The following is a 57,671-nucleotide window of genomic DNA, read 5'->3' as shown; positions in this document are numbered from 1 at the left end:
TCACGGATGAGGCCGACGATCCACGGAGCCACGACCAGCGAGATACCCGCGATCAGGGTGAAGGCGAACGTGAGCCCGGCGCGCGCCTCCTGGAGCTGCTGCTGGAACAGGAGGAAGCCGATCACGCCGACGACGATGAGGAGCACCCCCGCGCCGGTGCGCGTGAGCCCCCTGCGTCCGGCCCGGTGGACGGTGGAGGACATCCACTCGTCGCGCTGGGCCGGGTTGGCCTGGCGCCACAGGATAGCGCCGCCGAGGGCACCGAACACCAGGAACCACAGGAACGGGTCGAACACGCCGCCGAAGAGCAGGAAGAGGACGCCGATCCCAGCCGCGAGCCCCACGTAGGCGATGAGCTGGGACACGTCGCGCCCTCGGCGCCGGGAGCGCTCACCGCCCTCCTCCTCGGAAGCGGTCTCCTCCAGCGGGGTGAAGAAGTACAGGGCCACGTACACCGCGACCCCGATACCGCCGACGGACAGGGCCATGAAGGCCAGACGGACCACGACGGGGTCGACGCCCAGGTGCCGGGCGAGCCCTGCGGCGATCCCGCCGAGGAGTCTGCCGTCCACCGCGCGGGTGAGCCGCGGGGGCCCCGCGGCCGTAGGTTCCACCGCCCGATCACCGCTTCCGTCCGTGGCCGCACGGGTAGGCGTGCGGCCGTCGAGGTCCGAGGTCCTCGACCAGGATGCACCCGGGCCCGGTGCCGACACCATCGGGTCCCTCCCCTGCTCCGGCTCCGGCTCCGGTCAGGGTGGTTTCAGGGTCGTCCCGGATTCCTCCGGTCCCCCAGGGGGGACACGATGGAGGTGTGAGGGGAGCATGGTGATCGACGATGACTGACGATCCGCCCGGTGACGGCCCGGGGCCGGTACGGGGCGGCAGTGCCGGAGCCCCCGCGCGCGAACTCCGCAAGAGCGATGAGGAACGGGTGCTCGCGGGGGTCTGCTCGGGCCTGGGCCGCTACACGGACACGGATCCGTCGGTGTGGCGCTCCGCCTTCGTCCTCACCTCGTTCGCGGGCGGCACCGGGATCATCCTCTATGTCGCCGCGTGGATGCTGATGCGCGACTCCGAGGGCGTGCCCGCGACGTTCGAGCAGATGCTGGACCGGAGTATCCCGTCCCGGTCCGTGCCGACGCTGCTCACCGCGGGGCTCGCCGCTGCGACGGCCCTGAGCCTGATCGGCGGGTTCGACTGGTCGACGCTGGTCCTGGCCACCCCGCTCATCCTCGGTCTGCTGTCGGCGCGCAACCGGGGAGTGGACCTCAAGGGCCTGTTCACGGGACTGCGCGCGGATCTGCGCCGACGGGAGCCACCGCCGGCCACACCTGCGCCCGAGGCCACACCCGCCTACTACAACCCGGCACAGCCCTGGGCCTCCGCTCCGAAGGGTCCGGTGGACCTGGCCGTGGTGGCACGGCGTGGGGCCCACGGGGACGAGGAGGAGGACGGCGGTGATGGGTCGGCCGACCACACCGGGTGCGGGAAGGGCCTCCCCCTGGCCTCGCTCGCGCTGTGGACGATCGGTGCCCTCGCCGTCGTGGCGCCGATCGCGGCCTTCGGGTGGAGTTCCGACCTGTGGAGCCAGGCGACCGCGGAACTACTGCTGGGCCCGGAGACCGGGGTGTTCTTCCTCTCCGCCGGGCTCGGCGCGGTGGGGATGTACGCCCTGCTGGGTACCTGGTGGGGCAACCCGCGCGGTCTGGTGCCGCTGGGACTGGCCCTCGCGCTCGCGGCGGTGGCCTCCCTGTCGACCGACCTGGCGCGTATCCGGGTCGACGGTGTCGACTGGCGTCCGACGACGGTGGCCGAAGCGGAGGCCGACGCGTACCGGCTGACCCTGGGAAACGCCGAGATGGACCTCACCGGGCTGACGGACCTGGAGCCCGGGGACACGGTGGAGGTGTCCACCCGGGTGAACGGGAAGACGACGCTGGTCCTGCCCGGTGACGCCCGTGTGGAGGTCGTGTCCCAGGTGGGGCTCGGAGCGGTGCGGATCGCCCCGGAGGACGACGGACCGGTGGTGGAGTCGGGGTTCTTCGTGGACCACCGGAGGGTGTTCGGACCGACGGAGGACACGGGTGCCGCGCGGGACGGCGGTGCCCCACCGACGATCAGCGTGCGCACCGACTCACTGGTCGGGCTTGTGGAGGTACGGTATGGCCAAACGTAGGACCGACTGGGGTTCGCTCACGGCGGGGCTGCTGTTTCTGGGCCTGACGGTCGCACTCGTGGTGCGGGGTACGGGCGGGGCGGATTTCGATCCCCTGTGGCTGCTGCCCGTGCTGGCCGCGGGGCTGGGCGTGGCCGCGGTGGCCCGCGGGCTCACACGTCCGCGCGGCGACCGCGACGGGACCGGTTCCCGGGACTGACCGTCTCGGGGGCGTGTTCGGCGATGGCCGCGAACCCCTCGATCCCCAGCGACTCGCCGCGCGTCCTCGGGTCGATCCCGGCCGCGCGCAGAGCGGTCTCCGCCGCGGCCGGGGAGCCCGCCCACCCCGAGAGCGCCGCGCGCAGGGTCTTGCGGCGCTGGGCGAAGGCGGCGTCAACGACATCGAACACGTCCTCGCGCGGAGCCGTGGTCTCGGGGGCGGGGCGGCGGACCAGTTCGACCAGCCCGGAGTCGACGTTGGGCGCGGGCCAGAACACGTTGCGGCCGACGGCGCCGGCGCGCCTGGCACGGGCGTACCAGGCGATCTTGGCGGAGGGGACGCCGTAGACGCGGCCGCCCGGGGCGGCGGTGATCCGGTCGGCGACCTCGGACTGCACCATGACCAGCACCCGTTCGAGGGTGGGCAGCAGTTCGAGGAGGTGCAGCAGCACCGGTACGGACACGTTGTAGGGCAGGTTGGCCACGAGCGCGGTCGGCGCGGGCCCGGGGATCCCGGTGACCCTCATGGCGTCCCCGTGCACGGCCGTCAGCCGGTCGGCGAGGTCGGGGGCGCGGTCGGCGACGGTCCCGGGCAGTGCCTCGGCCAGGACGGGGTCGATCTCGACCGCGGTGACCCGGCGCACGTGCGGCAGCAGGGCGAGGGTGAGCGATCCCAGCCCCGGTCCGACCTCGACGACGACGTCCTCGCCGGTGACGCCGGACTCCCGGACGATGCGGCGCACCGTCCCGTGGTCGATGACGAAGTTCTGGCCCAGGGTCTTCGTGGGCCGGATGCCGAACCGTTCGGCGAGCGCGCGTACGTCGGAGGGTGTGAGGAGCCGGGAACGGTCGGACGGGTCGGGGCCGGGTGTCTGTGTCACGCACCCATTCTCCCACTCCGGCCGCCCGGTCCTCCCCCGGCGGCTGCCGGTGGCGCGCGGAGCCCCGACCCGGCACAATGAACCGAACGTTGTTCTAGAGAGTGTTCCCTCCGCCCGCCCCACCCCGCGCGGCACCCCTGAGGCACAGCGCCGCGTCCGAAGACGCTCTAGCCGACGTGACCCACCGCTCACCCCGATCGTCCGGTCAAGGTTCAGGAGGCAGCGCCATGGGACCCCTCAACGGAATCCGCGTCGTCGAGTTCACCGGGATCGGCCCCGCACCGATGGCCGGCATGCTCCTCGCCGACCTGGGGGCGAGCGTCCTGCGCCTGGACCGCCCGGGTGCGGCTCAGGCGATGGAGTCGGGGGCGGGCGGCCCCCGCATGAGTGAGGGGCGCGCGGTCGTGGGGGCGGACCTGAAGTCCGGCGAGGGGCGCGCGCTCGCGCTCGACCTGGTGGGGCGCGCGGACGTGCTGTTGGAGGGCTTCCGGCCCGGGGTCATGGAGCGCCTCGGCCTGGGCCCGGACACGTGTCTGGAACTCAACCCGCGCCTGGTCTACGCCCGTGTGACCGGCTGGGGACAGGACGGCCCCCTGTCCCGGACCGCCGGACACGACATGAACTACATCTCCGTCAACGGCGCACTGCACTCCATCGGCCGCGCGGACGGGCCGCCCGTGCCCCCGATCAACCTGCTCGGCGACTTCGCCGGCGGCACGATGTTCACGGTGACCGGGATCCTCAGCGCTCTGGTGGAGCGGCAGGGCTCCGGGCGCGGCCAGGTCGTGGACGCCGCCATGGTGGACGGCAGTTCGCTGCTCATGTCGATGCTGCACGAGGACCGTTCCAAGGGGGTCTGGACGGACGAGCGCGGTACCAACTACCTCGACACCGGCGCCCCCTGGTACGACGTGTACGAGTGCGCCGACGGCCGCCACGTGTCGGTGGCGTGCATCGAGCCCCAGTTCTACGCGGCGTTCCTGGAGGGCCTCGGACTGACCGAGGAGAACCTGCCCAACCAGTGGGACCGGCGGGGCTGGCCCCGGCTGCGCGAACGCTTCGCCGAGGTGCTGCTCACCCGGGGCCGGGACGAGTGGGGTGAGGCCTTCGAAGGCACCGACGCGTGTGTCATGCCGGTCCTGTCCCTGGAGGAGGCACCGGACCACCCGCACGTGCGGGAGCGTGGAACACTCACGCGCGAGGGCGACCGCCTCGTCTCCGGACCCGCGCCCCGGTTCGACCGGACCCCGGGAGGGGTCACCCGCGGCCGGGCGCTGCCCGACGCGGCCGCCGTCCTGGAGGAGTGGGGCGTCGGCCCCTGATCCCCGAACCGCGCCGTCTGCGGCGGGTCCCACCACACGGCCCGGCCTCTCATTAGGGTGTTCGTCCGGTCACTGGGCGAAGGGGGAGGCCATGCCACCGACACGGAACCGAGCCGTCCGCTCGGCACCGGGCCGGTCGGCCCTGCTCCTCCTCCTGTCCCTGACCGCGGTGCTGGTCTGGGCGGCGCCCGCCTGCGCGCACACCCCCGCGCGCACCGGGACCGCCGACGGACCGGTGGTGCTGGTGGGTGTGCCCGGCCTTCTGTGGGAGGACGTCACGGCACGGGACACACCGACCCTGTGGCGGATGGCCGAGCGTGCCTCGATCGCCAACGTGTCCATCCGCACCGCCACCTCCCGGACGTGCCCCACCGACGGCTGGCTCTCGGTGTCGGCGGGACAGCGCGCGTTCTCGCTGCGGGAGCGGTTCACGGTGTGCGAACCCGCTCCGCGGCCCCAGCCGGTGGCCGCGCCGTCGGCCGTCGGGGGGCTCGACGGTGTCCTCGAGCACGACCCCGCCGGGGACGAGGTGTGGATCCCCGGCTACGGCTCCTTCGTGCAGCGCAACGACACGTCGGTGTTCGAAGCGCCGGTGGGCCTGCTCGGACAGGCCGTACGCGACTCGGGCGGGTCCACCCTGGCGGTCGGGCCCGGCGCCGCCCTGGGCGCAGCCGATGCCTCCGGGCGGGTCGACCGCTACCTCGACCGGCCCGAGGATCTCACCCCGGGGCTGCTGCGCGGGGCCGCGCTGACCGTGGTCGAGCTGCCGGAGCTGACCCGCCTCTACCCCTCGCCTCCGGAGTCCGGTGACGGCCCGGCCGACCCCGACGACGTCCCGGCCTGGGAACGCGATACGGCGCTCGCGACCATCGACGCCCGGCTGCGCGCCCTCATCCGGATCCTGCCGGAGGGGGCCTCCCTCATGGTGGTCGGCGTGTCGATGGACACGGGGCCCTCCGAACTCACCGTCGCCCTGTCCGGGGAAGCCGTGCCGGGGGGTGTGGAGTCCGCGGCGAGCTTCCTCGCCTCCGACTCCACCCGGCGCGCGGGGCTGGTGGCGCTCACCGACACCACGCCGACCGTCCTGGCCGCGCTGGGCCTGGACTCGGCCCCGCCGACCTCGGGGCGGGTCTGGCACACCGCCGAGCGGCCGCCGACCACCGAGGCGGCGGTGGCCCGGCTGGTGGAGTTCAACACGGCGGCCACGGTGGTGGGAGCGGCGATCCCCGGGTTCTTCAGCGGGCTCGTCGCCGTCCAGCTGCTCATCTACGCGGCGGCGGCAGGCGCGCTGCACCGCTATTCGGACGGCCAGCGCGCCAAACGGGCCCTGGTGCTGTCGGTGACCCGGGTCGTGGCGCTGGCCGGGGCGTCGTTCCCCGTGGCCAGCTATCTCGCCAACCTCGTCCCGTGGTGGACGTCCCCGGTGCCGTTCCTGTCACTGCTGGGATGTGTGGTGGCGGCGGACGCACTGGTGGTGACCCTCGCCGTGGCGGGGCCGTGGCGCCGCTCCGTCCTCGGTCCGATGACGGTGGTGGCGGGGGCGACCACGGCCGTGCTCTTCCTCGACCTGTGCTTCGGCGCGCGCCTGCAGATGAACGCCACGACGGGGTACTCCCCGATCGTGGCGGGCCGGTTCTACGGGATCGGCAACATCGCGTTCGCCACGTTCGCGACCGGGATGCTCATGGCGGTGGCGGGGGGCGCGCACGTACTCATCTCCAGGGGGTACCGGCGCACGGCGGTGGCGGTCGCCCTCGCGGTCGGGAGCGCGACCGTGCTGATCGTGGGCTGGCCCGGACTCGGCACCGACTTCGGCGGGGTGATCGCCCTCGTTCCGGGGCTGGCGGTGACCGCGATGATGATCGCGGGGGTGCGGATCACGCCCGCACGGCTGGGTGCCGCGTGTGCGACCGGGGTCGTGGTGATCGGCGCGCTGGCCTGGTCCGACCTCCAGCGCCCGCCGACCGAGCGCAGCCACTTCGGAACGTTCGCCGCTCAGGTGGTCGGCGGCGAGGCGGGGACGGTCCTGGTCCGCAAGCTGGCGGCGATGCTGGGCACCTTCGGCAACTGGCAGCTGACCCTGCTCGCGGGGTGCGCCCTGCTGTTCCTGTTCGTGGTGCTCAACCGGCCGACGAACTGGCGGATGGGGGCGCTCCAGTGTGCCTACGAGCACGCCCCCACGCTCCGGGCCGGGCTGACCGGCTCCCTCGTCACCGCCCTCGCGGGGTTCGCGGTCAACGACTCGGGAGTGGCGATCCCGGCGATCGCGCTGACGGTGGCGGTCCCGCTCACCCTGTCGGCGTGTGTGTGGGCTCTCCAGCGGGAGGATCCGGTCCCGCCCGGACCGCCGAATCCGGTGGAAGGGCTCAGCACCCACTCTTCCGGTCGCTGTGGCCGCGCATGACAGAGACCGGTTCAACACGAAGATGCGTCACTCACGTCACGAATCGGCCACGGAGCTGTGGTAGAGTCCCGGCTTGGGTGGTCCTCACCAGCACGTCTGTCGGCCACCGAACCGGGCCGTTCACGCCCGATCCGCCGCACATCACTCGTTCACGCGGCAGGAGCCCCGCACGTATCGCGTACACGGCGCGGTCTCGTGCCTCTTGTGCCGCACCCGGCGCACGGTACCGTCGTCCGTAGGTCACGGCCGCGTTCCGTGCAGCCGACACCGCACGCTTTCCCGACCGGTCCGTTCTCGAACGGGCCCGGCGGGAAAGGCGTTCCGTTCCCGGGTCCGGACCGGGGCACCAGGCAAGGAATGTGATTGAACCACCAGCTTCGCTACCGAGGTAAGGCAACGGACGCACCGAACGGCACCCGCGCCCCGGGGCGCATGCGGCCCGCCTCGCCGATCCGTCTGGTTCGGCCCGAGTACGCCGGAGTGGCAATGCCCGACCTGACCATCTCCTCCACCCTGAACGACGCCGGGCGGGTCCTGGCGCTGAACGGGGAGATCGACATGGCCACCGAGCACCGTTTCCAGGAGGCGGTGATCGATGCCCTCAGCACGCAGCCGTCCGGCCGTGTCGTGCTGGACTGCACCGACCTGGCGTTCATCGATTCCAGCGGGCTGCGCGTGCTCATTCGCGCACACAAGACCGCCCTGTCCCAGCAGGCCCTGCTCGCCGTCGCCGCCCCGGCCGACCGTGTGCGCCGGACGCTGCGCGTGACCTCGCTGGACACCCGGATCCCCGTCTTCGACTCGGTCTCGGAGGCCCTCGCCGCCCCCCGCGCCGCTTGAACGCCGGGGGGAGACCGCGGAGGGCCAGTGCTCCCGCCGCCTGGCCTCAGGCGACGGGCGAGGCGGCAGTGACGACGAACACCGGCCTCCTCGGCAGCCGAGCACCCCGGGGAAGGGCCGCCCCTCAGGCCTCCTTCGAGGAGGGGCGGCGGGCGGGCCGGCGAGGGACCGTCAAAGCAGCAGCAGCCACACTCCGAGGCAGGTCACGGCGAGGGTGACCGCTCCGAAGACCACCACCCACAGCGTTCCGGGGACACCCGTGAGCCTGGCGAGCTGGTCGGCGTCGGAGTGCGGTGAGGGCTGGCGCAGACGCTGCGACTGGAGTTCGATGACCGGGCGGATGCCTGCGAAGAGCAGGAACCAGATGAACAGGTAGGCGAACGCGGCCTGGATGTCGGGCGGGGTGAACCAACTGACGCAGAACACCACGGCACCGGTGGCCACGATCGACAGCACTCCGTAGAGGTTGCGGATCATCAGGAGCATCAGTCCGAGGACCGCGATGCTCAGCCACAGGAGCGCGGTGATGCGGTCGGCCATGAGCATCAGGATGCCCAGGAGCCCGACCACGGACGGGGAGACGTAGCCCGCGAACACGGTGAGGACCATGCCGATACCCGTGGGCTTGCCGCGGGAGACCGTCACCCCGGAGGTGTCCGAGTGCAGCCGGATCGCGGTGAGCTGGCGGCCGCTGAGCAGGGCGACCAGGGCGTGCCCGCCCTCGTGGGCGATGGTGACGACGTTGCGTGCCACGCGCCACGGAGGGCCGATGAGGACGGCCGCGAGGGCGACGGCGGCCGCGGCGACGACGATCCACTGGTCGGGTGCGGGTTGTACGGACAGGACTTCCCGCCAGACATCGCCGAAGCTGTTCTCCACCGCTGCTCCTGATTCGTCGTCCCACCGCCCCGGGTCCGCGTACCGGGCGCGCTCACGCTCAGCCGAACTCTAGGACGTATTCCACGGAAAAACACCTTGGTGCACGTTGCACGGTATCCACCGGACACTCCCCCGAGGCTCCGTTATGGGATGCGCTGACCGCGCACACACAGGGCGTGGCTGGCTGGATTCGCCTCCACGAGCGCGATGAACTGGCCAAACGGAAAGCACTGACCTACAGTCACGACTGTCAGTAGTTCATTAGATACGCACGGTAGGAATTTGCACGTGAAACGTCTCGCCGCACTCGCCCTCGTGACCATGGCGACCGGTGCCGCCGTCAGCATGGCCGCCGCCCCCGCCTCCGCCTACGACGGCTCGGACCACAAGCACTGGTGGTACCCGAAGGACCACGGGTACTACTACGAGGACTCCAGGCACGACGGCTGGTACCACCCGGACCACGGCCACCACGGCAAGGACAAGGACAAGGACTACAAGGGCCACAAGGGCAAGCACCACGGCCACGACGGCTACCACTGGTAGACGCAAACGCGGGTCCGGCCGGCCCGGGTCGGCCGGACCCCCTCTCAGTCCCGCCCGGCCCCCTCCGCCACGGCCTTGAGCCGCACCAGCGTCGCCTCGATCCCCCGCGCGTTCCTCGCCGGCATCCCGGCCAGCACGTAGTAGGCGGCCAGCCCGTGGGCATAGTCGAAGGTCTCGGTCACCCTGGTCCCGCCCCCGGGCAGCTCCTCCAGCTCGTAGCGCCAGCGGTGCGGGCCGACGTGCCGCCAGGCGATGAGGCGCCCCTCCTCGAACTCCACCACCCGGTTGGTCATCCTGTAGGGCACCCCGAACATCCGCATGTCCATACCGAACCGGGAGTCTCCCGACAGCCGCTCCGGCCCGAAGACGGGGGCGCCCACGGTGCCCGAACCGTCGAACTCCCCGTGCCGGGAGGGCGTGGCCACGAGGTCGAAGACCCGCTCGGCCGGGGCGTTCACGGTGATACTGCGCGAAACTCTGTGCTTGGCCATAGGGGAATCATGTCACCCGCGCACAGCGTGCCGCTCCACCCCCGCCAGTCCGCCGCCGCGCGCGAGGTGTACCGCCCAGAACGCGCCCTTGCGCAGGCCGAGCTGCTGGGAGACCGGTGCGCCGAGCTGGGTGAGCGCCTCCCGCATCAGGTGGGGGATGATCTCGCCGTGGGTGCACACCACGGTCGGCCGCCCCTCGGCCAGGATCGCCGCGAAGGCCTCCCGCGCCGCCTCCACGTGGAAGTCCCCGGCCTCGCCCCGGCCGTTCACGGGCACCGTGAGGGCGCGCTCGGTGCGCATCGGGGCGTCGAACTCCACGCTGTAGGGCAGCAGGGACTCGGTGCACCGCGCCGCCGCGGAGGAGACCACCCGGGCGGGACCGTAGGCGGCCAGGACCTGCGGGAGGGCGAGCGCGTCGGCGCGTCCGGTCTCGTCCAGGGGGCGGAGCAGGTCGTTGCCGTCCCAAGAACGCTTCTCCCCCGCCGACAGGTGGCGCAGGAGGATCACGGGGAAGGTGTCGGCGGGTCCGGCGCGGAAGTTGTCGAGCACCTTCACGTCATGGGCGTAGGTGAGGCGGGACAGGGCCGCCTCGACCGGGACCCACTCCACCTCGTCGACCTCGTCGTTGGGTTCGTAGTCGATCGCGCGGCCGGGCTCGGCGGGGGTGGCCGCCCACCACTCGACCTGTTTGGGCCACCCGTCCTTCAGGTAGTGCTGCGGCGGGAGCCTGCGGCCGAGAACGGGCCTGAGCCCCGTCTCCTCCCTGACCTCGCGCACGGCACCCGTGATGGGGTGCTCGCCGTTCTTGAGCTTGCCCTTGGGCAGGGTCCAGTCACCACGGTCGGGCCGCCGGATGAGGACGACCTCCGGGCCCTCGGCTCCGGTACGCCACAGGACGGTGCCGCCGGCCCGGATGGGCTCCAGGTACCCGCCCACCGCGGTGTCGCGCGGCGGGAAGGCACTGGTCACCTGGGCGGGGCCGGCCGCGTCGGGGGGCTGGGGCTGGTCCTGGGGGCTGTGCTGGTCGATGGTCTCGGACTCCTCCGTCAGTACTCCGTCGCCCGCGGGCGACGGTCACCGCGCAGGGCCTCCTGGAGGTCCACGAGCGGTTGGCCGTCGTCATCGTACCTGGCCCGTGTCCAGGTGCCGTCGGGCTCCAGCCGCCAGGCCGAGGTGCTGTCGGCCATCGCCAGGTCCACGAGTCCGACCAGGCGTCGGCACTGGTCGGGGTCGGAGATCCGGACCAGCGCCTCCACGCGCCGGTCCAGGTTGCGCGGCATGAGGTCGGCGCTGCCGATCCAGACCTGGGGACGCCACCCGTTGGCGAAGATGAAGATGCGGGAGTGCTCCAGAAAACGGCCCAGGACACTGCGGACACGGATGTTCTCGGACAGTCCGGGAACGCCCGCGCGCAGAACGCAACTGCCGCGCACCCACAGGTCGACACTCACCCCGGCACGCGAGGCCCGGTACAGGGCATCGATGATCTCCCGGTCGACCAGGGAGTTGACCTTGATGCGGATGCGGGCCGGGTCGCCCTTGAGGGCGTTCTCGATCTCCGTGGAGATCTGCTCCAGCAATCCGTCCCTCAGCGCCGAAGGGGCTACCAGAAGCCTTCTGTAGCGGGACTTGTGGGAGAATCCGGTAAGGCTGTTGAAGAGGTCGCTGACGTCCTCCCCGACCTCGGAGGAGGCACTGAACAGGCCCAGGTCCTCATAGATCCGCGCGGTCGCCGGGTTGTAGTTTCCGGTGCCCACGTGGCAGTACCGCCGGAGCAGGCCGTCGTCGTCCTGCCGGATGACCATGGAGAGCTTGCAGTGGGTCTTCAGTCCGACGACACCGTAGACGACGTGGCAGCCCGCGTCCTCCAGCTTGCGGGCCCACTGGATGTTGTTCTGCTCGTCGAAGCGGGCCTTGACCTCGACCAGGACGACGACCTCCTTGCCCGCTCGGGCCGCCTCGATGAGCGCGTCCACGATGGGCGAGTCACCGCTGGTGCGGTACAGGGTCTGCTTGATCGCCACGACCTTGGGGTCTCCCGCCGCCAGGGCCAGGAAGCGCTCGGTGGTGGTGGCGAACGACTCGTAGGGATGGTGGACGAGGATCTCGTCCTTGCGGATGGCCGCGAAGAGGTCGCCCGAGTTCAGGACTGGCGGCTCCACCGGGACCATCGGCGGGAAACTCAGTTCGGGACGGTCCACGTCGGCGATCTGGGACAGTCCGGCGAGGTTCAGCGGGCCCGGGACCCGGTAGACCTCCTCGTCGGCGGCACCGAGCTCCTCCATGAGGATGGCCAGAACCTCTTCGGAGATGGACTGCTCCACCTCCAGCCGCACCAGGGGTCCGAAACGCCGGCGCAGGAGTTCCTGTTCGAGGGACTGGACCAGGTCGTCCGTCTCGTCCTCGTCCACTTCCAGGTCGGCGTTGCGGGTGACACGGAAGGCGTGGTGCTCGACGACCTCCATCCCCTCGAAGAGCTGGGGCAGGTGGGCGGCGATGATGTCCTCCACGGGGACGAAGCGCCTGCCCTCGCCCGCGGCGAGCTCGATGAACCGCGACAGGGACCCGGGAACCTTGACCCGGGCGAACATGCGCCGTTCGTCACGCGGATCGCGGACCGTGACCGCGAGGTTGAGCGAGCGACCGGAGATGTAGGGGAAGGGATGGGCCGAGTCGACGGCGAACGGTGTGACGAGCGGGTAGATGGAGCGGCGGAAGAGCCCGTGCAGGTACTCCCGCTCGGCCTCGTCGAGCTCGTCCCAGCGCACGATGCGGATCCCGACCTCGCGCAGGGCCGGGGCGACGCTCTCGTGGTAGCAGGCGGCGTGGCGGAGCATGAGTTCGCGCGTGAACTCCGAGACCCGCTCCAGGGTGGCCCGCGGCTGGTGACCGCTGGAGGAGGGCACGGCGAGGCCGGTGGCGATGCGGCGCTTGAGCCCGGCGACCCTGACCATGAAGAACTCGTCGAGGTTGCTGGAGAAGATGGCCAGGAAACGCGCCCGCTCCAGGAGCGGGACCTCCTCGTCCTCGGCGAGTTCGAGGACCCGTTGGTTGAACCGCAGCCAGCCCTCCTCGCGGTCCATGAAGCGATCCGGCGGGAGTTCCTCGGCGGTGGGTTCCACAGGCGTGGACGCTGATTCCGTGCTCACAGTTGGCAGACTCCCCCCTCGTGATGACCATCAAGTGACGCTCGGATGATGGGAAGATGACCCCCTTACAACTGCTATGCGGAGTGTGTACCCATCAGCCCCCGTACACCCGATCATCCAGTAGGGATTTTCGTACCATGTTTCCCATGGGTTAGGGGAGGGTGTATGGAAGGCGACTTCTCTCAGAACAAGGGCGACGTTACCTCTGGCCGCAGGAGGATGAGCAGGCCGCAGAGGTGGACCAGCACGTTCAGCCAGATGTTGCGGTAGCACGTCCACAGGCAGCCGTGGAAGAGGGCGACCGACCCGTAGATGCACAGCGCGAGACCGACGTCGTACACCGGGTCCGTACGGCTGAACTGGCCCACGATGTCATACGGCTGGGTGAGGGCGTAGCTCAGCGAGTAGAGGCCGGCGGTCGCGAAGATCCCACCCCACCGCCCCATGACCAGTTCCAGCCGGGTCTGCACCATGCCCCGGTAGAAGATCTCCTCGCACACCGAGATGAGCGCGAAGGCCAGGACGAGACCCAGCGCAGCGAGTGAGAGACCCGTCAGGCCATAGGCGGGCATGGCGGCGACCCCGAGCACGACGAGGAAGAACACCACCGGAATGAGGCCGAGCCAGCGCCAGGGTTCGCGCACGATCACCACGAGCAGGGCCATGGCGGAGCCCGGACCACTGACGGTGTACCCGGCACGGTCCATGAAGAGCAGCGGCAGGGCGAGCATGAACAGCAGCCGGGAGACCATCGCCGCCGACATGCGCAGGTCCGCACCGATCTCCCCCGACAGCAGCGAGAAGATCCCCGACAGCAGGACCATGAGCACGATGAACCCGCCCAGGAAGCCGAGGAGCAGGCCGAGCTCACGGCCGACGGGGTGCTCCTCCAGCGCCAGGCGGATCCTCAGGTCCAGCCCGTCCCGGTCGCCGAACCACCGGACGAGGACGAAGGCCATGACCGCCCCGACCACCTCGGCCCCCCACCCCGTCAGGAAGATGGGAAGGTCCGGGCCCAGGATCTCAGCGCGGAGGCTGGCACTGGCGAGCATCGCGAACACGACCACTGCGAAGAACACACCCGCCGAGGTGAGCCCCCAACTTCGCGTCTCGGTCACAAGAGTCCCCCCTGCCTCAGGACACCCATTCTGCCCAAGGAGAGACTAAAAGCATCCTCATGACTACGGTATGTCGTGGTTAGGGCAAGCCGAAGAGCACCAAAAGCGGCGGCCGGGGCGCGGTCCCCGCGCCCCGGCCGCCGCCCGGTCGACTATGTCAGTGGCCGTTGTCGAGCACCGAGCTGAGGAAGGCCTTGGTGCGCTCCTCCTCTGGGTCCTCGAAGATCTTCTCCGGGGTCCCCTCCTCGGCGATCCGGCCCTTGTCGAACATCAGCACGCGGTGCGAGACGTCCCTGGCGAAGGCCATCTCGTGGGTGACGCACAGCATCGTGATGTCGGTGGTCTCGGCCACCTGGCGCAGCACGTCCAGGACACCGGCCACCAGCTCCGGGTCCAGCGCGGACGTCACCTCGTCCAGGAGCAGGATGTCCGGCCGCATGGCCAGCGCACGGGCGATCGCCACGCGCTGCTGCTGCCCGCCGGACAACTGGGTGGGGTGGGCGTCGATCTTCTCCCCCAGCCCGACCAGGTCCAGCAGCTCCTCGGCCCGCGCGTTGGCCTCGTCCTTGGGCAGGCCGAGGACGTGCACGGGCGCCTCGGTGACGTTCTTGCGCACCGACATGTTCGGGAACAGGTTGAACTGCTGGAACACCATGCCGATGCTCTTGCGCTTCTCACGCAGGTAGCCCTCGCTGGCGGGTACCAGCTTGGAGCCCCGGCGCATGTGGCTGAACGGCTCACCGGCCACCTGGATGTGGCCCTCGGTGATCTTCTCCAGGGTCATGAGCAGGCGCAGGATGGTCGTCTTGCCCGAACCGCTGGGGCCGATGAGGGTGACGCGCTCGCCGGGCTCGACCGAGAAGTCGAGGTGGTCGAGGACGGTGAGGTCACCGAAGCGCTTGACCACCTTGTCGAAGACGATCTGCGGCTGGCCCTCACCCGCCTGGGGTTCTTCTGTGTCCGGGGCGTCAGACGGCGGCATAGCGTCTCTCCAGTCGTCGGATGATGATCGCGGACGGGATGCTCACCAGGAGGAAGAGGAACCCGACCATGGTGTAGGCCTCCACCACACGGAAGCTCGCGGAGCCGATCTGCTGGGCCCGGGTGAGCAGCTCGGCCACACCGATCGCGATGAGCAGCGGTGTGTCCTTGAACATGGAGATGAGGTAGTTGCCCAGGGCCGGGATGACCTTCCGGATGGCCTGGGGCAGCACGATCGCCCCCCACGTCCGGGTGGCAGGCAGGCTGAGCGCCCGCGCGGCCTCCCACTGCCCCTTCGCCACGCCTTCGATGCCCGACCGGTACACCTCGGCGGTGTAGGCCGAGTAGTGCACCCCGATGACGACGACACCCACGGTCATCCCGGAGATGTTGGGCGGGGTCAGGAAGAAGACGAAGACCAGCTGCACCACCAGGGGCGTGGTCCGGACGAACTCCATCACGACGTGCAGGACGGACCCCGCCACGGGCACGCGCCGTGCGATGGCGATCAGCAGCCCCAGGGAGAGCGCGATGAGGTAGCCCATCGCGGTCACCTGGACCGTCACCAGGAGCCCCTCCAGCAGAGTGGGCATGGAGTCGAGGGTGAATTGGAGATCCCAGGTCACTGTGCCACCCCCACCTTCGTACCGGTCTTCGGAGGCCGAAGGAGAGCGAACAGTCCCGCACCACCGGGCGGGGTCCGTCCCAGCTTCCGGTTGGCCCGCCGTTCGAGAAGGCGCATACCGAAGATCAGCACCTGCGCGATGACGTAGTAGAGGATCAGGGCACCGGAGAAGGCCACGATGGTCTCACCGGTGGCTTCACGCATCTGATCGGCGACCGCCGTCAGGTCCGTGACACCGATGAGGTAGGCCACCGCCGTGGCCTTCATGAGCTCGATGACCAGGTTGCCGAACGTCGGCAGCATCTGTGCCCAGGCCTGCGGAACCACGACCAGCCGGGTGCGCTGGAACCAGGACATGTTGAGCGCGACCGTGCCCTCGATCTGGGCCCTGGGCACAGCGTTGATCGCGGCACGGACCACCTCGGCACCGTAGGCGCCGACGTTCAGCCCGACCGCCAGGATCGCGGCGAACACATCGTTGAGCTGGAACCCGGTGGCCAGCGGAAGCGCGTAGGCCATCCAGAACATCAGCACCAGGGCGGCGATGCCCCGGAAGACCTCCACGTAGACCGTGGCCACGGCCCTGGGCAGCCCGTGCTTCATGCTGCCCAGGATGCCGAAGGCCATGGCCAGGACGAAGGCCAGGGCACAGCCGCCGATGGTGAGCTGGATGGTGACCCACGCGCCGTCGAGATAGAGCGGCAGCCGCTCGATCAAGAACTGCACGCGGTATCAGCCTTCGCAGAGTTCGGCGGTCGTGACGTCGTCGGGCAGGTCAGCCTCGGTGAAGCCCCACTCCTCGCCAATCTCCAGGAGGCGTCCGTTCTCCTTGAACTCGGCGATGACCCGGTTGACCTCCTCCACGAGCGAGGCCTCTTCCTGGCGGAAGGCCAGGCCGCCCCAGCCCTTCTCCTGCGTGCCGTCGATCTCGGGGAAGAAGGCCTCGGTGACCTCGAAGGGCCCGCCGCGGTCGAGCAGCAGATAGGTGTGGGACACGCTCAGCATGGAGACGGCGTCCACACGGCCCGCGTCCAGCAGCTCATAGCCGGTGGTCTGGTCCGGGATCAGTTCGAGCTGGTCCTCGGGGATACCGAAGTGCTCGGCGTAGCCCTGTTCCACGGAGCCGTTGAGGACCGCCAGCTTGAGGTCGGAGTTGTCCACGAACGACGTGAAGTGGGTAATGTCGTCCGGGTTGCCCTCGTTGACGAGGAAGGCCTCCGGGGAGGTGGCGGTCGGCTCGCTGAAGGCGACCTGCTGGCAGCGTTCGGGGTTGATGAACATGCCGGCGGCGATGACGTCGAACCGGCTGGCCTGCAAGCCCGGGATCAGACCGTCCCAGGCGACGGATTCGGCCTGGATCTCGGGAACGCCGAGCTCCTCGAAGACCGCCTGGGCCACGGCCGGGGACTGACCCGCCGGGTTGCCGGCGTCGTCGATGAAGCCGAAGGGGATCTCGCTGGCGAGGCCCACGGTGACGAAGCCCTGCTCGCGCAGGCGGTCCAGAGTGGACTGGCCGCCACCCTCACCGCCACCGTCACCGCCACCGTCCACCCGGCTGCAAGCGGCGAGACCGGCCACGGCGAGCCCCACACCGCCCAGTCGGAACGCGTCTCGGCGGCCCCACGTCGCACCCTGGTTGACCGCTGGTACCTGCTTCTTCACGACTGCTCCTCGTAGAACTCGGGGGAGCGGCGCCGCCTCGTCAAGCAGACGGCGACGCCGCGCGTTCGGGGGACAGGAACTCCTGCCTCTGAGGTCTCCGCGAGGGGGTGGCACACGGCACGGAGACCGGCCGCCGACAGGACTGGGCCGGCGGCACTGGTACGGGATTCTCCCTACCCAGGCCGCTTATCAGTAACTAGGCACGATTAGTCCGTTATGCACTGGTTATGGGGCCTCTACCAGCCAGTGAACGCCGAGAGAACACCGCCGTGCGCCGCCACCTGTACCGCGTGACCGTGGGTGGCTCAGGGGGTCACTGTGGGGGTTGGGCCTCGTGAAACGGATACGGGCGGGACCCCCAGGGTCCCGCCCGCACGCATGCCGCCCGGTCGTCAGGCGACCGGGGCGTCGCCCTCGGCCGGCTCCTCGACGATGAGCGGGTACACGCCGTTCTCGTCGTGCACCTCGCGCCCGGTCACCGGCGGGTTGAACACGCACAGCACACGGAAGTCCGTCTTGGGGCGGACCGTGTGCTTCTCGTGACCGTTGAGCAGGTAGAGGGTGCCCGGGGTGATGACGTGCTTCTCCCCGGTCTCATCGTTGGTGAGTTCGGCCTCACCCTCGATGCAGTGCACCAGTTCGATGTGGTTGGCGTACCACATGCTGGTCTCGGTACCCGCGTACAGCACGGTCTCGTGGAAGGAGAAGCCCACCCCCTCCTTGGCCAGGATGACCCGGCGGCTGCGCCAGTTGCCGTGCTCGACGTCGCGGTCGGTGCCGTTGACCTCGTCCAGGCTGCGAACGATCACTGATGGTCTCCTTTAACGCGCTCGTGCGCCAATCGCTTCGGTCCATTCAACACGGACAGGGCCGGTCGGCTTCCCTTCCGGGAGGGTGCCGACCGGCCCCGTGAACCCTGTGTTTCCTTCGGGGGGAGCCCCGGGGCCCACAGGACCCCGGGAGGGCCTGTCTCAGGCCGGCTGCGCCACCTTCACCGCGGCACGGACGGACTCGGCGATGATGTCGAGGCCCTGGGTGAACTCGTCCTCGGTCGTGGTGAGGGGCGGCAGGAGCTTGGCCACCTCGTCCTCGGGGCCAGAGGTCTCCAGGAGCAGGCCGCGGTCGAAGGCCTCGGCGGTGACCCGCTTGGCGACGGCGGCCTCCTCGAAGGCGATACCCCGGGCCAGGCCCCGACCCCGCACGTGCGCACCGGTCTCGGGGACCTCGTCGGCGATCTCCTGGAGACGCGCGGCCACCATCTCGCCCTTGGCCTTGGTGGCCCGGGCGAAGGAGTCGTCGCTCCAGTAGCGGTGCATCGCCTCGACGCCGGTCACCATGGCCGGGTTGAAGCCGCGGAACGTGCCGTTGTGCTCGCCCGGGCTCCACACGTCCAGCTCGCGCTTGAACAGCGTGAGGGCCATCGGCAGACCGTAGCCGCTGATGGACTTGGAGAGCGTGACGATGTCCGGGGTGATCCCGGCCTCCTCGAAGCTGAAGAAGTCGCCGGTGCGGCCGCAGCCCATCTGGATGTCGTCGACGATCATGAGGATGCCGTACTCGGTGCACAGCTCGGAGAGCCCGCGCAGCCACTCGGCGCTGGCGGCGTTGATGCCGCCCTCGCCCTGGACCGTCTCGACGATGACCGCGGCCGGCTTGTCCAGGCCACTGCCGCTGTCCTCCAGCAGGGTGCGCAACCAGAGGAAGTCCGGGGTCTTGCCGTCGAGGTAGTTGTCGAAGGGCATGGTGGCGACGTGGTCCAGCGGGACACCGGCACCGCCGCGCTTCATGGAGTTGCCGGTCACGGCCAGCGCGCCCAGGGTCATGCCGTGGAAGCCGTTGGTGAAGTTGATGATGGTCTGGCGTCCGGTGTACTTGCGGGCCAGCTTCAGCGCGGCCTCGACGGCGTTGTTGCCCGCCGGGCCGGGGAACTGGATCTTGTAGTCCAAGCCCCTGGGTTTGAGGAGGACCTCCTCGAACGTTTTCAGGAACTCGCGTTTGGCGGTGCTGTAGGCGTCGAGGCTGTGGACGATCCGATCGTCGGTGAGGTACTCGATGAGCGAGGCCTTCAACTCGGGGTTGTTGTGCCCGTAGTTGAGGGATCCGGCCCCGGCGAAGAAGTCCAGGTAGGGCTTGCCGCTCTCGTCGTAGACGTGGCTTCCGACGGCCTTGTCGAAGACGACAGGCCAGTTCCGGCAGTATCCGCGGACTTCGGACTCGAGGCGCTGGAAGGTCTCCATCGTGTGTTCCTTGGTTCCTTTCCCCAAGTTCGTGGGCTCGTGGCTTTGACGACGGGGTGGGTCAGGATCGGTCGATCCGTTGCGGATGGTCAGGCACGCTCTTGGCTCGTCCGCGGCCCGAAGGGGCCGATGCGGACGAGGTCCTCTGGTTCGTGGGGGGTCCCGCCGTCCTGCGGGAAGTGCTCCTCGGTGAAGAGCGGGCTCCATGCGATCTCGGTGTCGCGGTCCCGGGCGAACGAGGAGAACAGCGCACGTGATGCGGTGTTGTCGGGTGTAACGGTCGCTTCGAGATAACGAATTCCCTGGTCGGCGATCCGGTCACCGATGAAGTCGAGCATCCGGCGGGCCAGCCGCTGTCCGCGGTACGCGGAGTCGACGGCGACCTGCCAGAGAAAGTACGTGTCCGGGCTGTCGGGGCGCACGTGTCCGGTGACGTAGGCGGCGAGACCGCCGTCGGGATCGCGGGCGACAACGCTCGTCTTCGCGAAGTCCCTGCACCAGAGCGTGTAGGCGTACGGAGAGTTGACGTCCATCCCCGCCTGGCCCGCCAGCCGCCACATGCGCGGCCCGTCCTCCAGGGACGGCTGCGCCAGGCGCACGTCCCCGCGGCCCGCGGCCCCTGTGGCCCCAGAGCCGTTGGCCCCGCCGTCGGTCCGGTCGCGTGCTTGGAGGTTCGTCTGTAGATGTGGCACGTCGAATGAACTTAGCAACCGAACACCAAGAATGATTCAGGCAGATTCCGCCCACATGTTTGACCAGATCAGCAGCGGGTAGGACCCGTTTATTTAGCAGCGCAACAACGACCTGGCCAGAGCCCTCGCGGGGGGCCTTCGGTGTGCGGCTCCCACCGTGAGTGCCCTGTCCATCAGGGGATTTCGCCTTTCGCGCGCGGGCCGACCACGGTGGGTCGCCGCGCGGTTCGGCGCGTGCGGCGGATCGCGCTCAGGGTCAAACATAGAGCCTTCAGGGGCATTATTAACAGTGCATTAAGTCACATCAATTCGGTGGAAAGCTCGCGACATAACGCTTCACGCGCGTGAGACACATCGCAAAGACACCGCACCGAAGCGCACGGAACCGCTTCTGGGCAGGCACTTCCGAACCGAAGCCCGCACCCCCTCGGCGCAGACCCCGCACGGCGACGGCATCCGGGAAGACGCCCTCCGCCCCGCCCGCGCTCCTCGGGGCCTTGATGGATCTGTGCTTTTCCAGCAGACTCCATGTAGTACTACAAGAGGTCGTACTACACTTGGTCGCATCGCTTCGCCCCAGACCCGGGAGCGAGGCGCCCGGAAACCGTGGTGAGGCCGAGGCCCCTCCCGCCGTGGGACCCACGGCGGGGGACACCGACCACGGATCTCAGCCACGGATCGGAGGCTCACGTGAACCGCCTGTACCACGAGAGCGAGGACTGGGTCGTCCAGGGACGCTGCCGCTCCTACGACCCGGAGCTCTTCTTCCCGGTCAGCAGCACCGGAATCGGACGCGCCGACACCGAGCAGGCTCTCACCGTCTGCCGCAGTTGCCCTGTTCGCCAAGAGTGCCTGCGGTGGGCGCTGCGAGTCGGCGAGGCCCACGGCGTCTGGGGGGGGACCACCCCGGAGGAGCGCCGCTACATGCGGCGCGCCGTCCTGGCCCCCGCCTCGTAAGGCGTCGGCACGGGCCGTCGGGCGCGAGGGGGACCGCACCCGACGGCCCGCGCCGGGCGGCTCACGCGCTTCTCACCGTCAGCCGGGTGTGAGCCCCCTCCTTGCGGCCCCACCTGCCAGGTCCTAGGTTCGGTCACGTGCGCCCCGCCCACGGCACCCTCCGACTCACCCGCACCGCACTCCTGGCCGGTGCGTGCACATGGCTGTCCTGGACGGGGCACAACCTGTCGTCCGCCACCCCCGCACCCGCGGCCGGTCTCGTCCTGGCCACCGTGCTCCTCGTTCCGGTGCTGTGGCACTTCACCAAGGTGATGCGCGGCTTCACCGACATCTTCGCGGTCCTGGCCTGCGCCCAGCTCGGCCTCCACGCCGTCCTCCAGGGCACCGGCGGGCCGACGCCCTCCTTCGGGGCGGAACACAGCGGGCACGGCCTCCTCGCGCACCTCGTCGAGCTGGGCCTGGCCCCGGGCATGCTCCTAGCCCACCTGTGGGCGGCGCTGCTCGCAGCCGCTCTGCTCGCCCACGGCGAGTCCGCCCTGTGGCGGCTCACGGCCCTGCTGTCCCGGGCCCTGCCACCGCTGCTGCTCGTACGCACACCTCCCGGCCCTGCGACGACCGCGCCTCCGGCGCCCCCGGCCGCCGTTCCCACCGCGTCCGCCGCGCCGTCCGCGCACGGCCCGCGCGCGCCCCCGGGTTCTCCGCGCGTCCCAGCCTGAGAACACCCCGGAACGGAAAGAAGCCCGCATGTCATCCGAGACCACCCGCACACCACTGCGCCGCCCCACCGCGACGGCGACGGCCGCAGCGGCCGTCCTGGCGCTGGCCATGGCCCCCTCCCCCGCCCTGGCCCACGACGCACTCATCGACTCCTCGCCCGGGGACGGGGCGACCCTGGACGCGGTCCCCGAGGAGGTCGTCCTCACCTTCAACAACGAACCGCTGGCGAACGGCAGCGCGAGCACGGTCGTCGTCACCGGTCCGGACGAGCGGACCTACACCGGTGAGGCGCCCCTCGACTTCGACGGCACCGACGTCACGGCGGAACTGCTTCCCCTGGACCAGGCGGGCGACTACACCGTCGCCTTCCGCATCGTCTCCTCGGACGGCCACCCCATCCAGGACACACTGGAGTTCACACTGACCGAGGAGGCCGTCACGACCGCCGCGGAGGAGGTGCCGGCCGAGACCGACGGGCAGGAGACGGCCGTCGCTGAGGAAACCAGCGAGGAGGCCGCCCCGGAGACGCCCGCGGTCGAAGCCGACGAGCAGGCCGTGAGCGGGGCGGAAGAGGGGACGGGCGGCAAAACGCTGCTCCTCGTCCTGGGCGCCGTCCTCGTCCTGTTCCTCGTCCTCTCCATGATCGTTCTCGTGCGTGCACGCCTGCGCGGGATCGAAGCCGCGAAGGGCGACGAGTAACGGCGGCGAACGGTGACAGGGGTGGTGCGTCGGCCTCGGTCGACGCACCACCCCTGTGCTCTGTCCACGGGCCCCGGAGGGCTCACAGCCGACGTGCGAGCAGAATGCTGATGTTGTCCTTGCCCCCGGCCTCCATCGCGGCCTGCCAGAGGGCGTGCACGGCCGCCTCGTCGCTGCCGGCCTCGCCGATCATCCGCTCCATCTCCTCGGGCAGGACCAGGTCGGACAGGCCGTCGCTGCACATGAGCCAGGCGCTGGGGTCGGAGTCGTCGTCGCGTCCCACGTGGGGGACCATCACGCCGCCCGCGCTGCCGCCCAGGGACTGGGTGATGAAGTTCGTGGTGACCGGTCGGCCGTCCTCGGAGGGCGGCAGCGCCGGGGAGTCGTCCTCGGAGAGCTGGCGCAGGCGGCCCCGCTCCAGGCGGTAGGTCCGCGAGTCTCCGACGTTGAACCAGAAGTTGCCGTCGCTGTTGAGCAGGACACCGGCGACCGTGGTCCCCATACCGGAGAATTCGCTGTGCTGGGTGGCGTGGTCCTTGATCTCCTCGTCGATGTTGCTGAGCAACTGGGCGATCTCCTCGGGCCCCTTCAGCCGGGGGCCCATCTCCGCCATGCGGTGCACCGCGTGCTCTGAGGCGATCTCCCCCGCGGCCTGGCCGCCGATACCGTCGGCGACCGCGAGGATGACCGGCTCGCTCACCGGGAGTACACAGCGCACAGGCGAGGTCATGTTCGCGCTGGCCACGGTGAGCGCGCCCATGACGACCGAGTCCTCGTTGGCGGGACGGACAGCGCCCCGGTGTGTGAGAGCCGTGACGATGACTTCCCCACCAGCGACACCCATACGCCCTTCCTCCCGTTCCTTCGGCCGCGGCCGGTCGCCCGGCGTACGCCGCCGAACCTTACCCGAGTCCCGTGCCACGCGCGGATTCTGTAACCGTACCGCCGGAATAGCAGCGGGGGCGGTCAAAATCCGCGTACATCATTGCGGAAAACAACCGGATGCGCAGCGCCCGCCCGGGGCACCACCGCCGAAAGTGTCGCAGTCGACGCACCCGGGGACGGGCCCGGTGCGGTCCCGCTCTGACAGTAGCGGTGCTTCCGGAGGCACCTCAGCAGGGTTCCAACAACACGGGTCGCCACCGGGAACAGGAGACTTCCACCAGGTTACGGTCGATCCCGAAGCTCCCTTCCGCCCAGGCGAAGACCGGCTGACACGTTGTGGCTCCCTGCACCGTCTGGCAGAATGGGGCCCGTTGGGTGTCTAAGACGCAGACACACACGACCCGCGCCCCGAGCGCCGAACCGAACACGGGTTCGCCCGGAGGCACACTTCCTTCCCTGACGGTCGTTTGGTGTGGTCATTGGTGCGTCTTCCCTCTCTTCCCCTCCCCTCTCCGCGACACGTGTCCCATGTGCGCGTCCGCACCGGGGCGCCCCCTCCAGCCGTGTTGACGGCCGCACCCCCTCCCCGGGACGTCGACCTTCCGACAGAGCCCCTTCGTGCCCGCCCACGACGGACACGCCTCCTCCGTGTCCAAGGAGTCCAGCCCAGTGAAGATCGCCATGGTCGCCGAACACGCCAACCCCCTCCCCGCCCACCGCGGTGAGCCGTCCTGTCCCGCGAGCCTGCACGCCTGCGCCCTGTCCCGGCAGTTGGCCAAACGCGGCCACAAGGTGACGGTCTACTCGCGCCGCAGCGACCCCGAGCAGCCCGAGGGCCGCACCCGAATGGCCCGCGGAGTGTCCGTGGTCTACCTCGACGCCGGCCCCTCGCGCCCCCTCGGCCGCGACGAACACACCGAGCACACCGGGGCCTTCGGAAGCGCCCTCGCCAACGCCCTCGACGAGGACGCCCCCGACCTGCTGCACGCCGTGGACTGGACCAGCGGTCTGGCCGCCCTGCACGCACGGGCCCACAGCGGTAAGGACCTGGGCTCCGCCCCGGTCATCCAGACGTTCCACTCCGTCAACGCCAGCGAACAGCGCTCGGGGCTCCCGGAACGGCCCGAGCGCACCCGCATGGAGACGGTCCTCGCCGCGCGCGCCGACCATGTCCTGGTCAACTCCACCGACCAGAAGGGGGAACTGGCACGGCTCGGCGTGCCCCGCTACCAGGTGAGCGTGGTCCCCTTCGGGGTGGACACCGACCACTTCAGCGTCGAGGGCAGCGCCTCCACCGAGCACTGGCAGCGCCGACGCGAGGAGAGCCCCCGACTGGTCTCGGTCACCTCCCTCACCGAACCCGGCGGCGCCGGGCGGCTGGTGGAGGCGATGACCCGCCTGCCCGAGGCCGAACTGCTCATCGTGTCCACGTCCCAGAACCGCGACGTGGCCGTCGACGAGGACGCGCGCGGGATCGAACTCCTCGCCAAGGAGGCGGGAGTGGACGACCGCGTCCACCTGACCGGCCCCGTGGACCGCAAGGAACTGCCCCGTCTGCTGCGCTCGGCGGACGTGTACGTCTCCGCGGCCTCCTACGACCCCTTCGGCGGGGCCGTCGTCGAGGCGATGGCCTGTGGTCTTCCCGTGGTGGCCACCGCCACCGGTGCGGTCCCCGGCGCGGTGCTGCACCGCACCAGCGGTGTGCTGATGCGGTTCGGTAGGCCCGACGAGGTCGCCCGGGCCGTCCGCTCCGTGCTCAACACCCCGACGATGAGCTCGGCGTTCGGGATCGCCGCCGCGGACCGGGCCCGGTCGCGCTTCACCTGGCAGCGGATCGCGGTGGAGACGGAGCTGGCCTACCAGCGCTCCCTGCCCCAGCAGCCGGAGCAGGAGGACTCCGACGAGGACGACGCGGACCTCTCCCTCCTCTCCGCGGCCGCGCACCCGCAGCGGTGACCTTCGAGCACCAGGGCCTGCTCTTCCACCGCGAGGAGCGGCTGCACGAGGTGGTCGGGCCATGGCTGCGCTCGGCTGTGTCCGGGGGCGCCCACACAGTGCTCGTCGTCGGCGGGCACCGCTCCGAGGCGTTGACCGCGGCCCTGACCGGTGCCGAGCGGTCCCGGGTGCACGTCACTGAGCGCTCCCGGGTCTTCTCCGCTCCGGGGCGGACCCTCGCCCTGCTGCACCGGCTCGCGCTGTCCCACGCCCCCGGCCCCGTGGCCGTGGTCGCCGAACCGCCGCTGGCCGAGGCTCCGGCACTGGAGCGCCGCGAGTGGCACCGGCTGGAGTCGGTGCTGGACACCGCACTGTCCTCACTACCGGTGCGGATGCTGTGCGTGCACGAGGCCGCTGGGCTGCCCTCCGGAGCGCGGGCGGCGGTACGTGCCACGCACCCCGTGCTGGCGGCACCGGGCGGTTCTCGGTCCAACCCCGGATACCTGGGGAGAGCCGCGTTCGGGGCCCTGCCGGACGCCCCGGAGCCGCTGCCCGTCACCGGGCCCGTCCACGTGCGGGAGATCGGCGGCCCGCTGCCGGTCCTGCGCCGGGAGCTCACCGGGCTCGGAAGGGCGCTGTCCTGGCCGGAGGAACGGGTCGACAACCTCGTGACGGGGGTCAACGAACTGGCCGCCAACGTCTTGGAGCACGGCGCGGGCAAGGGCACCGTGACCCTGTGGCGCGGGCCGGGGCGGTGGGTGTGCGACGTGTTCGACGAGGAGGGCGGCCTCGACGACCCGCTGGCGGGCTACTGTCCGGGCGACGGGGTGCGCTCCCGCGGGTACGGGCTCTGGATCGCCCGTCAGACCTGCGACTTCATGGAGATCTGCGGCGGCCGCACCGGATCCCTGGTGCGGCTGCACCTCCTCGACCGCCTCAGCGGCCCAGCGATCGCACGGCCGCGGCGGTGCTTTCGGCAATCGGGATGACCTGGTCGATCCCCGCGATCACGAACAGTCTGTGGACCTGCCGCTGCGGCTCGGCGACCACTAGGCCCACGCCCAGGTCCCGAGCCTGCCGGTAGGCGGCGACGAGAACACCGATGCACCGGGAGTCCAGGAAGCCGACCCCGGCCAGGTCGATCACCAGCCCGCGGGGCGGCTCCTCCCCGAAGAGACGTTCGAGCGCGTCCGCCAGCGCCGGAGAGGTCGCCGCGTCCAGTTCCCCTTCGAGGGCGACCACAGCGACACCGTCCTCGCGGCGTGTCGAGATGTCTGACGTCACTCCGGGTTCTCCTTGTTCTCTCCAGGCCCGGCGCTCGGCTCCGGCCCGCCCGCCGCTTTCGGGCCGCCCCCGGGGGAGACCCGCTTCCGCGGAAGCGGTGCCCGGGCGCGCCGAGGCGCCCCCGAAGCCTCATCATGACGGCTTTCGGTCACGCGGTGGACTCATCCCGCGGCCGTTGCCGCCGTGTTCACCTCCCGCTTCCCGCGGGCGGTGCTCCTGTCCCCGGGGGACGGAGTTCTCCCGAACGAGGTCTCCCGCCACGTCCACGACCTTCTTGCGGTTGCGCTGGGCCACCTCGCGCAGAGCCACGAAGGCGGCATCGGCGTCACAGCCCCGCGCGTGCATGATGATGCCCTTGGCCTGGTCGATCACCGTACGCGCCGACATCGCCCTGCGCATGTGCGCGGTCTCCCGGGCGATGTCGGCGCGTCGGCCGACGCTGTGCAGGGCGGCCGCCGCGTGCTCGGCGAGCAGGGCCGCGAGCGGGACGACCACCTCCTCGTCGAAGGCGTCGGCGCGGCCGGAGTGCACCCCGAAGGTGATGACCCGGTCGCCGTGCCCCTCGCCACCGCTGACGAGGCTGGGCTGGGTGACCGAGGAGCGGTCCCCGCACTGCACGGCCATGCTGGTGTACCGGGGCCAGCGGTGCTCCCTGAGGACGTCGCCGACCCGGACCTGGCGCATCTCGCGTACGGCCTCCACCGTGGGCCCCTGGTCGCTGGTGTACTGGTACTCGAAGGCCTCGGCGAGGTCGGCGTGGGAGGCGCCGTAGTCGGTGACCACGTGCCGCGCCGAGCCGTCGGGGCCCACGACCTCCCGCCAGACGACGACCAGGGCAGCCGAGCAGCCGGGCACCCCCAGGGCGGCGGCCCGGCTCATCTGGTCCAGGGCCCGGTCGAGTGTGGCGTTCTCGGCCTGTCCCAGCGCCCCGACGTCACGGGCCAGGCGCTCGATCCACACCCTCCCACCTCACTTCCGCGGTTCGGAGGCCTCTCACCACCGTAACGCGGTCGCCACGCCGGATCCCACATCCGCTAGCGTCGACACGAGACCCGCGTCGGTGCCACGCTCCGACGCCCACCCGACGGACGAACGACCGGAGACCTGAGCGTGTCGGATAACCTCGCCGGACTGCGGAGGGAGATCACCGCTCTGGGAGAGCGTGTGGAGGCCCTCGGCAGCACGCACTCCATGTACCCCGACGACGCCCGGAGCACCGCTGAGGCGGCCCTGGCCGAGCTGGAGTACGCCGAGCGGCTGCTGGGGCGTGCGGACGAACTGCTCGAACGGTCCCGGCCGGAGCGGCCCGGTCCCCGCCGTCCCGGGGACGACGGGGACCGGACGCTGCTGCGGGCGATGTTCGCGGAACTGAGCGTCCCCGTGGTGCTGCTCGACCACGACGGCCACATACGGCGGATCAACAACGCGGGCGCCGCACGGCTGGGCAGCGCGCCCGGATACCTCACGGGCAAGCCGTTCGCGCACTTCGTCGATCTGCGCAAACGTGCGGCGCTGCGGTCGTGGCTGGCGTCCGTGCTGCGCGGCGATGGCACCGCCTCGCTGGAGTCGCGGATGGCCCAGCGCGGCTGGGCGGAGGACGTGCACCTGACGCTGACCCGCCTGGAGCTGCCCACCGAGGCGCACCCCCTGGTGCTGGTGGCGATGTCGCCGCCCGTGGACGGAGCCGAGGAGGAGGGGCCCGCCCCGCTGGAGCCGGAGGTGGAGGACCAGGTGGTGGTCCTGGCCGCCCGGCGGCTGGACGTGCTGACCCGCATGACCCGTCTGCTGCTGCGCAGTGCCGGACCGGGCGGGAGGGGGGAGCCGCTGCCGCTGGCCGACGTGGCCGAACTGCTGGCGGACTCCTACGCCGACTGGGTGCTCGTGGACGTGTGCGACCTTCCCGAGGGGCCGCGGGCGGCGCGCAGGGCCGCCGTGGCGGGCCCGTCGGGCGGCCCGGGCGATCCGAAGCGGGAGGTGGAGCAGGCCGACCCCGGCGCCTCCGCCATCCCCGGCGACGTGCTCAAGGGCGGGAAGTCGCTGCTGTTCCCGCTGATCGAGGACGCGGACGGGCTCGGCCGCACCGCGTCCGGCGCCCCGCTGCTGACCCTGCTGGGCGCGGGTTCGCTGCTGTCGGTGCCCCTGAGCGGTACCCGGGGGGTGCGCGGCGCGCTGACACTGATCCGGCGCAGCAACCGGAGCAGTTTCCGCCTGGCCGACCTCGGCCTCATCGAGGAGATCGGGGAGCACGTCGGTTTGGCGCTCCCCCCGCGCTCCTCCTCCCAGACACCGCTCCGTACCGTCCGGCGCAGAGGCGACCGGCGGAGCGGAGACTAGACGGGTCCGTGGATCGTGTCCACGAGCGCGGACAGGCGCCCCACGGAGCGGTCCATCCTGCGCACGCCCTCCACCAGTTCCTGGTCGACGTCCTGGTCGCGGTCGACGATGTGCGCGCGAAGCTGGGCGAGGTCGCTCTGCACCTGGCGAGCGTGCCGTGCGATGCGTTCCACGAGGACCTTCCCGGGCTCCCCGGTCTGCTGCGCGAGGTCGCGCTGGAGGGTGCGGGCCTGCTCGCGCATCCGCTCCCGGAGCTGGTGGAGTTCGACGAACACCTCGACCTTGGAGCGCAGCACCCAGGGGTCGAACGGTTTGAGGAGGAAGTCGACCGCGCGGGAGGCGTAGCCGCGGAAGACCTGGTGCCGGTCGAACTCCTGAGCGGTCAGGAAGATGATCGGCACGTCCTTGGTCTTCTCGCGCTGCTTGATGTGCGCGGCCGTCTCGAACCCGTCCATACCCGGCATGACCACGTCGAGCAGGATCACCGCGAAGTCGGTCCCCAGAAGGTGTTTGAGCGCCTCCTCACCGGAACTGGCCCGGACCAGGTTCTGGTCGAGGGAGGTGAGGGCCGCCTCCAGCGCGATCAGGTTCTCTTCTCGGTCGTCCACGAGAAGGATGTTGGCCTTCTGGGTCACGATGAACTACTCCACGTCCTCGTTCGGGCCGGACTGGGCGGAGGCGTCGGCGTCCGTGCGGCCACGGCCCCCGGTCTCGCCCGCGTCCTGGGCGCTCGCCCCGGCGATGGTCTCCTCCCGACCGGCGGTCAGCCAGCGGAGCATGACGTCGAGCAAGTGGTCCAGGTCCACCGGTTTGGTGACGTAGTCGGTGGCTCCGGACGCCAGGCTGCGTTCCCGGTCCCCCTGCATCGCCTTGGCGGTGAGGGAGATGATCGGCAGGGCGGCGAACTGCGGCATGTCCCGGATCGCGCGCGTCGTCGCGTTGCCGTCCAGTTCGGGCATCATCACGTCCATCAGGACGAGCGCGATGTCCTCGTTGGCCTCCAGCATGGCGATGCCCGAGTGCCCGTTGTCCGCGTACAGCACCTCCAGCCCCTGGGCCTCCAGCGCGCTGGTGAGGGCGAAGACGTTGCGTACGTCGTCGTCGACGATGAGCACCCGCCGACCGTTGAGGACGGCGCTGCGCTCGGGGTCGGTCCGGGCCTCGGCGGCTTCCTGTCCGACATCGGTCCCCTCCTCGTCGGCGAGTTCGACGGCTCTGAGCACCGGCACGCTCGGCAGCGGTTCGCCGCCGAGGTCGGTGAGCGCGGCGACGGCCGCGTCGAAGTCCTCGTCGGGGATGGCTCCGCGGCCGTCCTCGTCGAACGCGTCGCCGTAGGCGGCCTCCCGTCTCCTGGCGGCCTCCAGCATCGGCAGCGAGTCCACCCCGGTGATCTCCTCGGTACGGCTCGCGGCGTCCTCGGGCAGGCGCACGGGCAGCAGCAGGGTGAAGGTGGACCCCTGGTTGACCACGCTCTGCACCCGGATCTCACCGCCCAGGAGGCGGGCGAAGTTGCGGCTGATGGACAGCCCCAGGCCGGTGCCGCCGAACCGCCGCGACGTGCCCCCGTCGCCCTGGTGAAAGGCCTCGAAGATCACCTGGAGCTTGTCCTGGGCGATCCCGATGCCGGTGTCGGCGACAGTGAACGCGATGACCTCTTCGTTCTCGGAGAACATGTCGAGGTCGGCCTCGTCGAGGGCCCAGGCGGGCTCGATGAGCAGCCGCACCTCGCCCTGCGGTGTGAACTTCACCGCATTGGAGAGCAGGTTGCGCAGGATCTGCTGGAGCCGCTGCTCGTCCGTCCACAGGGTGCCGGGGATGTCGGGGGAGACGTCGACCGCAAAGGCGAGCCCCTGTTCTCCGGTGACCGGGCGGAAGGTGGCCTCGACGTAGTCGACGAGCTGGGCGATGGACACATCGCTGGGCTGCACCTCGGCGCGGCCGGCCTCCACCTTGGACAGGTCGAGGATCTCGTCGATGAGCAGGAGCAGGTCGCTGCCGGCCTTGTGGATGGTCTGGGCGAACTCGACCTGCTTGGGCGAGAGGTTCTCTTCGCCGTTGTCGGCCAGGAGCCGGGCCAGGATCAGCAGGCTGTTGAGCGGTGTGCGCAGCTCGTGCGACATGTTCGCCAGGAACTCCGACTTGTACTTTGAGGAGACCTGGAGCTGGTGGGCACGCTCCTCCAGGGCGTCCCTGGAGCGCTGGATCTGCTGGTTCTGGAGTTCGATGGCGCGGTTCTGGTTGGCCAACTGGGTGGCCTTCTGCCGGAGCTCGGCGTTCTTGCCGCGCAGCTCCTCCTGCTGGCGCTGGAGCTCGTTGGACCGTTCCCGCAACTGGCCGGCGAGCTGCTCGGACTGTTCGAGCAGGTACTCCGTCTGGTTGTTGGCCAGGATGGTGTTGATCGTGGTCCCGATCAGGGAGCCGAGCTGGCGCAGGAAGTTCTTGTGGATCTCGCGGAACTCGGTGTAGGCGGCGAACTCCAGGACGCCCAGCGAGCGCTCCTCGGAGACGATCGGCAGGATGTACAGGTACCCGGGCTCGGCCTCCCCCAGCCCCGACCGCACGTTGACGTAGCCCGAGGGGAGGTTGCCGACCTGCTGCTCGACCTGCTGTTCCAGTGCCTCGCCCGCCAGGCCGACCCCCTTGCGGACCCGGCGTCTGGGCTCGTCGGGGGTGCAGCCAAAGCCCGCGTAGAGCCGGAAGACGTCCTCGTCCCCCTGGTCCTCGGGCAGGTAGCAGGCGCCGTGCTGGGCCTTCACCAGCGGGGTCACCTCGGTCATGATCAGGCGTGCCAGCTCGTGCAGGTCCCGGTGGCCCTGGATGTGGCCGGAGATGCGGTTGAGGTTGGACTTGAGCCAGTCGGCGTCGCGCTGCGTCTCCGTGGTCTCGCGCAGATTCGACACCATCAGGTTGATGTTGGCCTTGAGCTCCTCCATCTCGCCTCGGGTGTCGACCTGGATGTTGCGGGTCAGGTCGCCCTTGGCCACGGCGTTGGCGACCTCGGCGATCGCACGCACCTGGGTGGTGAGGTTCCCGGCCAGGCCGTTCACACTGTCGGTGAGCTGGCGCCACGTACCCGAGACTCCCTCGACTCGGGCCTGGCCGCCCAACTGGCCCCGGCTTCCCACCTCGTGGGCCACGCGCGTGACCTCGCTGGCGAAGGAGTCCAGCTGGTCGACCATCGTGTTCACGGTGGTCTTGAGTTCCAGGATCTCGCCCTGGGCGTTGACATCGATCTTCTTCGTGAGGTCGCCGGCGGCCACCGCGGTCGTGACCTCGGAGATGTTGCGCACCTGCGTGGTGAGGTTGTGCGACATCGAGTTGACGTTCTCCGTCAGGTCCTTCCAGATGCCCGACACGCCCTTGACGTTGGCCCGGCCGCCGAGCTTGCCCTCCGTACCCACCTCGCGCGCCACCCGGGTCACCTCGTCGGCGAAGGCGGAGAGCTGGTCGACCATCACGTTGATGGTCTCCTTCAGCTCCAGGATCTCGCCCTTGGCGTTGACCGTGACCTTCTTGGTCAGGTCGCCGGCGGCCACCGCGCGCGTGACCATGGAGATCTGCCGCACCTGGTAGGTGAGGTTGTTGGCCATGGAGTTGACGTTGTCGGTCAGGTCCTTCCAGACCCCGGAGATGTCGCGCACGTGGGCCTGGCCGGCCAGCTTGCCCTCGGTGCCCACCTCGCGCGCCACACGCGTGACCTCGCCGGCGAAGGAGTCCAGCTGGTCGACCATCGTGTTGATGGTGTCCTTGAGGTCGAGCATCTCGCCCTGGGCGTCCACGGTGATCTTCTTGCTCAGGTCACCCTCGGCGACGGCGGTGGTCACCTGCGAGATGTTGCGGACCTGGTAGGTGAGGCTGTTGGCCATGGAGTTGACGTTGTCGGTCAGGTCCTTCCAGATGCCCGACACGCCCTTGACGTTGGCCCGGCCGCCGAGCTTGCCCTCGGTGCCCACCTCACGGGCCACCCGGGTCACCTCGTCGGCGAAGGAGTCCAGCTGGTCGACCATCGTGTTCACGGTGTTCTTCAGGGCCAGCATCTCGCCCTGGACGTCCACCTCGACCTTGCGGGTGAGGTCGCCCCGGGCGACCGCCGTCGTCACCTGGGAGATGTCCCGCACCTGGTTGGTGAGGTTGTCCGCCATGGAGTTGACGTTCTCCGTCAAATCCTTCCAGGTGCCCTGGACCCCGCGCACGTTGGCGCGGCCGCCGAGCTTGCCCTCGGTGCCCACCTCGCGCGCCACCCGGGTGACCTCGTCGGCGAACGTGGACAACTGGTCCACCATCGTGTTCACGGTGTCCTTGAGGTCGAGCATCTCGCCCTGGACGTCGATGGTGATCTTCTTGGTCAGGTCGCCCCGGGCGACCGCCGTCGTCACCTGGGAGATGTCCCGCACCTGGTTGGTGAGGCGGGAGGCCATCTGGTTGACCGACTCGGTCACCTCGCGCCAGGTGCCCGAGACCCCCTGGACCCTGGCCTGGCCGCCGAGCTTGCCCTCCGTGCCCACCTCGCGCGCCACCCGGGTCACCTGCTCGGTGAAGTCGCTCATCTGCCCGGCCATCCGGTTCACGGTGGTGGCCAGGCGCAGCAGGTCGCCCTTGAGTTCGCCGCTGCGCCCCTCGGTGGAGGCGCGGCGGCTGAGCTCGCCCTCGGCGACGGAGTCGAGGACCCCGGCGACGTCGGTCACCGGTTCAGCGACCTCGTCGAGCAGGTCGTTGAGCGCTCGGGCGCTCTCGCCCCAGGCACCGCGGGAGGGGTTGACCGCGACCCGCTCGTGCAGCCGCCCCTCGTTGCGGACGACGTCGCCGACGCGCTGCAACTCGCTGCTGAGCTGCTCGCTGTGGTCGACCACCTCGTTGAAGACCGAGACGATCTCCCGGATCCTGCCGTTGCCGCGTGCGCGCAGACGCACGCTGAAGTCGCCGTCCCGCATGCGGTACAGGGCACTGAGGATCTCGTCGAGTTGTTCCTCGGCCAGTTCCCTCGTCGCCTCCGGCATCGAACTCTCCAACCTGGTGTGGTCCACCACGGCCCCGTGCGCGCGTCCACGAAACGGATGTGTCGGTCACTTACACTAACCGGCTCCGGCCCCCGCACAGTCGGGTTCGACGCAATTCGCTGGGGACGGGCCGCCCGTGCCCTGCCGCGGGGACCCTCCAGTCCCCCCGGCCCGCGTATCGTGGCACTAGCGGCCCTTTCCACCGCCGCCCACGCCCAGCGACGAAGGACACCCCGGTCTTGTCTGCACCAGACGACACGTCCAAGGCCACCCGGCACGTGTTCCCGCCCGCCCCGGAAAGCGCGGCGGCGGCTCGGGAGTTCGTCCACGCGCGCCTGTTGGCCTGGGGGGTGCGGGAGCCGCTCGACGACGTGGTCCTGCTCGTCAGCGAACTGGTCACCAACGCCGTGATCCATGCCCGTTCGCCGCTGGAGGTCGCCCTCCGCCGGGCGGACGGCCAGATCGAGGTGATGGTGACCGACGCGGTGCCCCGCGGCACCGTTCCGCAGGCGGGCCCCCTGCGGGTGGACGCCTCCGCTCCCCCGGACAACTCCCGCGGCGGCGGCCTCGGCCTGGCCCTGGCCTCGGCCATCGCCTCCAGCTGGGGCGTGAGCTACGGGCACGAGGACAAGGCGGTGTGGTTCCGCGTCCCGGACGGCCCCCGCGGCTCCGCGCCGGGCCGCGCCTCCCTGGAGTCCCCGCCGACCCGCCGGGCCCCGGAGCGTCCCGCCCGCCCCAGCACGTGGTCGTCGCTGGATACCGCCCTGAGGTCGCGGCTGAGCCTGCCGCAACTGCTGGAGCGGACCGTGGAGACCGCGGCCGTCGCCCTGGGCGGGGACGCGGCCTACATCACCCTGGCCACCTCGGACGAGACCATGTGGGAGGTGCGCTGCGCGGTCGGTCTGACCCACGGCGGGCCCTGGCGCCCGCTGCGGGTGCGCACCGAGGAGACCTTCCCGTCGGCGGCGCCGGAACCGGGCCCGGTGATCAACGACGATCTGATGATCGCGCGCGCCCACCGGGGCCGGCTCTCCCGTGCCGGGATGCGCTCCCTGGTGACCGCTCCGCTCATCGTGGACGGCCGGGTGACGGGGCTGCTGGGCGTGGCCTCCAAACGCACCCGGCACTTTGGCCCTACGTCTTCGCAGCGCCTCCAGGACGGCGCGGACCGCATCGCGCTGCCCGTGGAGCGCGCCCGGCTGGCCGAGGTGGAGCGGGGCCGCAGGGCCTCGCTCAGCTTCCTCGCGGAGGCGAGCGACCTGCTGGCAGGAACCCTGGACGAGCGCATGACCGGTGCGCTGGCCGCACAACTCATCACCTCGCGCCTGGGACGATGGTGCGCCATCCACACCACCAACGAACTGGGCGCTTTCCAGTTGGCGCACGTGGCGCACGGCGACGAGAAGCTCAACGACATCCTCCGCGGCCTGCTGTCGGACGTGCACCCGCGCGAGCAGCTCAACCCGACCCCCCTGTGGACCCCGGCGGAGCTGTCCAAGGAGGGGCTGGGCGAGGAGCTCGTCCGCGAACTCGCCCACGGACCAGCCATCAGCGTGCCGCTGGTCGCGCACGGCCGTGTCCTGGGGTGGATGACGGTCGGCAAGCACGAGTCGGAGGACTTCACCCGTGACGAGGTCGACGTGACCGACGACCTGAGCAGCCGGGTGGCCTCGGCGATGGAGAGCGCCCGGCTGCACGAGCGACAGGCCGCGATGAGCGACGCCCTCCAGCGCAGCCTCCTGCCCGCGAAGGAGAAGGAGCCGGTGATCCCCGGCGTGGACCACGCGGTGTTCTACCGGCCGGCGGACGAGAAGAACGTGGTCGGCGGCGACTTCTACGACGTGTTCGCCGCCAACGGCCGGTGGTGCTTCGCGGTCGGGGACGTGTGCGGGACGGGACCCGAGGCGGCGGCGATCACCGGACTGGCGCGGCACACGCTGCGTGCGCTGGCCAAGGAGGGCTTCTCCCCCGCCTACATCATGCAGCGGCTGAACATGGCGATCCTGGAGGAGAACACCTCCACCCGCTTTCTGACGATGCTGTACGGGGAGCTGTCCCCCATCGCCGGCCCCGAGGGCGGTATCCGGCTGCGGATGGTGTCGGCCGGGCACCCGCTGCCGATGCGGCTCAACCCGAGGGGTGAGGTGGCGGCGTTCGGTGCCTCCCAGCCGCTGCTGGGCGCGTTCGAGGACGTGGAGTTCTCGAACGAGAGCGTGGACCTGCGCCCCGGCGAGGTGGTCCTGGCGGTGACCGACGGTGTGACCGAGCGGCGCAGCAACTCCGACATGCTCGGGGACGAGGGCCTGATGAAGATCTTCTCCGGCTGCTCCGGTCTGACCGCGCAGGCGGTGATCAGCAGGATCGACCGCGAGCTGGAGGAGTACGCCCCGGGCGGGCACACCGACGACACCGCGATGATGGTGCTGCGCCTGCTGTGAGCCGCTCCCGGCCGCGGGTCCTCAGAGCCAGCCCATGTCCTGGGCGGTGCGGATGGCGGCCATCCGGTTCTCCGCGCCGGTCTTGCCGATGGCGTTGGACAGGTAGTTGCGCACGGTCCCCTCGGTCAGGTGCAGGGCTCGGGCGATCCGGGCGACGGTGGCCCCGTCGGAGGCCGCGCGCAGCACCTCGGCCTCGCGCTCGGTGAGGGGGCTCTCCCCGCCGGCCATCGCGGCGGCGGCGAGGTCGGTGTCGATGTAGCGCCCGCCCCCGTGCACGCGGCGGATGGCGCCGGCCAACTGGTCGACGGGGGCGTCCTTGGCCAGGAAGCCGCGGGCGCCGGAGGCCAGGGCGCGGCGCAGGTAGCCCGGACGGGCGAAGCTGGTGAGGATGAGCACGCCGCAGTGCGGTGCCCGCTCCTTCAGTGAGACCGCCGCCTCCAGCCCGGTGAGGCCCGGCATCTCAATGTCCAGAACCGCGATGTCGGCCCCCTGTTCCAGGACGGCGTCGCCCACCAGGTCGCCCCGGCCGACCTCGGCGACGACGCCGAGGTCCTCCTCCAGGCCCAGCAGCGCGGCGATCGCCCCGCGGACCAGGTGCTCGTCATCGGCCAGAACGATCTTGATCAAGGTCTGCCCTTCCTGTGCGCCGCTTTTATACGGGGGAGGTATGTTTCCATCACAGATGGTGCATATGCGAGACACGGGGGTCGGTGGCCGCCCGGGCCCCACGCGCACCGGGACGGCAGGGACTCGAAACCCTGGTATATCGGTCTCTCACCCTGTTCTCACCCGCGCGAACCATCATGGATCCCGTCAGTAGGCATCGTCCCGCAAGTCGGAGGCTGAGTTGAACCCCAACGAACCGAGTGCAGGCCAGGCGGACGGGGACGGCGCTCCCGACCAGCGCCCCGCCCAGGCCCCGGATCAGCGCGAGGCCGCCGCCGGGGCGCAGGGGCACTCCCCCCGGTTCGACGACACCGAGGCCAGCCCAGAAACACCGCGTGAGCAGCCAGCCGGGACCGGAACGACCGGGGAGGCGACCTCGGGAGAGCCCCCTGTCGGGGCCGGTGACCGGGCGGAGAGCGGACCACGGTTCGCCCCCACCGGCCAGGGACCGGAGCCCCGCGGCTGGGCGGCGGACCCCGAGGGGGCCGGGCAGGCCCCCTACACCTACCCGCCGCCCGGAGCGGCGCACGCACCCGGCTGGAGCCAGGACCGCGCCGGCCAGTACGGCCAACCGGGCCAGCCGTACGGCCCGTACCAGAACGGCCCCGGCGGACCGTACCCGCCGCACGGCACCCCCGGGCAGTATCCGCAGGGGGGCGAGACGGGCACCTTCGCCCCGGGCGGCCACCCCGGGTTCAGCGGCGGTCAGCCGCCCTACGGCCCTCCAGCCCCGCCCGCCCCCCGCGGCGGGTCGAGCGGCCGCGGACGGGTCGTCGCCGTCGCCGCGATCACCGCGCTGGCCACCAGCCTCGTGGTCGGCCCGATCGCGGCCGTGGGCACCGCCTACCTGCTGCCCGGCGGAGGGTCGATCAGCTCGCTCACCAGCGAGCAGGGCACCACGCCCACCGAGGGCGAGGTCGGAGCCGTCGCCGAGGCCGTCCTCCCCAGCGTCGTCTCCATCCAGACCGTCAACGGGAGCGGCAGCGGCGTGATCATCTCCTCCGACGGCGAGATCCTCACCAACGCGCACGTCGTGGAGGCCGCCACCCAGAGCGGCGGCCCCCTCCAGGTGCAGTTCAACGACGGCACGACGGCGACCGCGCGGGTCCTGGGTTCGGACACCGTCTCCGACATCGCGGTGATCCAGGCGGAGGGGCGCACCGGCCTCCAGGCCGCGACCCTCGGCGACTCCGACCAGGTGGGCGTGGGCGGCGACGTGGTCGCGATCGGATCGCCGCTGGGCCTGTCGGGCACGGTGACCTCCGGCGTGGTCAGCGCGCTCGACCGGCCGGTCAACACGGGCGTGATCGAGAGCGCCGTCGGCCAGACCTCCACCGTGATCAACGCGATCCAGACCGACGCGGCGATCAACCCCGGCAACTCCGGCGGGCCGCTGGTGAACCTGAACGGCGAGGTGATCGGGATCAACACCGCGATCGCCGGTCTCTCGGAGGAGAGCGGTTCGGTGGGCCTGGGCTTCGCCATCCCCATCAACCACGTCCGCCCCATCGCCGAACAGCTCATCGAGGAGGGCAGCGCCACCTACTCCGCGATCGAGGCGACCATCACCGGAAGCAACACCGGTGGGGCGACGGTCGTCGAGGTCAGCGAGGGCGGTGCCGCCGACCGGGCCGGGATCGAGGCCGGGGACGTCGTCGTGGGTGTGGACGGCGAGGTCGTGACCTCACCGGACCAGCTGATCGCCCTGATCCGGTCGCACCGGCCCGGCGACGAGGTGACCTTCGAGGTGCTCAAGCAGGGTTCGGGGGAGGAGCAGGAGGTGACGGTGACACTCGGGGAGCAGACCTCCTCCTCCGTCCGCTCGGGCGAGGACGGGAACTGATCCCGCCTCACCGACCCGCGCGCGAGGGGACGGCCGCGGCCACGGGGGCCGGCCGTCCCCTCGCGCGTTCCCGCCGCGGCGCGGACGGCGGTCAGTCGTCCCGCTCCGGCGGTGGGTGCAGCGGCAGCGCGAACCCGACGACCGCGCCACCTCCCTCCCGGTTGCGGGCGGACACCGTGCCCCCGTGGTCGAGCGCGATGTCGCGGACCATGGCCAGACCGAGCCCCGAACCGGGCAGGGCGCGCGCCTCCGTGGCCCGGTAGAACCGGTCGAAGACCCGGCCCAGCTCGTCCGGGCCGATCCCCGGCCCCCGGTCGAGGACCTCCACCGCCCCGTTCCGGACCCTGATCTCGATGGGTTCCGTGCCCTCGGCGTCGAACTTGGCGGCGTTCTCCACCGGATTGGCGACCGCGCGCTCCAGGGCCCCCGGACGCCCCCAGACCACACTGTCGTCCGCGTCCACGACGATCGCGCGCCCGGTGCGCCTGCGGGTCCTGGCCGCGACGCGCTCGGCGACCCCGCGCAGCTCCACCGCGCTGCGGGGCTCGTCCTCCCGCTCGCCGGTGGCCAGCCCCACGAGTTCGTTGACCAGGGAGGTGAGCTCGCGCGTCTCACCGCGCAGGTCGTCGATGAGCCGTCCGCGCGCCTCAGGGCTGAGCCGGTCCACCCGGTCCAGGATCTGGACGTTCGTGTACAGGCTGGTCAAAGGGGTGCGCAGTTCGTGAGCGGCGTCCTGCACCAGCCTGCGCTGCTCCTCCTTGGACCGGGCGAGGCGGGCGAGCATGGCGTCAAAGGCGCTGCCGAGGCGGCCCACCTCGTCGCGGTCGGCCCCGCCCCGCTCCGGGGTGACCGTGTCGAGCCGGCCCGTGGAGCTGACGTACTCGGCGGCCTCGGTGAGGCGGACCAGGCGGCGCGTGGTGTGGCGGCCCATGAGCCAGCCGGTGCCCGCGGCGGCCAGCGCCACCAGCGCCCCGGCCCACAGGATCTGGGTGGCGAGCCGGTCGATGATCTGCTCGGTCGGGGACAGCGGCTGGAGCAACTGGACGGCACCGCCGCCACCGCCGATGGAGACCGTCGCCAGCCGGAAGGTGCGGCCGGCCACGGTCACCTCGCGCGTCTCGTGCACACCGGGCTCCCCGGATCCGGCGATCTCCAGGTCCCGGTCGGTGAGGGGGGCGACGACCACGTGGTCGAGGTCGGCGGGCGGGACCCGGCGTTCACCGTCGGGGCTCAGGTACTGGGCCTGGAAGCGTTCGCTGGAGGTGATGAGGAGCCTGGAGCCGACCGCCTCGGCCGCACCGGACTCGTATCCGGCCACGAGTTCGTCGGACAGCTGCCGCACCGTGCCGTCGAACTCCCCCTGGGCGTCGGCCCGGATGAGGGAGGCCGCGGTCGAGTAGGCGAGGGCGCCCACGAGGACGACGGTCGCGGCGGCCACGAGCGCGAACAGTGCGGCGAAACGGGTGCCCAGCCGCCAGTCCCGGGGGCGCCGCAGGAGGCCGTGCGGGATCGGGCGCCGGCGCGCGGCGCTCACCGGCGGAGCGTGTAGCCGACGCCGCGCACGGTCTGGATGAGCCCGTCGTCACCCAGTTTCCGGCGCAGGTAGCTGATGTACACGGCCAGGTTCTTGGACTCGGGGCCGAAGTCGTAGCCCCAGATGCGGTCGTAGATGGTGGCGTGGTCCAGGACGATCCCGGTGTTGCGGACCAGCAGTTCGAGGAGGTCGAACTCGGTCTTGGACAGCTCCACCTCGCGTTCGCCGTACCAGACCCGCCTGGCGAGCGGGTCCAGGCGCAGCGCGCCGACCCGGAGCGGCCCCTCCGGTGCCTCCTCCTCCGTGACGGGGGCGGCCCTGCGCAGCAGGGCCCGCAGCCGGGCCAGGAGTTCGTCGAGTTCGAAGGGTTTGGCGAGGTAGTCGTCGGCACCCGCGTCGAGGCCGGCCACCCGGTCGGGGGTCTCCACGCGCGCGGTGAGCATGAGGATCGGGGTGCGGTCGCCCTCGGCGCGCAGGACGCGTGCCACGCCCAGACCGTCGACCCCGGGCATCATGACGTCGAGGACGAGCAGGTCGACCGGCCCGGCGTGCACCGAGGCGAGCGCCTGGACCCCGTCCTCCACCGTGCGCACCTCGTACCCCTCCAGTTGGAGGGCGCGTTCCAGTGAGTCCCTGATCGCCCGGTCGTCGTCGGCGACCAGGACCGTGGCTGCGGCTTCCATGGCGCCATGGTCCACTATCCGGGTGAGAGGCCGGTAAGAGGCGCGCGTGCCGGGGCCGTGTCAGGGTGTGCGCTCCATCCCGGCCGCGCGGCCCTTGCCGGCCACCACGAGGGCCATCTTGCGCGAGGCCTCGTCGAGCATCTCGTCGCCGAGCATGACGGCGCCGCGACGGTCGACGGTGGTGGCGTGCTCGTAGGCGTCCAGGATGCGTTCGGCGTGGTCGTAGTCCTCCTGGGAGGGGGCGTAGGCCTCGTTGGCCGCCGCCACCTGGAGGGGGTGCAGCACCCATTTGCCGTCGAAACCGAGGGCGGCGGTGCGTCCGGCGGAGCGGCGGAAGGCGTCCACGTCGCGGATCTGGAGGTAGGGGCCGTCGACGGCCTGGAGGCCGTGCGCCCGCGCGGCGGTGAGGATGCGCATGAGCACGTAGTGGTAGGCGTCGCCGGTGTCGTAGCCGGGCGGCTGCTCCCCCACGACCAGGGTCCGCATGTTGAGCGAGGCCATGAAGTCGGCGGGCCCGTAGACGAGGGACTCCAGCCGGGGCGAGGCGGCGGCGATCGCGTCGACCTCCGTCAGGCCGCGCGCGTCCTCGATCTGCGCCTCGATCCCGATCCGGCCGACCGGGAGCCCGGCGGCGCGTTCGACCTGGGTGAGGAGCGTGTCGAGCCAGTGCACGTCGCGCGCGGAGGTGGTCTTGGGCAGGACGAGGCAGTCCAGGTGCGCTCCGGCACCCTCCACGACGGAGATCACGTCCCGGTAGGCCCAGGGGGTGGAGGCGTCGTTGACGCGCACGGAGCGCACCCTGCCGCCCCAGCCGCCCTCGTTGAGCGCGGTGACGACGGTCTCCCGCGCCGCCTCCTTCTCCGAAGGGGCGACCGCGTCCTCCAGGTCGAGGAAGAACGCGTCGGCGTCCAGGCCCCGCGCCTTCGCCACGAACCGGGGGTTGGATGCCGGGACGGCGAGTACCGACCGCCGCGACCTGAGTGCGCCCATCACCGCTCCTTCTCGTCATCGGGACGGGTGTAGATCACCCCGCACGCGGCCCATCATGGCACCGCACCGTGCGTAGGGTGTGCTCCGGGGCGGTGTGACACGCCCCGGCTGCCGCCACGACCAGGAGATGCGCATGTCCGCCACGTCCCACCCGACCAGCGCCCACTGGGGCAGTTACCGGGTGGTCGTCGACGACGGCCGCGTGGTGGGGGTGCGCCCGGACCCCGACGACCCGGCACCCTCCCCGGTGATGGCCAACACCCCGGGGGCGCAGCACCACACCTCGCGGGTGGCGCGTCCGGCGGTGCGCCGCCGGTGGCTGGAGCACGGCCCCGGGCCGGACCCCCGCCGGGGCGATCCGGGCGACGCCTACGTCGAGGTGGAGTGGGCGGCCGTCCTGGACGTGCTCGCGCGCGAACTGGACCGGGTGCGCACCGAGCACGGCAACGCCGCGATCTACGGGGGCTCCTACGGCTGGGGCAGCGCGGGCCGGGTGCACCACGCCCAGAGCCTGCTGCACCGGTTCCTCAACACGATCGGCGGGTACACGCGCTCGCGGACGACCTACAGCCACGGGGCCGTGGAGGTGCTCATGCCGCACCTGCTGGGTACCCCCGCCGCCAACCGGCTGCTGCACCGCGCCCCGTCGTGGACGGCGATCCGGGAGCACACGGACCTGCTGGTGAGCTTCGGCGGGCTGCGGGTGTCCAACACGTGGACGGCCTCGGGCGGACGCGGCGCGCAGACGGCCGCGCCCGCGATGCGCGCCGCCGCGGAGGCGGGGGTGGAGCTGGTGTCGGTGTCGCCGCTGGCCGACGACACCGCCGAGGACGTGCGGGCGGAGCGGATCTCGCTGGCCCCGGGCACCGACACCGCGGTGATGCTGGCCCTCATGCACGTGCTGTTCACCGAGGGGCTGGCCGACACCGCGTTCCTGGACAGGTACACGGTGGGCGCGGACCGGGTCCGCGCGTACGTGGCGGGTGAGCGCGACGAGCACGGCCGCCACGGCGGCGTGGAGCGCTCGCCGGAGTGGGCCGAGGGCGTCAGCGGGGTCCCCGCCGGGGAGATCCGGGCGCTGGCACGGCGTATGGCGGGACGGCGCACCCTGGTGAACGTGGGCTGGTCGGTGCAGCGCGCCCGGTACGGCGAGCAGCCGCTGTGGGCGGGGCTGGCGCTGGCGTGCTGCCTGGGCCAGGTGGGCCTGCCGGGCGGCGGGTTCGCCTCGGGCTACGGGTCCATGGGCAACTACGGCGGCGGGTCGACCCCGCTGGGGCTGCCGCGGATGCCGCAGGGAAACAACCCGGTGGACTCCTTCATCCCGGTAGCGCGCGTGGCGGACATGCTGCTGCACCCGGGTGAGGGGTACCGGTTCGACGGGCGGGACCTGCGCTACCCGGACGTACGGCTGGTGTACTGGGCGGGCGGGAACCCGTTCCACCACCACCAGGACCTGGCGCGGCTGAGCCGGGCGTTCGGCCGGGCGGAGACCGTGGTGGTGCACGAGACGCACTGGACGGCCACGGCACGGCACGCCGACATCGTGGTCCCGGCGACGACGGTGCTGGAGCGCGACGACCTGGCCGCGAGCCAGGGGGACCTGTCGGTGCGGGCGATGCCGCGCGCGGTGGCCCCGCACGGGCAGGCGCGCGACGAGTACGACACCTACGCCGACCTGGCCGGGCGGCTGGGTGTGGGCGAGGCGTTCACCGAGGGCCGCACGAGCGGGGAGTGGATGCAGCTGGTGTACGGGCGCTGGCGGTCGATGCTGGCCCGGCACGGGCTGGAGGTTCCCGGGTTCGAGGAGTTCTGGGAGCGCGGCCGGGTGGAGATGCCAGGCCGGGTGGAGGACGAGGCGCTGCTGGGCGGGTTCCGCGCCGATCCCGAGGGGAGTCCGCTGCGCACGCCGAGCGGGCGGATCGAGCTGTTCTCGCAGACCATCGCCTCCTTCGGCTACGAGGACTGCCCCGGCCACCCGGTGTGGCTGCCCTCCCCCGTGGTCGCCGAGGACGGCGCGTGGCCGCTGGTTCTGGTCGCCAACCAGCCGAGCGGACGGCTGCACAGCCAGCAGGACATGGGCGCGCACAGCGCTGCGCAGAAGGTCCGCGGGCGGGCGCCGCTGCGGATGCACCCCGAAGACGCGCGGGCGGCCGGGGTGTCCGACGGCGACGCTGTGCGGGTGAGCGGCCCGCGCGGTTCGTGCCTGGCGGGGCTGGTGGTGAGCGACGCGCTGCGGCCGGGGGTGGTGCAGTTGTCGACGGGTGCCTGGTACGACCCCTCGGCGGAGGGGGTGACGTGCGCGCACGGCAACCCGAACGCGCTGACCGAGGACGCGGGGACGTCGTCGCTGGCCCAGGGGTGCACGGGGCAGGTGGTGCGGGTGCGCGTGGAGCCCTGGACCGGACCGCTGCCGCCGGTGCGCGCGTTCGAGCCCCCGAGGGGCGTCACCCCGGCCTGACGGCATGCCCCGACCCACGCGCCGGAACGCTTTCGTGCGGCTGTGGAGGTCCACGGGACCCCCACAGTCCATGATAATGGGCTGAATGACGACCGGTCAGTGTCATGACCCCTATGGAAACCATTCCCATCACTGAAGCCAAAACCAGAATCGCCGAACTGGCCGACCGCGCCCAACGTGAACACGCCGACTACACGTTCACCAAGAACGGCCGACCGGCCGTCGTGATGATGTCAGTGGCCCAGTACGAGTCCATGATGGAGACGCTGAGCATCCTCGCTGACCCGGAGACCCACGCAGACCTGGCCGAGTCCGCGGACACCGAAGAGTTCACCAGCGAGGAGGAGATGGCCGACCTGATGGACGCACGGCTCGGTAAGGATTCCGCCGCGTGAGGATCGTCTACACACGGACTGCCAGGCGGGCCTTGACCGAGGATCTTCCCGAAGCAGTGGCCTCCGCCGCCTACGAGTTCATCAGCGGCCCGTTGCGCGAGAGCCCGTGGCGCGCAGGCGGACCCCTCGAAGAACCCTTCCGCGGACTGCACACAACAAGGCGCGGAACCTACCGCATCATCTACAGGATCCGACCGGGCAAGGAGGTGATCGAGATCCACTCGATCCGTCACCGACGGGACGCCTACCGCTCCTGACCCGTCAGCGGACGAGCAGTCGGTCCACCCGCCTGGGCAGAACCAGCCCGGCCAGGCCCAGGACCGCGTACCCCGTCTGGCCGGGGGCGAGCATCCCCAGAACCACACCGGTGTTGGCGCCGGGCGAGCGCAGGAACTCGCCCATGCGGGGGTGGGTGTAGGGAACGCCGTTGCCCGAGACCAGCAGTGTGAGGGCAGCGGAGAGCGCCAGGGCGGCCCACACGGTGTCGCCCGTGTCCAGTCCGGATGCCCAGGACTGGATCCGGTCGAGGGCCAGCAGCGCGTAGGCGGGATCGCCCGAGGGCACGGCGCCCGTGGCCGCAGGTACGGCGAACGCCACCGCTGCGAGCCCGGCGACCGCCGCCATCCCTCCCGTCACACCGCCGGTGGCGGCGAGGCCGAGCCGGATGGCCAGGCTGTGGGCGCTCCTGGTGAGATCTTGGCGGGCGGGGTAGCCGCGCCAGGACCGCCCCTGCGAGCGCGCCTCGCCCATCGCGTTGGCGCGCCGCCACCGCAAGAACCGCCACGTGTCGCACAGGGCGGCGGGGCCGCGGCGCGCGGCGATGACCGTCACGGCCATCTCGTGCGCGATCATCGACACCGTCGTGGCGAGCGTGACCGGCAGGTCCGCCCAGAACAGCGCGGCCCGGCGGAACACCGGCGCGATGTCGCCCGGCACCCGGACCCGGGCGGAGATGGAACGCCCCCACGCGCGGCGCCGCAGCCCGGCGAGGGGCGGCTGGCCGGGCAGCGGCGGGGTGCTCTCCGCGGCCGTGGCGATCAGCCGGTAGTCCAGGGCCACCGCGCACAGCAGCGCCACCGCCAGCAGCCACGGGGTGAGCAGCCCGCCGCCGAAGAGGCCGTGGAGGAGGTCCGTGGCCGGGTGCAGCGCGGCCCCCGCAAGCACGGCGTTGAGGTTCAGGTGGTCGAGGAAGGCCGTGGCCAGGGCGGCTGCGGGCAGCAGCCACAGCCATCCGCCGTAACGGCGGCCGACGATCGCCAGGCCCAGGGCGGCGCCCACCAGGCCGGTGGTCACGGCGTGTCCGGCGAACACGGCGAGGACGGTCCCGTCGGGGGCGGAGAGGGTGCTGCCGCCGAGCACACCCGTACCGGAAGGGGTGCCCGCGCCGAGGGAGACCTCGGTGAACAGGCGCTCGGCGAGCTGGAACCCGGTTCCGGAGGCCGCCGCCAGGAGCAGGAAGTCGACGGCGGCCAGGCGCCGCGCCCGGCGACGCGCCACCAGCGCCAGCGCCGCCAGCGGCAGGAGTTTGCCCAGCTCCTCGATCGGCACGGCGACATAGGTGTGCCCGGCCACGCCGTAGGGTTCGGCACCCAGCGCCGCGATCAGCGCGGACTCGGCGACGGCGATCGGCCACAGCAGCAGGGCCCCGAGCGCGACGCCCCTGAGCAGGGTCGCGAAGGAGAGCGTCCGGGAACGGGCGAGGAGCGCCAGGAGAAGCAGCGGGACGAACGCGGCCAGCAGCGCGGGAAGGACGGCGTCCAGCCCGGGGACGGCCAGGGGCGCGGCCAGGAGGACGACGAGCGCGATCCACCCCCACGCCCCCCGCAGGGCGCGCAGGGCGCGGACGGTGCGCGGCGAAGCGGTGCGGGCGCGCTCGGGGAGGCGGGCGAGGCGTTCGGCGAGGTCCGGGCCGGGGACGCGTGCGGCCTTGGCGTGGCGGGCCCCGGGTTCGGCGCACTGGTAGAGCTGCGCGGCGCGGACGAGGTTGGATCCGCCGTCGTTGCGGGCCCGCGCGGCGAAGGTCGCCCGCATGTGGGGGATGTCGGCGCCCACGAGCGCGCGGACGAAGTCGGCGGGCCCGGCCGCCACGGTGAGTTCGTCGGCGGCCACCAGCACGGCGGCGGAGAAGTCCTCGACGCAGACGAGGAAGTCCGTGGGTGCGGTGCCCCACCCCCGGACGAGGTCGAGGAGGGTGTCGGTGTCGGGCGGGATCTCCGTGACGGGCTCGTAGGAGAACTCAGCGCGCGTGCGGCAGACCAGGAGCCGCTCGACGCCCAGGGCGCGGCCGGCGTCGACGATCCCGCGGACGAGGTTGCGGTCGCGCGGCACGACGAAGGGGGTCGTGACCTTGCCGCCGGCCCGGACCCACTGAGGGTCGAACTCGGTGGCGCCGGTGCAGACGCGCAGGACGAGGTCCCGCGCGAGCATGGCCTGTTCTTCCATGGGGGTCCTCGAACGTACCTGGGGGCGGGGGCCGCCGTGTTCGCCGGGGCGGCCCGGACCGAGCATAACGGCGTGCGGCCCCGGGGGAACAGCCGGTGTCCCCGGCCGGGGACCGCCGGTTCACAGCGCCGCCGGGTCGGTCGGGCGTCGCGCTGGCCGGGGACCGGCCCCGAAGGCGTCGGAGCACAGTTGGACGAAGTTCCGCAGACCGGGCAGGTCGAGGGCCCACCCGGTGAGCGCCCAGCCGAGGCCGAGGTGCTCCATGGCCCGGGCCAGGGCGGCGACACCGCTCCAGCGCGGCCCTCCGGGGAGTTCGTAGGTGAGGCGGTACAGCACCTCGGGGTGCTCAGCGGCGGGGCGGATGTCGAGCGCGACCGGCCCGCGGAGGGTGATCCACACGGCCAGGGAGCGGCACGGGGAGCACCCGGTGTCGACGAACAGGATGCCCCGAGCGCGGCCGGGCCAGGGCCGCCACCGGGGCAGCCAGGGCCGTACCCCGGAGCGGTAGGCGGTCCAGTCCGCACCGAACCGCTCCGTGAGCCGTGCGTTCTCGTGCCAGTCGGCCACTCCGGCTCCGAAAGCGGGCACGGACGCGGCGAACGCGAGCAGCAGCGGCTGTCCGGTCATCGCGGCGAGCAGTACGTACAGGACGGCGACGGACATCTGCATGGGGTTGCGGACGAAGGCGTAGGGGCCGCTGGTGACCAGGCGCCGAGGAGGGTCGTAGGGCAGCGGGGTGCCGCCGCCGACCCGGGCGAGTTCACGGGCGGCGGCCAGGCCGGGCAGCCCGGCCCACAGCAGTAGCTGGCCCGCGGCGAAGGCGGTCTCCGGATCCGGTACCGCTTCCAGGAGGACGAGCGGCGCCCCGAGCATGAGGCCGCACGCCAGGGCGGCCTGGGTCCACATACGGGCGTGGACCAGGTGGCCCCGGCGCGTCCAGTGGGCGAGCAGCAGGACCGGGATGAGCACGGCGGCCGCCCCGGTGATCTCTCCGACGAGCCAGAGGCGGCCCAGGACGACGACCGGTTCGGCCAGCGGCATGAGGAGGACGTCGATCCAGACGAGCAGGCCCGCGAGCAGGGGGACGGGGAGGAGCCGCAGCAGCAGTGCGGGAAGCACGCCCCACAGCAGCGCCCAGGCGAGTACGAGGTCGACGGGCAGCCCCCGCCAGAGCGCCCCCTCGGCGTGGAAGGTCCACCAGCCCGCCCGAACGGCGTACAGGTTGAGGGGGACGAGGGTCAGCAGTGCCCAGGCGCCGCCGACGATCATCGCCGCCTTCTCCCGGTCCCGGGGAGCGCGCCACAGGCACAGGCCGACCAGCACCAGCAGGGGTGCGAACAGGCCGGTCCCGCGGACGAGGACGGCGGGGAGTTCGGGGTTCACCGGGGGCCGCCCTCGGCCGCGTCCGCGAAGGTGTCGGCGAGGTAGGCCGCGGCCAGGTCCGTGGCGTAGGCCTGGAGGGGGCCGAAGTACCAGGAGGGCTCGTAGGTGCGGTCGTAGTCGATGGTCCAGGACAGCCGCGTCCCTCCGTCGCCGGCCGACCACACGGCCTCGGCGCGGTGCAGGTCCATCCACCGCGCGAACGCGGTGTCGGCGGTCACGTCGAACACCACGCGTCCGCCGTCGGGGCCGATCTCGCTCTCGACGACCTCCAGTTCCATGTGCTGCTCGAAGGTCCGGGCACCGGGCCTCAGCGACCGTGCCGGGGTGAACTCCACGGTACGGCGGTCGCCGACCGCCAGGCCCTCCCCCCGTGCGCGGACCGGTTCGGGGAAGGGGACGGCGCGCAGAAAGAGCGCCTCGAACCCGGGGTACTCCGGCGGCGCGGCCAGGACTTCGGCTATGGCACCGGGTTCCGCATCGACGAGGACGCCGCCCTCTCCGGTGCCCGCGGTGGGCAGGAGGGTGGAGCCGCCCACGCCCTCCAGTGCCAGCACGAACAGCAGTGGGACGGAGAACAGGGCGTGGCGCGAGCCCCTGCCGCCCCGGGCGATGACCACGCAGACCCAGGTGACCAGGGACACGACGCCGTAGATCAGCGGTGCGGCGATGAGCAGGCACACGATCCCCTCGCCGAGCAGGGGTCCGGCCAGGGCCAGGCAGACCGTGGTGGTGGCCGTGGCCGTGCCGACCGCACTACGGGGGCGGGGGCCGCTGAGGACCAGCAGGGCGATGACGGCGGGCACGCCGACGTAGAACAGCGCCGTCTGGTCCAGGCGGCCCGCGTGGGTGATCCGCAGGGCCAGCAGCAGGGCGAAGACGACCAGGAGGATCGCCGCGAGCCACCAGCGGGCGCGGTTCCGTGCGGGGGGCTCGGGGGGCTCGGACACGGGACTCCCTCTTTCATCGACTGGTTCAATCATGCGTTTTAATCAAGTGATTAAACCGTATGATGAAACCCTTCGGTCGACAAGGGGGAGCGATGGCCAGGGGCGGCGGGCGCAGGACCAGCGAGGAGACCAGACAGCGGCTCCTCGACGCGGCTGGCGCGGTCCTGCGGGAGGAGGGGTACGCGGGGGCCTCGGCCCGGGTGATCGCCGCGCGAGCCGAGGCCAACTCGGCGCTGGTCTTCTACCACTTCGGCGGCGTCGACCAGTTGCTGCTGACGGCGCTCGACCGGTCGAGCGCCGAGCGCATGGCCCTGTACAGCGGGTGGGCCGCCCAGGCGCGCACCCTCGAACAGCTCGTGGAGACGGCCGCCCGCATCTACCGCACCGACCTGGAGCGCGGCTACATCACCGAGTTCTCCGAACTGGCCGCCGCCGCCGTCACCAAACCCGAACTGCGCCCGCAGATCAGGGACCGCGCCGAACCGTGGATCGCCCTCGTCGAACGGGAGTGGGAGCGGGTGCTGGGCGGCTCCGCCCTCGGCAGACTGCTGCCCGCCAAGGAGGTGGCCTACGGTGCGATCACCTACTACCTGGGGGTCAACCTCTTCTCTGTGCTGGACGAGGACCACACCCGCACCGAGGCGGTGCTCGGCCTGGTGTCGGAGCTGTCCCCGCGCGCGAGACTGCTCACCCTGCGCATGCCCCGCAGGGGAAGGCCCGGGGGCGTAGGCTCTCCTGAGGAGGAGGACGCATGAACGTCGAGGTGGCGCCGGGGATCGCCTTCCCGGATACGGCCGACGGACGGACCTGGGTGGCGGGTGCCGTGATCGCCGACCCCCGGGGCAGGGTGTTCGCCCAGCGCCGCTCCCCCACGCGCAAGGTCTTCCCGCACTGCTGGGACATCGTCGGCGGCCACGTCGAACCGGGCGAGACGATGCTGCAAGGGCTGGCGCGCGAGATCGAGGAGGAGACCGGCTGGCGCCTGGCGGCGGTGCTCGCGGAGCTGTTCTCCCTGGACTGGGACCCGGGCGACGGCGTGACGCGCCGCGAGATCGACTACCTGGTGCGGGTCGAGGGCGACCTGTCGGCGCCCCGGCTGGAGCCGGACAAGCACACGGACTTCCTGTGGGTGGACGACGACACCGTGGACGTACTGCGCGACGACCGCGACCCGGGCGACTGCTTCATCACCGACGTCGTCCGGAAGGGCCTCGACGCCGCCCGCCGCCTGGCGTAGGCGTGACGGTGGTTCATTCCGCCCGGTTGACCTCGTCGAGGGCCAGGGTCAGCCCGTCCCACAGGTCCGTGGCGCTGACGGGCATGCCGCCCCGGGCCAGCACGGCCGCGCGTCCATGCAGGTAGGCGGCGCACGCCGCCGCCTCGTACGGCGGCAGGCCCCCCGCCATCAGCGCGCCGACCGCCCCCGCCAGCACGTCGCCCGAACCCGCGGTGGCCAGCAGCGGCGTCCCCGTCGGGTTGGCGACCACGGGCAGGCCCGGCTGGGCGATGACGGTGGTCGAGCCCTTGAGCAGCACCGTGCACCCGAACCTCTCCGCAGCCCGCCGCACGTGCTCCAGCCGCCGCGCCTCGATCTCCTCGCGTTCACAGCCCGGCAGCAGGCGGGCGAGTTCCCCGGCGTGCGGGGTCAGCAGCGTGTGCGCGGTGCGCTCGCGCAGGAGGTCGGCGAGTGGAACGTGCCCGTTGCCGCCGAGCAGGGTCAGCGCGTCCGCGTCGATGAGCAGGGGGCAGTCGCTGTCCAGGACGGCGTGGAGTTCGTCGGCGTTGGCCGGCTGCGTCCCCCGGCCCGGCCCGATCACGAGCGCCGCCGCCCGACCCGGGCCGAGCTTGGTGCTGCCCCTGGGGTCGAGTTCCTCGGCCACCGTCTCCGGCCAGCGGGCCAGGACCTCGTCGACGGCCGCGGCGGCGCCGCCGTAGCGGACCATCCCCACACCGGTGCGCAGCGCTCCCCCGACGGCGAGCACCGCCGCGCCCCGGTAGCGGTCCGATCCCGCCCGCACCGCCAGCAGCCCCCTGCGGTACTTGTCGCTCTCCGCGCCCGGCCGGGGCAGGAGCGCGGCCACGTCCTCGGCCCGCGGGACGAGCAGCGCGGGTCCGCCGAGTTCCGGCGCCAGGCCGATGTCCACGAAGCGCACCCGCCCGGCGCGCCCGGCACCGGGGTCGACGAACAGTCCGGGCTTGCGCGCACCGAAGGTGATGGTGACGTCGGCGCGCACGGCGTGTCCGGGCACCTCGCCGGTATCGGCGTCCACGCCGCTGGGCAGGTCGACGGCGACGACGGGTACCCGCGTGTTAGCCGTGAGCACCGCCAGGGTGGCGTAGGGCTCGCGCAGGCCGCCGTGCCCGCCGATGCCCAGCATGCCGTCGACGACGAGGTGGGCGTCGAAGAGCTCCGCCGCCCCGTCCGGTTCGCCCTCGAACCGGCGTGCGCGCCCGCCCGCCGCGCGCAGCGCCGCCAGGCCGCCCTCGTGGGCGCGCGCGCCGGCGAGCAGGGCGCGCACGGACGCCCCGCGCGCCGCCAGGGCCGCGCCCGCGTAGAGGGCGTCCCCTCCGTTGTCGCCGCTTCCGACCAGCAGCACCACGCGCGCGCCGTAGACGCGGGGCAGCAGGCGGGCGCACTCCAGCGCCAGGCCGGTCGCGGCCCGGCGCATGAGCGCCCCCTCGGGCACGCGGGCCATGAGCGCGTGTTCGGCTTTGCGGACGGTGTCGACGGTGTGTGCGGACAGCACAGGGCCACCTCCCGGAACGGTTGGTCCCATCGTGCCGCACGGGGGCCGCCGCGCACGTGCGCCGCCACGCCCGAAGGCCTCGGTGGCCCCGCGGGCCACGCCGGTACCCAACGTAGGGAAACGGCCACGCTCGGGCGTGTCCCCTTGTCACAATGGCCCTATGCCTCGACCGCGCCTGTACGTCTCCCGTTCGGATCTGGGCTGGGGTCCCACCCCGGCGTCGTACGCCGATCCCAAGTCCGGTCTGGTCATCCACTACGACAGCATCGACCAGGGACTCGCCGCCGGGCCCCACGCGGCGTGCCTCGACTACTGGCGGCGCACCCGCACCTTCCACACCGGCCCACGGCGCCGCTGGGCCGACCTGGCCTACTCGTTCCTGTGCTGCGGGCACGGCTACGTGGTCGAGGGGCGCGGCCTGTACCGGCGGCAGGCCGCCCAGCCCGGCGGCAACTCCACCCACTACTCGGCGACCCTGGCCACCGGCCCGGGGGACCCCGTCACCCCGGAGCAGATCGACGCCGTGCGCCTGTTGCGGGCGTGGCTGATGGAGCCCGGCACCTCCGTCGCGGGCACGGTGCTGGGGCACCGCGACTTCGTGTCCACGTCCTGCCCCGGCGACGCGGCCTACGCACTGGTACGCGACGGTACGTTCACCCGGCCGCCCGGGGCCGGGACGGAAGGAGACGACATGCTCGGACTCACGAGGGGCGACCGGGGACAGCGCGTCACCCTGCTCCAGCAGATGCTGCTGTACGCGGGAGGCCGCCTGCCCGTCCACGGCGTGGACGGCGGCTACGGGTCGGAGACCGCCGATGCGGTGCTGTCCGTGCGCAGGAGCATGGGCTCCTCGGCCACGAGCGGCGACGAGATCACCGGCTACGCACTCGCGCAGATCCATGCCGCGGTGGCCCGCCGCCAGGCCGGTGCGGTGGGCTGACCCCCTCGGTCCCTCGGGGCCGCCACGGGTACTACGCTGTGTCGTAGACAAAGCGGAGCCGCTGACATGGGCGGACACCGAGGAGCCCGAGTGGAGGCGGCGTGGTCGACTGGCTGACCATGACAATCCAGATGGCATCGCTGGCCATGGCCGGATGGTGCCTCGTCTCGACCTTCCGCGACCAGCCCATGCTGGTGCCGCACCTGGTCGGCATGGGCCTGCTCTGGCTGCTGGTGATCGGCCAGGGCGTGGTCTCCGCCGTGGCACTCATCGGCGGCGAGGGGCCCGAGGAGACGGTGATGTACGTGTCCTACCTGGCCACCGTCGTCCTCCTCCCCCCGGCCTGCGCCGTGTGGGGGTTCATGGAGCGCAGCAGGTGGGGTCCCGCCGTCATCGCCTTCGCCTGCCTGGTCCTGCCGGTGCTCATGGTCCGCCTCGAACAGCTCTGGAACCCCGTTGTCTGACACCACGGCACCCGGCAGAGCCCTGCGCACCGGGCCCGGACGGCTCCTGGTGGCCGTCTACTCGGTGTTCGCGCTGGCCGCGACCGCGCGCGGCACCTACCAGCTCGCCACGAGGTTCGACGAGGCACCCGCCGCCTACCTGCTGTCCGTGTTCGCCGGCGCGGTCTACCTCGTGGCGGCCGTCGGCCTGGCCCGTGCGGGACGGGCCTCGCGCCGGGTCGCGCTCGTCTCGTGTGCGGTTGAGGCCGTCGGTGTCGTCACGGTCGGTGCCGTCGGCCTCCTGGCCCCGTCGCTCTTCCCCGACGACACGGTGTGGTCGGGGTTCGGTGCGGGCTACGGCTACATCCCCCTGGTGCTGCCCTTCCTGGGGCTGTGGTGGATCCTCACCGTGCACCGGAAGGACCGTGCGCGGGCCGTGTGACCCCGCGGCGGGCTTCGCTTTCGCCGGACGGCGAACCAGCGGACTTTCCAGTGCCGATCGGGCCGCTCCTTTAGTCTGGCGGCATGTCAGACCACCGTGACCTTCCCGTGGCCGTCTCGGCCGACTGGCTCCGCGACAACCGCGACGGCGTGACCGTCGTCGACTCCCGCTGGTACCTCGACGGCCGCTCGGGCCGTGACGCCTACCGCGCGGGGCACGTGCCCGGTGCCGTGTTCGCCGACGTCGACACCGACCTCGCCGCCCCGGCCAGCGCCCGGGACGGCCGCCACCCGCTCCCCCCACCGACCGACTTCGCCACCGCCCTGGGGCGTCTGGGCATCGGCGACGACTCCGCCGTGGTCGTCTACGACGACGCGGGCGGCTCCGTCGCGGCCCGGCTGGTGTGGATGCTGCGCGTCCTGGGCACCCCGGCCGCGTTCCTCGACGGCGGCCTGGCGGAGTGGACCGGGGACCTGGAGACCGGCGACACGGCCGCCGAACCGGTGCGGCGCACCGCCCTGCCGTGGCCGGAGGAGCGGGTCGTGCACACCGACGCGGTCGCCGACCTGACCGGCGATCCCGCGCACCTGCTCCTGGACGCGCGCGTCCACGGCCGCTACACGGGCGAGGCGCCCGCGCCCGTCGACGCCCGTCCCGGCCATATCCCGGGCGCCCGCAGCGCCGAGTGGCAGGGCAACCTCGACGCACGGGGCCTGCTGGCCGCACCGGAGGATCTGCGCGCACGCTTCTCGGCGCTGGGCGCCGACGCGGCCGCCACCGTCACCGCCTACTGCGGGTCCGGGGTGACCGCCTGCCACGATCTCCTGGCGCTAGAGCACGCCGGATACACGGGAGCACGCCTCTACCCCGGTTCGTGGAGCCGGTGGGGCGGTGACCCCTCTCTCCCCGCAGAGACCGGTGACCGGGCACAATAGGATGTGCTCCCGCCCGATTCCTCCATGTAACGCCCCCTTGAACAGAGGGCGCAACCGCCCGAAAACGGCCACCGAGGGAACCGGTGGGAGCCCCCTCACGTCTGACATGATCGGCACCCGCCCTACCCGCGAATCGAGGAACCTTGACTGTCGTTGTCCTGGCGGTGGCGATCGCCCTCGTCGCCGTCATCATCGCCGTCGTCGTCGCTCTCAGGAAGAACCAGACGAAGGCCGCTCCCCACGCCCCGACCACGCCCAAGGACCCCTTCGCTCCCGAGGGCGACACCACCGGCGACCCGCGGACCCTCAAGGCCGGCGACATGCTGGACTGGGGTGTGGAGCGCACCTGGATCCGCGGATCCCTGCGCCTGTCCCAGGGCGGCTTCACCTGGACGGAGCACTTCTTCGAGACGGAGGAGGGCAAGGCCTGGCTGTCCGTCGAGGAGGACCCCACCCTTGAACTGGCCGTGTGGGACGCACGCCCCGACGTGGAGCTCACGCCGCACGCCAAGACCCTGGAGTTCGAGGGTGTCACCTACCGGCTCGACGAGAAGGGCAGCGGCTCCTACCGCTCCGAGGGGACGACCGGGCTGAAGGCCGCGGGCGGTATGGACTACGCCGACTACGAGTCCTCCGACGGCCGTCTGCTCTCCTTCGAGCGCTTCGACCACGGCCCCTGGGAGGCCAGCGTCGGCAGGAAGGTCCTTCCCGGAAGCTTCACGATCTATCCCGGGAGCTGAGCGCCGTGCTCGCGAGCATCAGCGTTCCCTTCGTCGACACCAGTGCGGCCGATCTGGTGTGGACGCTGGACCACCCCCTGGTCGAGCCCCTCGCCACCCGCAGTGTCGGCGCGCACGGTCCGCGAACGGAACTGCGGGTGCTCGGGGCCTCCCACCAGGTGGTCGTCGAGTCCCCCGCGGGCGCACTGGTCGAGACCGTCGCGTGTCTGCCCGGTGTCGACGGGCGCCTCCCGGCGGCGACCGAGCGCTCGGTCGCCGCCGGGGGGTACCGTTTCCGTTCCACCGTGGAGACCCTTCCGCCCGGCGAGCTACGGCGCAGGGTGGACCGGCTCCGTGACCAGGTCGCCGACGCCCCCGGCGGCCTCCTGGTCTCCTTCCCGGGGGACCGCCTCGCGGTGACCGCACTGCACCTGACCCGCGGCGACGGCGGGCCGCTCTCGTGGCGCACCTGGCACGCCTACCCCCAGAGCGGCGAACTGGTGAGCACCGCGTCGACCGTGACCATCCCCTGATGTGAGGAGAACCCCCGCCATGAACCGCCCCGGCAGCACCCCTAGGAGAAAACGGCCCCTGACCGTTGTGGGCTTGGCGACGATCGCCATGGTGATGATGGTGTCCCTGCTCAGCGCCTGCTCCAACAACGGGCGTATCGGTTACTGCCCCGCGCAGGAGGCCGTCCCGGACTCGCGTTACAGCGAGATCAACTGCAAGAACGGGACCAGCCTCTACTGCCCCGACGACGACTACGTCACCGATCCCCGTTACGACGACGACGAGTGCGAGAACGACGGCGGATACCGCGAAGGCGAAAGCTCCAGCAGCGGCGGCTTCTTCTTCTTCGGCGGAAGCGGTTCCGGAAGCAGCTACCGCGGCGGGGGATCGGGCTCAGGAAAGTGACCCCTCGCCCGAATCCTTGACCGACAAGGCCCCGTGACGGACGACGCATTCGAGGACGTCGGGAACCAGGTCATGATCGACCTCGCCCTGTCTCTCGCGGCCATCGTCCTCCCCCTGGCCATGCTCGCCACCTGTGACAGCGACGGCGGCGGCTACCGAGGCGGCGGTGCGAGCTTCGACGCGTAGCCTTCCGACCATCGCTTCCCCCACCTCGACCAGCGCACATCCATCCCCCGACCCCGTGGAACTGGACCCATGAACGACCTTCTGTACAACTCCCTCGGAGNACTCGCCTACGGCGGCGTGGGCATCGCCATTCTCGTCGTCGGCTACCTCATCGTCGACCTGCTCACCCCCGGCAAACTCCACACACTCATCTGGGAGGACCGCAACACCAACGCCGTCCTCCTCGTCTCCGCCAACACCCTCGGCGCCGCCCTCGTCGTCTTCTCCGCGATCATGAGCAGCGAATCCGAACTCGGCCTCGTCCCCGGCCTGGTCTCCACCGGCGTCTACGGCCTCATCGGCCTCACCGTCATGGCCCTGGCCTTCCTCCTGATCGACCTCATCACCCCCGTCAAGATCTCCCACATGATCAGCAACCCCGAGCCCCACCCCGCCTCCTGGGTCAGCGCCACCGCCCACATCGCCATCGCCGTCGTCATCGCCGCCGCACTCACCTGACCCCGACAACGGCCCCCGCTCCCGGCCCGACCCACCCCCACAGACAGGCACCACC

At 71.6% G+C, this 57,671-nt stretch carries 55 protein-coding genes (1 of these 55 running past the window's edge); 28 read left to right on the top strand and 27 right to left on the bottom strand.

Features of this window, described 5'->3' with window-relative positions; all coding sequences use genetic code 11:
• Positions 1-614: the 5' portion of an ATP-binding protein gene (locus B042_RS0114550; protein WP_028648917.1), read on the bottom strand. Its footprint begins 589 nt before the window's first position; 614 of the gene's 1,203 nt are visible here — the first part of the coding sequence; the start codon lies at positions 612-614; its stop codon lies off the left edge, out of view.
• Positions 615-835: 221 nt separating this feature from the next.
• Here B042_RS0114550 and B042_RS0114545 point away from each other — a divergent pair, with 221 nt between their 5' ends.
• Together B042_RS0114545 and B042_RS0114540 are read left to right on the top strand one after the other, a co-directional pair.
• Positions 836-2,176: a PspC domain-containing protein gene (locus tag B042_RS0114545; RefSeq protein ID WP_028648916.1), complete on the top strand. Its 1,341-nt coding sequence runs from the start codon at positions 836-838 to the stop codon at positions 2,174-2,176.
• Positions 2,163-2,375, top strand: coding sequence for a hypothetical protein (locus tag B042_RS0114540; RefSeq protein WP_028648915.1), 213 nt, complete (start codon positions 2,163-2,165; stop codon positions 2,373-2,375). Before B042_RS0114545 ends, B042_RS0114540 begins: the two co-directional genes overlap by 14 nt.
• On the opposite strand, the gene rsmA is transcribed toward B042_RS0114540, so the two are convergent.
• On the bottom strand, positions 2,329-3,255 hold the full coding sequence (gene rsmA / locus B042_RS23290) for a 16S rRNA (adenine(1518)-N(6)/adenine(1519)-N(6))-dimethyltransferase RsmA (RefSeq protein WP_051415704.1): 927 nt from the start codon (positions 3,253-3,255) through the stop codon (positions 2,329-2,331). The genes B042_RS0114540 and rsmA overlap by 47 nt on opposite strands.
• A gap of 227 nt (positions 3,256-3,482) precedes the next feature.
• Between rsmA and B042_RS0114530 the strand changes: the two genes are divergently transcribed.
• From B042_RS0114530 to B042_RS0114520, 3 genes are all read left to right on the top strand, one after another.
• Positions 3,483-4,577: a CaiB/BaiF CoA-transferase family protein gene (locus B042_RS0114530; RefSeq protein ID WP_028648914.1), complete on the top strand. Its 1,095-nt coding sequence runs from the start codon at positions 3,483-3,485 to the stop codon at positions 4,575-4,577.
• Positions 4,578-4,668: 91 nt separating this feature from the next.
• Complete coding sequence (locus tag B042_RS23285) at positions 4,669-6,981, top strand: hypothetical protein (RefSeq protein WP_051415703.1); 2,313 nt, start codon at positions 4,669-4,671, stop codon at positions 6,979-6,981.
• Between the two features lie 486 nt (positions 6,982-7,467).
• On the top strand, positions 7,468-7,821 hold the full coding sequence (locus B042_RS0114520; RefSeq protein WP_028648913.1) for an STAS domain-containing protein: 354 nt from the start codon (positions 7,468-7,470) through the stop codon (positions 7,819-7,821).
• Between the two features lie 171 nt (positions 7,822-7,992).
• Here the strand turns inward: B042_RS0114520 and B042_RS0114515 are convergent, their stop codons facing one another.
• Positions 7,993-8,700 (bottom strand): M50 family metallopeptidase, encoded by a 708-nt coding sequence (locus B042_RS0114515; protein WP_028648912.1) that lies wholly within the window; start codon positions 8,698-8,700, stop codon positions 7,993-7,995.
• A gap of 288 nt (positions 8,701-8,988) precedes the next feature.
• Between B042_RS0114515 and B042_RS0114510 the strand changes: the two genes are divergently transcribed.
• On the top strand, positions 8,989-9,246 hold the full coding sequence (locus tag B042_RS0114510) for a hypothetical protein (protein ID WP_028648911.1): 258 nt from the start codon (positions 8,989-8,991) through the stop codon (positions 9,244-9,246).
• 44 nt (positions 9,247-9,290) lie between these two features.
• Here the strand turns inward: B042_RS0114510 and B042_RS0114505 are convergent, their stop codons facing one another.
• From B042_RS0114505 to ectA, 11 genes are all read right to left on the bottom strand, one after another.
• Complete coding sequence (locus B042_RS0114505) at positions 9,291-9,737, bottom strand: SRPBCC family protein (RefSeq protein ID WP_028648910.1); 447 nt, start codon at positions 9,735-9,737, stop codon at positions 9,291-9,293.
• Positions 9,738-9,749: 12 nt separating this feature from the next.
• The gene (locus tag B042_RS0114500) at positions 9,750-10,706 is read right to left on the bottom strand and encodes an NUDIX hydrolase (RefSeq protein WP_028648909.1); all 957 of its coding nucleotides are present in this window, start codon (positions 10,704-10,706) and stop codon (positions 9,750-9,752) included.
• A gap of 77 nt (positions 10,707-10,783) precedes the next feature.
• Positions 10,784-12,859 (bottom strand): RNA degradosome polyphosphate kinase, encoded by a 2,076-nt coding sequence (locus B042_RS0114495; protein WP_081748795.1) that lies wholly within the window; start codon positions 12,857-12,859, stop codon positions 10,784-10,786.
• Between the two features lie 209 nt (positions 12,860-13,068).
• Positions 13,069-14,004, bottom strand: coding sequence for a CPBP family intramembrane glutamic endopeptidase (locus B042_RS0114490; RefSeq protein ID WP_028648907.1), 936 nt, complete (start codon positions 14,002-14,004; stop codon positions 13,069-13,071).
• 157 nt (positions 14,005-14,161) lie between these two features.
• Positions 14,162-14,986, bottom strand: a complete 825-nt coding sequence (ehuA, locus tag B042_RS0114485) for an ectoine/hydroxyectoine ABC transporter ATP-binding protein EhuA (RefSeq protein WP_028648906.1) — start codon at positions 14,984-14,986, stop codon at positions 14,162-14,164.
• A complete protein-coding gene (ehuD, locus tag B042_RS0114480; protein ID WP_369797708.1) occupies positions 14,973-15,578 on the bottom strand; it encodes an ectoine/hydroxyectoine ABC transporter permease subunit EhuD in 606 nt (201 codons plus the stop codon). Before ehuD ends, ehuA begins: the two co-directional genes overlap by 14 nt.
• Positions 15,579-15,607: 29 nt before the next feature.
• Entirely contained in the window at positions 15,608-16,336 is a 729-nt protein-coding gene (gene ehuC / locus B042_RS0114475) for an ectoine/hydroxyectoine ABC transporter permease subunit EhuC (RefSeq protein ID WP_028648904.1), read from the bottom strand.
• Positions 16,337-16,342: 6 nt separating this feature from the next.
• Complete coding sequence (ehuB, locus tag B042_RS0114470; RefSeq protein ID WP_231494098.1) at positions 16,343-17,200, bottom strand: ectoine/hydroxyectoine ABC transporter substrate-binding protein EhuB; 858 nt, start codon at positions 17,198-17,200, stop codon at positions 16,343-16,345.
• Positions 17,201-17,664: 464 nt separating this feature from the next.
• Positions 17,665-18,081 (bottom strand): ectoine synthase, encoded by a 417-nt coding sequence (locus B042_RS0114465; RefSeq protein ID WP_028648902.1) that lies wholly within the window; start codon positions 18,079-18,081, stop codon positions 17,665-17,667.
• Positions 18,082-18,243: 162 nt separating this feature from the next.
• A complete protein-coding gene (ectB, locus tag B042_RS0114460; protein ID WP_028648901.1) occupies positions 18,244-19,509 on the bottom strand; it encodes a diaminobutyrate--2-oxoglutarate transaminase in 1,266 nt (421 codons plus the stop codon).
• An 89-nt stretch (positions 19,510-19,598) separates the two neighbouring features.
• Positions 19,599-20,087 (bottom strand): diaminobutyrate acetyltransferase, encoded by a 489-nt coding sequence (gene ectA, locus B042_RS0114455; protein WP_255342348.1) that lies wholly within the window; start codon positions 20,085-20,087, stop codon positions 19,599-19,601.
• Between the two features lie 804 nt (positions 20,088-20,891).
• Here ectA and B042_RS0114450 point away from each other — a divergent pair.
• The 3 genes from B042_RS0114450 (at position 20,892) to B042_RS26145 (ending at position 22,574) form a co-directional block, all read left to right on the top strand.
• Positions 20,892-21,158 carry a WhiB family transcriptional regulator gene (locus tag B042_RS0114450; RefSeq protein ID WP_028648899.1) on the top strand — a complete coding sequence of 89 codons (267 nt, stop codon included), beginning with the start codon at positions 20,892-20,894 and terminating at the stop codon, positions 21,156-21,158.
• A 137-nt stretch (positions 21,159-21,295) separates the two neighbouring features.
• The gene (locus B042_RS26150; protein ID WP_028648898.1) at positions 21,296-21,874 is read left to right on the top strand and encodes a hypothetical protein; all 579 of its coding nucleotides are present in this window, start codon (positions 21,296-21,298) and stop codon (positions 21,872-21,874) included.
• 28 nt (positions 21,875-21,902) lie between these two features.
• Positions 21,903-22,574, top strand: coding sequence for a copper resistance CopC family protein (locus B042_RS26145; RefSeq protein WP_051415702.1), 672 nt, complete (start codon positions 21,903-21,905; stop codon positions 22,572-22,574).
• Positions 22,575-22,656: 82 nt separating this feature from the next.
• On the opposite strand, the gene B042_RS0114435 is transcribed toward B042_RS26145, so the two are convergent.
• A complete protein-coding gene (locus B042_RS0114435; protein WP_028648896.1) occupies positions 22,657-23,418 on the bottom strand; it encodes a PP2C family serine/threonine-protein phosphatase in 762 nt (253 codons plus the stop codon).
• Positions 23,419-24,128: 710 nt separating this feature from the next.
• On the opposite strand from B042_RS0114435, the gene B042_RS0114430 reads away from it, so the two are divergent.
• Positions 24,129-25,415 (top strand): glycosyltransferase, encoded by a 1,287-nt coding sequence (locus B042_RS0114430; protein WP_028648895.1) that lies wholly within the window; start codon positions 24,129-24,131, stop codon positions 25,413-25,415.
• Positions 25,412-26,383: an anti-sigma factor RsbA family regulatory protein gene (locus tag B042_RS0114425; protein ID WP_028648894.1), complete on the top strand. Its 972-nt coding sequence runs from the start codon at positions 25,412-25,414 to the stop codon at positions 26,381-26,383. Before B042_RS0114430 ends, B042_RS0114425 begins: the two co-directional genes overlap by 4 nt.
• Here the strand turns inward: B042_RS0114425 and B042_RS0114420 are convergent.
• Together B042_RS0114420 and B042_RS23280 are read right to left on the bottom strand one after the other, a co-directional pair.
• Positions 26,331-26,678 carry an STAS domain-containing protein gene (locus B042_RS0114420; RefSeq protein ID WP_028648893.1) on the bottom strand — a complete coding sequence of 116 codons (348 nt, stop codon included), beginning with the start codon at positions 26,676-26,678 and terminating at the stop codon, positions 26,331-26,333. The genes B042_RS0114425 and B042_RS0114420 overlap by 53 nt on opposite strands.
• 132 nt (positions 26,679-26,810) lie before the next feature.
• Positions 26,811-27,638 (bottom strand): ANTAR domain-containing response regulator, encoded by an 828-nt coding sequence (locus B042_RS23280; protein WP_081748794.1) that lies wholly within the window; start codon positions 27,636-27,638, stop codon positions 26,811-26,813.
• A gap of 150 nt (positions 27,639-27,788) precedes the next feature.
• Here B042_RS23280 and B042_RS23275 point away from each other — a divergent pair, with 150 nt between their 5' ends.
• Positions 27,789-29,012: a PAS domain-containing protein gene (locus B042_RS23275; protein ID WP_051415701.1), complete on the top strand. Its 1,224-nt coding sequence runs from the start codon at positions 27,789-27,791 to the stop codon at positions 29,010-29,012.
• Here the strand turns inward: B042_RS23275 and B042_RS0114405 are convergent.
• Both B042_RS0114405 and B042_RS0114400 read right to left on the bottom strand, forming a co-directional pair.
• Complete coding sequence (locus B042_RS0114405; protein WP_028648892.1) at positions 29,009-29,647, bottom strand: two-component system response regulator; 639 nt, start codon at positions 29,645-29,647, stop codon at positions 29,009-29,011. The genes B042_RS23275 and B042_RS0114405 overlap by 4 nt on opposite strands.
• A 6-nt stretch (positions 29,648-29,653) precedes the next feature.
• Positions 29,654-34,009: a HAMP domain-containing protein gene (locus B042_RS0114400; protein ID WP_028648891.1), complete on the bottom strand. Its 4,356-nt coding sequence runs from the start codon at positions 34,007-34,009 to the stop codon at positions 29,654-29,656.
• A gap of 239 nt (positions 34,010-34,248) precedes the next feature.
• On the opposite strand from B042_RS0114400, the gene B042_RS0114395 reads away from it, so the two are divergent.
• Positions 34,249-36,447, top strand: a complete 2,199-nt coding sequence (locus B042_RS0114395) for a SpoIIE family protein phosphatase (RefSeq protein WP_369797707.1) — start codon at positions 34,249-34,251, stop codon at positions 36,445-36,447.
• Positions 36,448-36,468: 21 nt separating this feature from the next.
• On the opposite strand, the gene B042_RS0114390 is transcribed toward B042_RS0114395, so the two are convergent.
• Positions 36,469-37,074: a response regulator transcription factor gene (locus B042_RS0114390; protein WP_028648889.1), complete on the bottom strand. Its 606-nt coding sequence runs from the start codon at positions 37,072-37,074 to the stop codon at positions 36,469-36,471.
• A 220-nt stretch (positions 37,075-37,294) separates the two neighbouring features.
• Between B042_RS0114390 and B042_RS0114385 the strand changes: the two genes are divergently transcribed.
• Positions 37,295-38,956: a S1C family serine protease gene (locus B042_RS0114385; RefSeq protein WP_028648888.1), complete on the top strand. Its 1,662-nt coding sequence runs from the start codon at positions 37,295-37,297 to the stop codon at positions 38,954-38,956.
• Positions 38,957-39,047: 91 nt separating this feature from the next.
• On the opposite strand, the gene B042_RS0114380 is transcribed toward B042_RS0114385, so the two are convergent.
• From B042_RS0114380 to B042_RS0114370, 3 genes are read right to left on the bottom strand one after another with little or no spacing between them, the layout of a single operon-like run.
• Positions 39,048-40,490, bottom strand: a complete 1,443-nt coding sequence (locus B042_RS0114380) for a HAMP domain-containing sensor histidine kinase (protein ID WP_028648887.1) — start codon at positions 40,488-40,490, stop codon at positions 39,048-39,050.
• Positions 40,487-41,173 (bottom strand): response regulator transcription factor, encoded by a 687-nt coding sequence (locus B042_RS0114375; protein ID WP_028648886.1) that lies wholly within the window; start codon positions 41,171-41,173, stop codon positions 40,487-40,489. The genes B042_RS0114380 and B042_RS0114375 overlap by 4 nt, the downstream gene beginning before the upstream one ends.
• A gap of 60 nt (positions 41,174-41,233) precedes the next feature.
• On the bottom strand, positions 41,234-42,163 hold the full coding sequence (locus B042_RS0114370) for a CoA ester lyase (protein ID WP_028648885.1): 930 nt from the start codon (positions 42,161-42,163) through the stop codon (positions 41,234-41,236).
• A 133-nt stretch (positions 42,164-42,296) separates the two neighbouring features.
• Between B042_RS0114370 and B042_RS0114365 the strand changes: the two genes are divergently transcribed.
• The 3 genes from B042_RS0114365 to B042_RS0114355 all read left to right on the top strand — a co-directional run bounded on the left by B042_RS0114365 (position 42,297) and on the right by B042_RS0114355 (position 45,273).
• Positions 42,297-44,621, top strand: a complete 2,325-nt coding sequence (locus tag B042_RS0114365) for a molybdopterin-dependent oxidoreductase (protein ID WP_028648884.1) — start codon at positions 42,297-42,299, stop codon at positions 44,619-44,621.
• A 113-nt stretch (positions 44,622-44,734) separates the two neighbouring features.
• Complete coding sequence (locus B042_RS0114360) at positions 44,735-45,016, top strand: type II toxin-antitoxin system Phd/YefM family antitoxin (RefSeq protein ID WP_028648883.1); 282 nt, start codon at positions 44,735-44,737, stop codon at positions 45,014-45,016.
• 32 nt (positions 45,017-45,048) lie between these two features.
• A complete protein-coding gene (locus B042_RS0114355; protein WP_231494096.1) occupies positions 45,049-45,273 on the top strand; it encodes a type II toxin-antitoxin system RelE/ParE family toxin in 225 nt (74 codons plus the stop codon).
• 4 nt (positions 45,274-45,277) lie between these two features.
• On the opposite strand, the gene B042_RS0114350 is transcribed toward B042_RS0114355, so the two are convergent.
• The 3 genes from B042_RS0114350 to B042_RS0114340 form a co-directional block, all read right to left on the bottom strand.
• Positions 45,278-47,458 carry a PrsW family glutamic-type intramembrane protease gene (locus tag B042_RS0114350; RefSeq protein ID WP_028648881.1) on the bottom strand — a complete coding sequence of 727 codons (2,181 nt, stop codon included), beginning with the start codon at positions 47,456-47,458 and terminating at the stop codon, positions 45,278-45,280.
• A gap of 120 nt (positions 47,459-47,578) precedes the next feature.
• Complete coding sequence (locus tag B042_RS0114345; RefSeq protein WP_028648880.1) at positions 47,579-48,841, bottom strand: isoprenylcysteine carboxylmethyltransferase family protein; 1,263 nt, start codon at positions 48,839-48,841, stop codon at positions 47,579-47,581.
• Positions 48,838-49,821: a hypothetical protein gene (locus B042_RS0114340; protein WP_036555099.1), complete on the bottom strand. Its 984-nt coding sequence runs from the start codon at positions 49,819-49,821 to the stop codon at positions 48,838-48,840. The genes B042_RS0114345 and B042_RS0114340 overlap by 4 nt, the downstream gene beginning before the upstream one ends.
• 59 nt (positions 49,822-49,880) lie before the next feature.
• On the opposite strand from B042_RS0114340, the gene B042_RS0114335 reads away from it, so the two are divergent.
• Together B042_RS0114335 and B042_RS0114330 are read left to right on the top strand one after the other, a co-directional pair.
• Positions 49,881-50,543 (top strand): TetR/AcrR family transcriptional regulator, encoded by a 663-nt coding sequence (locus B042_RS0114335; protein WP_028648878.1) that lies wholly within the window; start codon positions 49,881-49,883, stop codon positions 50,541-50,543.
• The gene (locus tag B042_RS0114330; protein WP_028648877.1) at positions 50,540-51,025 is read left to right on the top strand and encodes an NUDIX domain-containing protein; all 486 of its coding nucleotides are present in this window, start codon (positions 50,540-50,542) and stop codon (positions 51,023-51,025) included. Before B042_RS0114335 ends, B042_RS0114330 begins: the two co-directional genes overlap by 4 nt.
• 13 nt (positions 51,026-51,038) lie before the next feature.
• Here B042_RS0114330 and B042_RS0114325 read toward each other — a convergent pair whose 3' ends face one another.
• Entirely contained in the window at positions 51,039-52,535 is a 1,497-nt protein-coding gene (locus B042_RS0114325) for a bifunctional ADP-dependent NAD(P)H-hydrate dehydratase/NAD(P)H-hydrate epimerase (protein ID WP_028648876.1), read from the bottom strand.
• 160 nt (positions 52,536-52,695) lie between these two features.
• Between B042_RS0114325 and B042_RS0114320 the strand changes: the two genes are divergently transcribed.
• From B042_RS0114320 to B042_RS0114280, 9 genes are all read left to right on the top strand, one after another.
• A complete protein-coding gene (locus B042_RS0114320) occupies positions 52,696-53,475 on the top strand; it encodes a peptidoglycan recognition family protein (protein ID WP_028648875.1) in 780 nt (259 codons plus the stop codon).
• Positions 53,476-53,576: 101 nt separating this feature from the next.
• Positions 53,577-53,939, top strand: a complete 363-nt coding sequence (locus B042_RS0114315) for a hypothetical protein (RefSeq protein ID WP_028648874.1) — start codon at positions 53,577-53,579, stop codon at positions 53,937-53,939.
• Positions 53,932-54,360, top strand: coding sequence for a hypothetical protein (locus B042_RS0114310; RefSeq protein ID WP_028648873.1), 429 nt, complete (start codon positions 53,932-53,934; stop codon positions 54,358-54,360). Before B042_RS0114315 ends, B042_RS0114310 begins: the two co-directional genes overlap by 8 nt.
• A gap of 83 nt (positions 54,361-54,443) precedes the next feature.
• On the top strand, positions 54,444-55,295 hold the full coding sequence (locus tag B042_RS0114305; RefSeq protein ID WP_028648872.1) for a sulfurtransferase: 852 nt from the start codon (positions 54,444-54,446) through the stop codon (positions 55,293-55,295).
• Positions 55,296-55,486: 191 nt separating this feature from the next.
• Positions 55,487-56,035, top strand: a complete 549-nt coding sequence (locus tag B042_RS0114300; protein WP_369797709.1) for a DUF4178 domain-containing protein — start codon at positions 55,487-55,489, stop codon at positions 56,033-56,035.
• A 5-nt stretch (positions 56,036-56,040) separates the two neighbouring features.
• Entirely contained in the window at positions 56,041-56,547 is a 507-nt protein-coding gene (locus tag B042_RS0114295) for a DUF2617 family protein (protein WP_028648870.1), read from the top strand.
• Positions 56,548-56,614: 67 nt separating this feature from the next.
• On the top strand, positions 56,615-56,932 hold the full coding sequence (locus B042_RS26140) for a hypothetical protein (protein WP_051415700.1): 318 nt from the start codon (positions 56,615-56,617) through the stop codon (positions 56,930-56,932).
• A 33-nt stretch (positions 56,933-56,965) separates the two neighbouring features.
• On the top strand, positions 56,966-57,118 hold the full coding sequence (locus B042_RS25770; protein WP_155989101.1) for a hypothetical protein: 153 nt from the start codon (positions 56,966-56,968) through the stop codon (positions 57,116-57,118).
• Positions 57,119-57,187: 69 nt separating this feature from the next.
• Entirely contained in the window at positions 57,188-57,616 is a 429-nt protein-coding gene (locus tag B042_RS0114280; protein ID WP_028648869.1) for a DUF350 domain-containing protein, read from the top strand.
• Positions 57,617-57,671: the final 55 nt, after the last annotated feature.

The organism is Nocardiopsis sp. CNT312, from assembly GCF_000515115.1.
Lineage (GTDB): Bacteria > Actinomycetota > Actinomycetes > Streptosporangiales > Streptosporangiaceae > Nocardiopsis.
This window is presented reverse-complemented; position numbering and strand designations above follow the sequence as displayed.

Excerpts from the sequence above, each read along its gene's own strand:
- B042_RS0114545 (WP_028648916.1), top strand. The coding sequence starts at position 836 with ATGACTGACGATCCGCCCGGTGACGGCCCGGGGCCGGTACGGGGCGGC.
- B042_RS0114540 (WP_028648915.1), top strand. The coding sequence starts at position 2,163 with ATGGCCAAACGTAGGACCGACTGGGGTTCGCTCACGGCGGGGCTGCTG.
- B042_RS0114530 (WP_028648914.1), top strand. The coding sequence starts at position 3,483 with ATGGGACCCCTCAACGGAATCCGCGTCGTCGAGTTCACCGGGATCGGC.
- B042_RS23285 (WP_051415703.1), top strand. The coding sequence starts at position 4,669 with ATGCCACCGACACGGAACCGAGCCGTCCGCTCGGCACCGGGCCGGTCG.
- B042_RS0114520 (WP_028648913.1), top strand. The coding sequence starts at position 7,468 with ATGCCCGACCTGACCATCTCCTCCACCCTGAACGACGCCGGGCGGGTC.
- B042_RS0114505 (WP_028648910.1), bottom strand. The coding sequence starts at position 9,737 with ATGGCCAAGCACAGAGTTTCGCGCAGTATCACCGTGAACGCCCCGGCC.
- ehuA (WP_028648906.1), bottom strand. The coding sequence starts at position 14,986 with ATGCCGCCGTCTGACGCCCCGGACACAGAAGAACCCCAGGCGGGTGAG.
- ehuD (WP_369797708.1), bottom strand. The coding sequence starts at position 15,578 with ATGCCCACTCTGCTGGAGGGGCTCCTGGTGACGGTCCAGGTGACCGCG.
- ectB (WP_028648901.1), bottom strand. The coding sequence starts at position 19,509 with ATGGAGACCTTCCAGCGCCTCGAGTCCGAAGTCCGCGGATACTGCCGG.
- B042_RS26145 (WP_051415702.1), top strand. The coding sequence starts at position 21,903 with ATGTCATCCGAGACCACCCGCACACCACTGCGCCGCCCCACCGCGACG.
- B042_RS0114435 (WP_028648896.1), bottom strand. The coding sequence starts at position 23,418 with ATGGGTGTCGCTGGTGGGGAAGTCATCGTCACGGCTCTCACACACCGG.
- B042_RS0114400 (WP_028648891.1), bottom strand. The coding sequence starts at position 34,009 with ATGCCGGAGGCGACGAGGGAACTGGCCGAGGAACAACTCGACGAGATC.
- B042_RS0114375 (WP_028648886.1), bottom strand. The coding sequence starts at position 41,173 with ATGGAAGCCGCAGCCACGGTCCTGGTCGCCGACGACGACCGGGCGATC.
- B042_RS0114370 (WP_028648885.1), bottom strand. The coding sequence starts at position 42,163 with ATGGGCGCACTCAGGTCGCGGCGGTCGGTACTCGCCGTCCCGGCATCC.
- B042_RS0114365 (WP_028648884.1), top strand. The coding sequence starts at position 42,297 with ATGTCCGCCACGTCCCACCCGACCAGCGCCCACTGGGGCAGTTACCGG.
- B042_RS0114360 (WP_028648883.1), top strand. The coding sequence starts at position 44,735 with ATGGAAACCATTCCCATCACTGAAGCCAAAACCAGAATCGCCGAACTG.
- B042_RS0114350 (WP_028648881.1), bottom strand. The coding sequence starts at position 47,458 with ATGGAAGAACAGGCCATGCTCGCGCGGGACCTCGTCCTGCGCGTCTGC.
- B042_RS0114340 (WP_036555099.1), bottom strand. The coding sequence starts at position 49,821 with ATGATTGAACCAGTCGATGAAAGAGGGAGTCCCGTGTCCGAGCCCCCC.
- B042_RS0114335 (WP_028648878.1), top strand. The coding sequence starts at position 49,881 with ATGGCCAGGGGCGGCGGGCGCAGGACCAGCGAGGAGACCAGACAGCGG.
- B042_RS0114330 (WP_028648877.1), top strand. The coding sequence starts at position 50,540 with ATGAACGTCGAGGTGGCGCCGGGGATCGCCTTCCCGGATACGGCCGAC.
- B042_RS0114320 (WP_028648875.1), top strand. The coding sequence starts at position 52,696 with ATGCCTCGACCGCGCCTGTACGTCTCCCGTTCGGATCTGGGCTGGGGT.
- B042_RS0114305 (WP_028648872.1), top strand. The coding sequence starts at position 54,444 with ATGTCAGACCACCGTGACCTTCCCGTGGCCGTCTCGGCCGACTGGCTC.